Origin of the sequence: Aeromonas piscicola, from assembly GCF_000820005.1 — a bacterium.
In the GTDB taxonomy this organism is placed as follows: domain Bacteria; phylum Pseudomonadota; class Gammaproteobacteria; order Enterobacterales; family Aeromonadaceae; genus Aeromonas; species Aeromonas piscicola.
Genome location: NZ_CDBL01000073.1, coordinates 199823 through 254925, shown reverse-complemented (window position 1 = coordinate 254925; position 55103 = coordinate 199823). Strand labels below are relative to the sequence as shown.

Sequence of the window (55103 nt, the reverse complement as noted above, 5' to 3'; positions counted from 1 at the left end):
TAGGTCTCCCCTTTCAGCGCCAGCTTGAGGCCATAGGCACCGGAGAAGACATAGGGCACCAGCGCCGCCGAGGTGGCGATATTGACCAGCGCCAGATAGGTGCTGCTCTGGAAGTAGATGATGATGAGGAAGATCTGCACCAGGCAGGTGGAGCACCAGAGCGACACCTTGGGCGAGCCGTTCTTGTTCTCCTTGGCAAACCAGCCAGGGAAGACTCCTGTCTTGCCAGCTATGTAGGGCACTTCCGCCGCCAGCACTGTCCAGCTCAGCAGGGCGCCCATCACGGAGATCACCAGACCTATATTGATAAGCCAGGCGCCCCAGGGGCCCACGACGGCTTCCAGGATCATGGCGGTGGACGGGTTCTTGAGGGCGGCCAGCTGCGGCTGACTCATGACGCCGAGGGAGAACAGGGTCACCATGACGTAGAGCGCCAGCGCGCCGAGCAAGGCCAGCACGGTGGCACGGCCCACGTCCTTGCGATGACGAGCACGGGCGGAGACCACCACGGCCCCCTCAATCCCGATAAAGACCCAGAGCGTCACCTTCATGGTGGACTTGACCTGATCCATCACGGATCCCAGCTCCACATTGTCGTGGCCCCAGATGTCCAGGGTGAAGGTCTGCATGTTGAAGGCAAGCAGTATGGCCACGCAGAACACGATGAGCGGCACCATCTTGGCGATGGTGGTGACTATGTTCACCAGGGCCGCGACCTGGATCCCGCGCAGCACCAGGGCGTGCACCGACCAGATGAGGAGGGAGGCGAGCGTAATGGCTACCGGCGTGTTGCCATCGCCGAAGATGACATTATCCGGCGTGTCGAAGAAGTAGCTCAGGGCGCTGAAAACAACGATGGCGTAGGAGACGTTGGCCAGCAGTTGGCAGAGCCAGTAACCCCAGGCGGCGTTGAAGCCGATGAAATCACCGAAACCGGCCTTGGCATAACTGAAGATACCGCCATCGAGATCCGGGCGGCGCATGGAGAGATTCTGGTAAACCAGCGCGAGACAGATCATGCCAAGACCTGTGATGGCCCACCCCAGGGCAACGGCCCCGGCGCTGGCATGAGCGGCAATATTTTGTGGCAGACTGAAGACCCCGGCGCCGACCATGGAGCCGATCACCAGCGAGATGAGGGCGCCAAGCCCTAGTTTCTTGTCCATCTCAATCCTGTTTGATTAGGCGGCGGCAGAGCATCCGTATTCATACTGCGCGCAATATGGGAGGGGCGAAAAATCCGTACCCCGTGAAAAAGGCGGCAACTATATTGCATGACTATTCCGACCGCAATCCCTCGTACCGTCAATCATGCACCGTCTTGACCGCGCGCAATTCTACAGCACTGATCTCAAGCGCCTGTGAGCTGGCTCAAATTAAGAAAGACCCGTTGATATTTCACATTTTTCCATGACTTCGTACCCGTTTTTCAGATTAGACCTGCATGAGCATGCAGCTTGTCGCCGGGGGCATGGCGTTGGTTTGTTGACAAAGATTTCAATAAAAATGCCCCTGTGCCAAAGGCCAGGGGCATCGTCTTCACCGCCGATACACTCAGAGCCGCAAGCCGCCGTCGAGCTCTATCATGCGCCCGGACAGATAGTCATTGGCGAGAATAAAATGCACGGTTTCGGCCAGCTGGTGCGCCTGCCCCAGGCAGCCGACGGGGATGGCCTGCTGCATGCGCGCCATCGCCTCCGGTTTCATCGCCGCCGTCATGTCGGTGGCAAACACCCCTGGGGCTATGCCCATGACCCGAACGTTGTGGCGGGCCAGCTCCCGCGCCCAGGTCACCACCAGCGAGGCCACCCCCGCCTTGCTGGCGGCATAGTTGCTCTGGCCTATGTTGCCCGCACGGGCGATGGAGGAGATGTTGACGATGACGCCCCCCTGCCCCCCCTTGGCCATCAGAGCGGCCCCTTCGCGACCACAGAGGAAGGTGCCGGTCAGGTTGACGTCGATGACGGCCTGCCACTGGGCCAGGCTCATCTTCTCCACCAGCTCTCCCTCTTTCACCTTGATGAGCATGCCGTCCCGCAGGATCCCCGCGCAGTTGACGAGGCCATGCAGGGCGCCACATTGCTCTTTAATCGCGGCAAAGGTCGCCTCCACCTCGGCTTCACTCGCCACGTTGCAGACGAACAGGGCACACTGGCCATCGCGACTGCGCAGCTCGGCTTCGGTCACCTCCAGATCGGTACGATTCACATCGATCAACGCCAGCACGGCGCCCCGACTGGCCAGGCTCAGGGCGATGGCGCGGCCGAGCCCCCTGCCCGCCCCCGTGATGGCGATGACTTTCTGCTTGATATCCATGGGTACTCCTTGCCAGTTTGTCTGGCCATACATGATTGGGTGAATGAGTTGAGAGCAGAGCACCCGAGATCAACCGGCTTTGGACTGATCCCGCATTTTATCCAGATAGAGCTCGACGATGCTGGAGAAATCCTTGCTCTCCTGGCCCTGGCTTGCGTGCAGGTTGAACAGGTTGCGGGCCAGCGCCCCCATGGGCACGGCGCTGTGGGCATGTTCGGCCAGCGCCATCGCCAACCCCAAGTCTTTGACCATCAATCGGGTCATAAAGCCCCCCTGATAGTTGCGGGCGGCGGGCACGTTCTCCATCACGCCAGGCCAGGGGTTGTAACGCTCCAGGCTCCAGTTGTTGCCAGAGCTCTTGCCCATGATGGTGGAGAGCACACTCGGATCCAGCCCCTCCTTCACCCCGAGCGCCAGCGCCTCGGCGGTGCCCGCCATGTGGATGGCGAGCAGCATGTTGTTGCACATCTTGGCGATCTGGCCCGCCCCGAGCGCCCCGGCATGAAACAGGTTCTGCCCCATGTGAGCCAGAATGGGCCTGGCTGCCTCGAAATCCGCCAGTTCGCCGCCGACGATAAAGGTGAGGGTCCCCGCCGCCGCCCCGGCCACGCCCCCCGAGACGGGAGCATCGATAAAGCGGATCCCCCGGGCTCGTGCCGCCTCTCCCACCTGGCGGGCCGAAGCCACGTCTATGGTGGAGCAGTCGATCACCAGGGCCCCTGCGGGCAAGGCGGCCAGCAGATCCTGTCCGCCCCTCTCTCCTGCACTCTCGCCGAGCCAGAGCGCGCGCACGTGCTCGCCGGCGGGCAGCATGCTGATGACCACATCGCAATCGGTCACCGCCTCGCGGGCATCCCCGGCGGCGATACAACCAGCAGCGATCGCCTTGGCGACACTCTCCGGCATCAAATCAAATACCCGGACCCCGTGCCCCGCCCTGGCCAGGTTGGCGGCCATGGGCCCCCCCATGTTGCCCAGCCCGATAAACCCAATCCTTGTCATCTCGTCTGCTCCTTGCCGTGCTGGCGATCCAGCACCTGTGTCTGTTCATCCGCCCTGATGCCCTCTCGAAGGCTCAAGGCGTCAGGGGATTTTTCCCCTCGGGCCAGCGATAGAAGGCATTCAGCCAGTCAGTGCCGGGCTGTGGCACCTGCCAGCGCGGGGACTTGTCCTTGTCGATGAGCAGTGCCCGCACCCCTTCCACAAAATCCCCCCTCAGCACGCAGTTGACCGAGAGTGCCAGCTCATCGGCAAACACCTCGGCCAGCGACTGACGGCGCGCCTGCCAGTACTGGCGCCACAGGATGGCGCGGCTGATGGGGCTGCCACTGCGGCATGTTTCACGGGCCTGCGCCAGGCTCCCTTCGCCAAGCTCGGGATCGAAGGCGGCATCGTATAACCGATCCAGCACCCCTTGCAGGGTACGCCCGGCCAGCAGGAGATCGATCTTGGCCTGATGGGGCAAGATCACAGGCGCTGGCAGCGGCTGGTCGGCCTCTGCCTGCAAGCCGCTCAGCAGCCGTTCGATCTGCTCGCGCGGCGCGGCCTTTGCCCCCCACTCCAGCGCGGCCAGTCGCGGCAACAGGCTGGCTCGCTCGCCACTGGCCATGGCGTGATCCGCCAGCCCAAGGCCGATGGCATCCGCGCCGTTGAAGCGAGCGCCGGTCAGCCCGAGCCAGAGCCCAAGCCGACCCGGCATGCGGCTTAAAAACCAGCTGGCCCCCACATCCGGATAGAGGCCGATCGTCACCTCCGGCATGGCGAACAGGCTCTTTTCGGTCACCACCCGAAAGTCGGCGCCGGCGAACAGGCCTATGCCGCCCCCCATGCAGATGCCGTCAGCCACGCAGATGAGGGGCTTGGCATAACGGTGAATATGGTGGTCGAGCCGATACTCCTGCTCAAAGAAATCCCGCGCATAACCAAACAGCGCCTGCTCGCTCTCCTCCTGTTTGCGGTAATAGAAGGAGCGGATGTCGCCACCGGCGCAAAATGCCTTCTCGCCGGCCCCTTGCAACAGCACGCAGACCACGCCGGGATCCTGCTCCCAGTGCGTGAGCTCGCGCTGCAGAGCCTGGATCATCGGCAGACTCAGGGCATTGAGGGAGGCGGGGCTGTCCAGAGTCAACACACCGATATGGTGGCCGTCCGCCGTAGGGTGGGTTGCTACGCGTACCGGTTCACTCATGCATCGTCCCCCTGCTTGGCAGATGCCTCGTATTGCCAATGCGCTGGCCGCTTCTCCAGGAAGGCCGCCACCCCCTCACGCTGGTTGGCATCGGCAAACAGTTCGAGAAACAGGGATCGCTCCAGCGGCAGCACCGCGTCCCGATGGCTGCTGCGCCCCTGATTGATGAGGCGCTTGCAGGCACGCAGAGCGCTCGGGCTCTGACGCTCCACCAGCTGGGCCATCTGGTGCGCCGCGTCCCAAGCGTGCCCCTCCTTCACTACCTCCTCCACCAACCCCATCTCGTAGGCAAGGGTGGCGCTCACCTTCTCGCCACAGAGGATCATCCGCTTGGCCCAGCCTGGACCCACCAGCTCGGTGAGGCGCTGGGTGCCACCGGCGCAAGGTAACAAGCCCACGGAGGCCTCCGGCAGCCCCAGCTTGGCCTGCTGCTCGGCGATGCGGATATCGCAGGCCAGCGCCACCTCCAGCCCGCCACCCATGGCGTAACCATTGACGGCGGCTATGCTGACGCCGTGGAAACCGGCCAGCGCCTCGAAGGCCCGACCAAAAGCCTCGGCCACCTCGCGAGCATGGTCCAGATCGCCGTCGGCAAACATCTTGAGATCGGCGCCGGCGCAGAAGAACTTGTCCCCCGCCCCGCGGATCACCAGGGCCACCACATCGGGGCGGCTGTCGAGCTCCACCATCATCTGCAAGAAGGCCTGCAGGCTGGCCAGGGTCCAGGTGTTGGCGGGCGGATGGTCGAGGGTGATGTAGGCCACGTGACCGTGATATTCGAGCCTGATCCTTGTCATTGCATTGTCCTTGTGAATGAGACTGCCCCATGATGACAGGGTTGAATGGAGCCAACTTTCGGCTGGCTCACAAAGCCTGGCGACGGCTCAGGGGCAGATAATGTGTTATGCCAGCCACAGGCCGGGCTACGCCAGCAAGCGGCAGACGATGTGCAATCCCATCACCCGCCCTGGCGTCGTTCAGGCAATGGTACCCATCCCCTTACTCCAGCGACAGACCGGGATCCGCCAGCAGGCGGCGGGCTATGATCAGCCGCATCACCTCGTTGGTGCCTTCCAGGATGCGGTGGACCCGGGTATCGCGCAGGTAGCGCTCCAGCGGATACTCGCGGATATAACCATAGCCGCCAAAGAGTTGCAGAGCCTCGTCACAGACGCGATAACCCACGTCGGTGGCAAAACGCTTGGCCATGGCGCACCAGGCGCTCTTGTCCGGGCTGCCTCTGTCCAGCTTGTCGGCGGCCTGGCGTACCATCAGGCGCGCTGCCGCCAGCTCGGTGGCCATGTCGGCGAGGCGAAACTGCACGCTCTGAAATTCGCTGATGGGGTGGCCAAACTGCTGGCGCTGCTGCACATGGGCCAGCGCATCGTCAAGCGCCTGCTGGGCGGTGCCCACAGAGCAGGTGGCGATGTTGATACGCCCGCCATCGAGCGCCTGCATGGCGAACTTGAACCCTTCCCCCTCCTGCCCCAGTCTATAACTGGCGGGAATGCGCACTCCGTTGAAGGCCACCTCCCGGGTCGGCTGGCTGTTCCAGCCCATCTTCTCCTCCGCCTTGCCGTAGACAATCCCGTCACTATCGGCAGGCACCATGAAGGCAGAGATCCCCTTGGCCCCGTCGCCCCCGGTGCGGGCCATCACCACCAGCACGTCCGTGCTGCCCGCCCCCGAGATGAATACCTTGCAGCCGTCGATGAGGTAGTCCTCGCCGTCACGCACCGCACGGGTCTTGAGGGCCGCCGCATCTGAACCCGCCCCCGGCTCGGTGAGGCAATAAGAGCCCAGCAGTTCGCCGCTGGCGAGCCTGGGCACCCACTGTTCGGCGACATCGCCAGGCAGCCAGCTGCCCAGCATCCAGCTCACCATGTTGTGGATGGTCAGATAAGCCGTGGTGGAGGTGCAGCCCATGGCAAGGCGCTCGAAGATGAGGCTGGCATCGAGCCGGGGCAGACCGAGCCCGCCATACTGCTCCGGGGTATAGAGGCCGCAAAAGCCGAGCGCCGCCGCCTGCTTGATGGTGGGGATGGGAAACTCGTGATCTCTGTCCCAGCGGGCGGCATGGGGTTTGAGCGCCTCATTGGCAAAGGCGGTAGCCGCCTCGACATAAGCCTGTTGATCCTCGGTCAGGGTGAAATCCATCTTGTCCGCTTCCTTGTGTCCTTGGTCTGTTGTCTCTCTGGCCCACGATCAACGCAGGCTGACGTTCGCACCGGTCGACATAGCCCGGTCCTGTCTCTTCAACGCAGGCTGATGGTCATGTTGGGGCCTGTGGGGATATCCTCGTCGAACCAGCGTTCGGTCACCGTCTTGGTCTCGGTGTAGAAGCGCACCGCCTGCTTGCCGTAGGCGTGCAGATCTCCGTAGAAGGAGCCGCGCCAGCCGGTAAAGGAGAAAAATGGCAGCGGTACCGGGATGGGCACGTTGATCCCCACCTGACCCACGGCCACCTCGTGGCGAAACTTGCGGGCCGCGGCGCCGCAGCCGGTAAAGATGGAGGTGCCGTTGCCGTAGGGGTTGGTGTTGATGAGGGTCAGCGCCTCGTCCAGGCTCTCCACCTCCAGGCAGGCGAGCACGGGGCCGAAAATCTCCTCTTTATAAATCCGCATCTCTGGGGTCACACCGCGAAACAGGGTCGGCCCCACCCAGTTGCCCACCGGATAGCCCGCCACATCGCAGAAGCGGCCATCGAGCAGGCACTCGGCCCCCTCCTTGATCCCCGCCTCGATGAGGCCCTCTACCCTGACTTTCGCCTCCGGGCTGATGAGGGGGCCGTAGGCGGCTTGCGGATCGTGCCAGACCCCGGGCTTCACCTTGGCAAACTCGGCGGCAAGCTCGGGGATCCACTCCCGGGCACTGCCCACGAACACTGCCACACTGATGGCCATGCAGCGTTGCCCGGCCGCACCGACACCAGCCCCCACCAGGTTGCTCAGCACCTGCCCCTTGTTGGCATCCGGCATGATCACCATGTGATTCTTGGCACCGACGAAACACTGGGCCCGTTTGAGGTGTTCAGTGGCGGTGCGATAGACATGCGCCCCGACCCGGGCAGAGCCGACGAAGCTGACCGCCTTCACATCGGGATGACACAACAGCGCATCCACCTGTTCGGCGCCGCCGTGTACAACGGAGAGGATGCCCTTGGGGGCACCCGCCTCGGTGAACAGCTCGGCCAGCCGCATGGGAGTGAGCGGATCCTGCTCGGAAGGCTTGAGCACGAAGCCGTTGCCGCAGGCCACCGCCAGCGGGAACATCCACAGCGGTATCATGGCAGGAAAGTTGAACGGCGTGATGCCGACACAGACCCCCAGCGGCTGCACCCAGGAGTGGCCATCGACCCGGCGCGCCACGTTGCCCATGGTCTCCCCCATGGTCTGGCTGGCGATGCCGCAGGCCTGCTCCACCACCTCGATGCCACGCCACACATCCCCCCTGGCATCCGCCAGATTCTTGCCGGTCTCCCGGGCCAGCAGGGAGGCCAGCTCATCGTGATGGGCTTTTAGCAGATGCTGGTAGTTGAACATGACCCGCGCCCGCTCGGGGGCCGGCACATCCCGCCACAGCAGATAGGCGTCGTGGGCACTGCGCACCGCGCGCTCCACCTCGGCCGGGGTAGCCATCGGCACCCGTGCCAGCAGACTCTGATCCGCCGGATTGGTCACCTCGATCCACGCCTCGCTCGTGGAAGCACAGGCCTCGCCACCGATATAAAGCGGCACATCGCCGTACTGGGTCTGATGATTGCTCATGCCCTGCTCTCCTTGCTGGCAGACTGCAATGGGTACTGGCTGGTCATGCCGCTCACTCCTTGAGTTCGGTTGATGGAGGGGAAACGAGCCACCTTGCAGCCGCCACCCGACAAATTTACCTTAGACTAACAATCAATTTACGTTTACGCTAACGTAAACTTAATACACAAATGGACTGACCAGTTTGCTCCCCTCTTTCAACTCGTCGGGACAGTCAGACAGGTGAGCCCCCGTCATTCAAAGGAGAGCAAGGATGCACGCAGTAATGGATGAGACCCTCCGCGCCCTGACCGAGCAGGTCGAGGCCTTCTGCCAGAAAGTGATAGCGCCGCGCGCCAGCGAGATAGATCACAGCAACGCCTTCCCGCGCGATCTCTGGCCGCAAATGGGCGAACTCGGGTTGCACGGCATTACTGTGGCGGAAGAGTATGACGGCGTGAGCCTCGGCTATCTGGCCCATGTGCTGGTGATGGAGCAGGTGAGCCGCGCCAGCGCCTCGGTCGGCCTCTCCTACGGCGCCCACTCCAACCTCTGCATCAACCAGATCCACCGCCACGGCACCCCAGATCAGAAGGCGCGCTACCTGCCCGCCCTCGTCAGTGGCAGGCACGTGGGGGCCCTGGCCATGAGCGAGCCGGGCGCCGGCTCCGATGTGGTCAGCATGCGGCTGACCGCAGATCAAGAGGGCGATCACTTCGTGCTGAACGGCACCAAGATGTGGATCACCAATGGCCCTGACGCCGACACCTTCGTCATCTATGCCAAGACGGATGCCAAGGCCGGGCCCAAGGGGATATCGGCCTTTATCGTCGAGGCGGGCACCCCCGGTTTCACCACGGCCCAGAAGCTCGACAAGCTCGGCATGCGCGGCTCCAGCACCTGCGAGCTGGTGTTCGACCACTGCCGCGTGCCGGCAGAGAACCTGCTCGGCACCCTGCACGGCGGCGTCAAGGTGCTGATGAGCGGCCTCGATTATGAGCGGGTGGTGCTGGCGGCAGGCCCCCTTGGCATCATGCAGGCCTGCATGGACGTGGTGCTGCCCTATGTGCGCGAGCGCAAACAGTTCGGCCAGGCCATCGGCGAGTTCCAGCTGGTGCAGGGCAAGCTGGCGGACATGTATACCCGCCTGGCCAGCAGCCGCGCCCTGGTCTACTCGGTGGCCACGGCCTGCGATCTTGGCCATACCAGCCGCAAGGATTGCGCTGCCGCCATCCTGTTTGCCGCCGAGAATGCCACCCAGATGGCACTGGATGCCATCCAGCTGTTGGGGGGCAACGGCTACATCAACGAATACCCCACAGGCCGCCTGCTGCGGGACGCCAAGCTCTACGAGATAGGCGCCGGCACCTCGGAAATCCGTCGCTGGCTCATCGGCCGCGAGCTGATGGGAGAGAATGCATGAAGCCTCTCCTTTTATGCCCGGATATCGGCAGCAACGCACTGATGGGGGAAAACGCATGAGCCGGATCCACTCCCGCCTCGACACGGCGGGCCCCGAATTTGCCGAGAGCCGCTCGGCCATGCTGGCACTGGTCGAGGATCTCAATGCCCGGCTCGACGAGATAGCCCAGGGCGGGGGCGAGGCCAACAACGCCCGCCATCAGGCCCGTGGCAAGCTGCTGCCCCGCGAGCGCATCAACCAGCTGCTTGACCCGGGATCCCCGTTTCTCGAACTCTCGGCGCTGGCCGCCTGGCAGGTCTATGACGAGCCTGTGCCCGCCGCCGGCATCATCACTGGGCTCGGCCAGATTGCGGGCAGGCTCTGCCTGCTGGTGGTGAACGATGCCACCGTCAAGGGGGGCACCTACTACCCGCTCACGGTGAAAAAGCACCTGCGCGCCCAGGCAATTGCCGAGCGGCTGCGCCTGCCCTGCCTCTATCTGGTGGATTCCGGCGGCGCCTTCCTGCCCATGCAGGATGAGGTATTTCCCGACCGGGAACATTTTGGCCGCATCTTCTACAACCAGGCTCGCATGTCGGCCCGGAACATCCCCCAGCTGGCGGTGGTGATGGGGCTCTGCACCGCAGGCGGCGCCTATGTGCCCGCCATGGCGGATGAGTCCATCATGGTCAAGAACCAGGCCACCATCTTTCTGGCGGGGCCGCCGCTGGTCAAGGCGGCCACGGGCGAGGAGATCAGCGCCGAGGCCCTCGGCGGCGCCGAGGTGCACTGCGCTCACTCAGGCGTGGCGGATCACCTGGCCAAGGACGATGCCCATGCGCTGGCCATCGCCCGCACGTTAGTTGGCAACCTGGGAGAACACGCCACTCCATCCACCCCAGCCTATGAAGCCCCCTGTTATCCGATAGAAGATCTCTATGGTCTGGTGGGGACCAGCCTCAAGCGCGCCTATGACGCCCGCGAGCTCATCGCCCGCCTGGTGGACGGCTCGGAGTTTGACGAATTCAAGGCACTGTTTGGCACCACGCTTGTCACCGGCTTTGCCCGGATCGAGGGCATGCAGGTGGGGATCCTCGCCAACAATGGCGTGCTGCACAGCGACAGCGCCCAGAAAGGCGCCCACTTTATCCAGCTCTGCAACAGGCGCTCCATTCCCCTGCTGTTCCTGCAAAACATCACCGGCTTTATGGTGGGCAGTACCGCAGAGCGGGAAGGCATCGCCAAACATGGGGCCAAACTGGTCACCGCCGTGGCCTGCAGCCGGGTACCCAAGATAACCCTGATCGTCGGCGGCAGCTTCGGCGCGGGCAACTACGGCATGTGTGGCCGCGCCTATGAGCCCGATTTTCTGTTCAGCTGGCCCAACAGTCGCATCTCTGTCATGGGCGGCGAGCAGGCTGCCGGTGTGCTGGTACAGGTGCGCCGCGACAAGCTGGCCGTTGAGGGCAAGCCGTTGAGCGAGCAGGAGGCGGACGCCATCCGCGCGCCCGTGATCGCCCAGTACGAACGGCAGGGTCATCCCTACTACGCCAGCGCAAGGCTGTGGGATGATGGCGTCATAGATCCAGCCCAGAGCCGCACCGTACTGGCGCTGGCGCTGGCCGCTTGTCAGGGGGCCGAGACAGGCCCGGAACAGTACGGCATCTTCCGGATGTAAGGAGTTCGACATGTCCGATCCACTTTTCAGCGGCGCTCAACAAGGATTTCGCCTGGAGCGTCACGGTCCGCTGGCCGAGCTGGTGCTTTCGCGCCCCGCCTGCCACAACGCCTTCGATGCCGATCTCATGCTGGGGCTGCTCGATTGCCTCGATGATCTGGCCCATCGCCACGGCCACGCGCTTGCCGAACGGCCCCATGCCCTCTTGCTGCGAGCTGAGGGCAGGCACTTTTGCGCCGGCGCCGACCTCAACTGGATGCGCAACCTGGCCCACGCCGACTTCGAGCACAACCGGGAAGATGCCCGGGTGCTGGCGCGATTGATGCAAACCCTGGACGAGCTGCCCTTCCCCACGGTGGCGCTGGTGCAAGGCGCGGCCTATGGCGGCGCACTGGGCCTTGTCTGCGCCTGCGATCTGGTGCTGGCAAGCGAGGATGCCCGCTTCTGCCTCTCCGAGGTGAGTCTGGGGCTGGTGCCTGCGGTGATCAGCCCCTATGTGGTGCGCGCCATGGGCATGCGCCAAGCGCGCCGCTACATGCTGAGCGCCGAACCCTTCGATGCCATCACCGCCTGTCGGCTCAATGTGGCGCACCAGTTGGCCAGGCCGGAGCAGTTGCTGGCCGAAGGGCGCGCGCTGGCCTTGCGCCTGTGTCGCAACGGCCCGGAGGCGATGAAAGAGACCAAGCGGCTGCTGGCCGCCATCGAGAGCCACACCGCCAGCCTGCACGAAGAGAAAACCGTCGAGACCATAGCCCGGGTACGGGTCGGGCTCGAGGCTCAGGAGGGCATGCAGGCCTTCTTCGACAAACGTCCTCCCGCCTGGCGCCCCCGTTTCAAGGATGAAGCATGACCCAAGATCACCCCATCAAGCGCCTGCTGATCGCCAACCGTGGCGAGGATAACCGCGGTGCGGATCAACACATCAGGCCCCTGCGTACCTTTATCAGCGAGGCGAAAAAATGCCCCATCAGGCACCTATCAAGCGCCTGCTGATTGCCAATAGAGGCGAAATCTCCGTGCGCATTATCAAAACGGCCCGGCGCCTCGGCATCCACACCATAGCCCTCTACTCGGATGCCGACCAAAATGCCATGCATGTACGGGAAGCCGACGAAGCCTGGCATCTGGGGCCAGCTCCCGCACGGGAGAGCTACCTCGACGCCGCCAAGGTGCTGCGCATCGCCCAGCAGGCCAAGGCCGACGCCATCCACCCCGGTTACGGCTTCTTGTCGGAGAACAGCGACTTTGCCACCGCCTGCGAACAGCGTGGCCTGCGCTTCATCGGCCCGAGCGGCGCCGCCATTCTCGCCATGGGCGACAAGTCGGGGGCCAAGGCGCTGATGCTGGCGGCCGGCGTGCCCGTGCTGCCCGGCTATCACGGCGCGGATCAGCGCCCCGAGTGGCTGCGCGAGCAGGCCTTGCTGACCGGCTTCCCGCTCCTTATCAAGGCCGCCAGCGGCGGCGGTGGCAAGGGGATGCGCCGGGTCGATCGGATAGATGAATTCGATGCGGCGCTGGCGGCGGTAAAACGCGAGGCACTGGCCGCCTTCGGGGATGACCATGTGCTGCTTGAGCGCTATCTGGCCCATGCCCGCCACGTGGAGGTGCAGGTGTTTGCCGATACCTTCGGCAACGCCATCTACCTGGGAGACAGGGACTGCTCCTTGCAGCGCCGCCACCAGAAGGTGATCGAAGAAGCCCCCGCGCCGAACATAGCGCCTGGTCTGCGCCGCGCCATGGGCGAGGCGGCCGTCGCCGCCGCCCGGGCCATCGACTATCGAGGCGCCGGCACCATAGAGTTTCTGCTGTGCGGGGATGAGTTCTTCTTCATGGAGATGAACACCCGCCTGCAGGTGGAGCATCCTGTCACCGAGTGCGTCACCGGACAGGATCTGGTGGCTTGGCAGTTGGCGGTAGCCGAAGGCAAGCCGCTGCCGCTCACCCAGGATGAGGTGGTGCTGCGCGGCCACGCGGTGGAGGCGCGCCTCTACGCCGAGGATGTGGCGGCAGGTTTTCTGCCCGCCAGCGGCCCCATCCACTGGCTCCACTGGCCTGCTGGCGTACGCATCGACACCGGCGTCACCGCTGGCGATGAGGTCAGCCCCTATTACGATCCCATGATCGCCAAGCTGATCGCCCACGGCCAGAGCCGCACCGAGGCGTTTGCCCAACTGGCCGATGCGCTGGCAGCGCTTGACCTCGGCCCGCTGGTGCACAACGGGGCGCTGCTGCTGCGCCTGTGTCAGGAGCCGGACGTGCTGGCCATGCGCCATCACACCCAGTGGCCCATCCCCACCGAGCCGCAAGCCATCCCGGAGCTGGCCTGGCCGCTGGCCACCCTCTGGCTCGCCAGCCGCAGTGCCGACCCCTCCCCCTGGCAACAGGCGCGCGGCTTTCGCTTGGGGGCCAGCAGGAACTGGATGGCGGCGGTGCGCATCGGCGACGAGGCCCGGGTGCTGACCCTGTCCGAGCGCGCCGGCACGCTGACGTGGCAGGGGGGATCGCTCCCCTGCGAGCTGGGCGCCGATCATATCCGCCTGCAGCAGGCAGGACACTGGCAACGCTGCCCCGTCCAGACGCTGACCGCCACCGAATGCGTGTTGCTGCTCGATGGCCAGCGCATCCGCTTCTGCGCCGATGAGCAGCACCATCAGCTGCATCATGATCAGGACACAAGCGCCGCTCAGGGTGCAACGGCCCCCATGCACGGCATAGTCGTGACGCTGCTGGTCGAGACCGGCCAGCGCGTCAGCAAGGGCCAACCCCTGCTGGTACTGGAGGCGATGAAGATGGAGCACGTCTTGAAAGCCGATCGCGACGGGGTGATCGAGACCCTGCAATGCAAACAAGGGGAACAGGTGAGCCAGGGGGCCATACTGGTGCGCTTTGCCGATGCCGTGGATCAACAAGAGAGCGGGTCATGAAAAGAGAATCAGGAATGCAGGATGACAAGGTGAGCCTGGTAGAGATGGGCCCGCGCGACGGCCTGCAAAACGAGGCCAGTACCCTGCCGCTTGTCCAGCGGCTGGAGCTGATCGCGCGCCTGGCCGAGAGCGGCCTGCAGCGCATCGAGGTAGGGGCCTTCGTCTCCCCCAAAAAAGTGCCGCAGATGGCGGACTCCGCCGAACTTTTCAAGGCCCTGCCGCGCAAGGGGCCGACCCGCTACGGCGCCCTGGTGCCCAACTTGCAAGGCCTGCAGGCCGCCATTGCCGCCCGGGCCGACGAAATTGGCCTCTTCACCGCCTGCTCCGATGGCTTTACCCGCGCCAATATCGGCATCGGCGTGGAGGAGTCCCTGGTGCGCTTCGCCCCCCTGGTGCTGGAGGCGCGCCGCCTCGGCATCAAGGTGCGCGGTTATCTCTCCACCGTCATCGCCTGCCCGTTCGACGGCCCGACCCGCCCGAAACGGGTCGCGGCCATGGCCGAGCGGCTGCTGGATCTCGGCTGTCACGAGATCTCCCTGGGTGACACCATAGGGGTCGGCACCCCGGGCACGGTGGCGCCCATGCTGGATGCTGTGCTGCACGAGATCCCGGCGGGCCGGCTCGCGGTGCACTTCCACGACACCTATGGCCAGGGGCTGGCCAACCTGCTGCCTGCGTTGGAACGCGGCATCCGCACCATAGACTGCTCGGTGGCCGGGCTGGGCGGTTGCCCCTATGCACCGGGGGCTTCCGGCAACGTCGCCTCGGAAGAGGTGGTCTATCTGCTGCACGGCCTTGGCATGAGCACAGGAGTGAGTCTCGATAAATTGGCCGCCACCGGCCAATGGGTGAGCGAGCAACTCGGTCGCCCCAACGGCTCCCAGGTCGGCCAGGCCCTGCACGCCAATGCAGAGCGGCTGCGGATGCGCCTTTGCCAGTCATCCTCGCACTAACAGGAGTCACTACCATGCCACCGTCCCAGCCCGGCAAGGAGATCACCTACAGCATCTCCGAGCTGGCCCACGAGTTTGATATCACGCCGCGCACCATCCGCTACTACGAGGATGAGGGACTGATCACACCGACCCGGGAGGGACAGACCCGCATCTACAGCCACAAGGACAAGATCCGCCTCAAGCTGACATTGCGCGGCAAACGGCTCGGCTTCAGCCTGGCGGAAATCCGCGAGCTGTTCGACATGTATGACACAGACAGATCGAGCAAGACCCAGCTCCACTCCATGATCCAGCTCATCAATGCCAAGCGCCAATCCCTGCACCAGCAACTGGAGGATATCCAGATGGTGATGGCAGAGCTGGAAGCCGCCGAGCAGCGCTGTGCAAATTCCCTTAACAGCTTGAAAACCAGCGCAGATTAACCGAATCTGGGATCATCTCACCATCTTGGTGCTCCCGATAAAATGCTGGTGCTGGTTGTTACTCTTGTTCTGCTCCACGGCCTGGAGCCACCCCCTGATCCGGGTCGGGGGTTACCCCTATGCCCCCTTCGTGGTCAAGGAGAGTGAAAACCGCTATCGGGGACTGACACTGGATCTCATCTCGGCGCTCAACGAAGTTCAGCAAGAGGTGCGTTTCGTCTTTGTCCCCACCTCGGCCACCTATCGCTATCAGGCGCTGGCACTCGGCCGCTTCTCCCTCATGCTGTTCGAGGATATCCGCTGGAATTGGGATGAGGGACAAGTTCACATGACCCCACCTTTACTGCTGGGGGGCGAAATATATGTTGCTCTCAAGGTGCCCGGGCGTGATCAAACCTTCTTCGAACACATTGATCAGCGCAAGCTTATCGGCGTCACCGGTTATCACTATGGATTTGCCGACTTCAATGCCAATGCGGACGCGCTCAAGCAGCGCTTTCACATCACGCTGGTGAAAGATAGTGCCACCGCCATACAGGGATTGTTCAAGGGGCGCGGCGACGTGGCCATCCTTAACCTCGCCTACCTCAATCAGTTCAGCAAACAGTATCCGCAGCAGGCCGCCCACCTGTTGCGATCAGACAAATGGGATCAGCAGTATGAGCTGAGAGCGCTGCTCAGTCCGACGGCCAGCATCTCGACCAGCCAGCTGGAAGCCTGGCTGGCCGAGTTGCAGAGCAGTGGAAGACTGACACGCCTTTGGACAAAGTACGGCGTACAGCAGCAAGCGGCACCATGATCATCGCCTGAGATTTTGGTACCCTATGCGCATCAATTGGAGACCTTCATGCCCAAGCCCCTGCGTGCCCGCCTGCTGCGCTACGTCCTTTACTCTTGCGCCGTATTGCTCATCTCCCTGTTCATCCTGTTATGGCAAGCCCCCACCCTCACCCAGCGCCACCTGCCGGGCTGGCTGGCCAAGCATTATGGTCTGAACCTGACCCTGGGGGAGATAAGCATCGGCCTGCGTCACCCTTCCCTCACCATAGGTCCCTCGGCGCTGCTCGATGAAAAACAGCAACCCATCATCGCCTTCGAGCAGTTGCAGGTTATCCCCGCACTTGGCGAAAGCTGGCGCCAGAAAGCCATCATACTGAGCGACGCCAGCCTCACCCGGCCGGCGGTGCAGCTTGTTCGGCTCCCGGACAACAAGGGGGCCATCCGCTTCAACCTGACCGAGGCCCTGGCCCGTTTGCTGGCCCCAACGCAGACGCCCGAACCGGCCGGCGGCGAACCGCTTCTTGTACAGATAACCAGGCTGGCCGCCACCGCGGGCCATATCCGCTATCAGGACAGTCGCAAAAACAGCAGCCCGGGCTGGGTGCCGCCGCTCACCCTGAGCGGGCTCGAACTGCAGCTGCCGGATTTCACCACGGCGCCGGCCCGCACCAACCAGTTTCAGTTGAGCGCCAGCCTCAACCAGCGCAGCCCGCTCAAGGCCAGCGGCCAGCTCGATATCATGACGGGGGCAGGCAAGGGCCGGATCAGCCTCGGCAAACTGGCGCTCTCACCCTTCGCACCGCTCTGGGCCCCCTATCTCAGGGTCGATCTGGTGAAAGGCGAGGCCAGTACGGAGCTGGATTACCGGCTCACGCCCGGCAAGCAGGGACTGGACTGGCAGCTCGCCAAGGGCAAGCTGACCCTGAACGACTGGCAGCTCAAGCAGAGCAAGGGCGCCGAGTTTGCCCGCTTCAAGCAGCTGGCGCTGGCAGGCATTGCCATGGATGGCGGCAAGCAGTCGATCCAGATCGACAAGATAGCGCTCAAGACACCGGCCATCACTGCCACCCTGGCTGCCAACCAACAACTGGATCTGGCCGCCCTGCTGATCCCGCAGGCCGCCGCCAAGCCGGCGGACAAGCAAGCGGATAACGGCAAGCCGTGGCGCTGGTCGCTCAAGGAGACCCGCATCAGCCAGGGCGAGCTCAAGCTGACCGAATCGAGCAGCGGCAAGCCGCAACTGCGGGAACTCTCCGGTCTGAACCTCTCCCTCGGCAACCTGAGCAGCCAGACAGGCCAGCGCAGCCCGCTCAACCTCAATGCCACCCTCAACGCCCAGAGTACACTGGGGTTTGACGGCGCCCTCACCCTCACCCCCTTCGCCCTCGACGGGGATATCAAGCAGGCAGGGTTGCCCCTCAAGTGGGCCCAGCCCTACCTGCAGGATCTGCTGCGCATCAGCGTGCGCGATGGCCTGCTCGCCAGCCGCACCAAGCTGGCCATCGCCACCGATGTCAAGGGGACGCTGAGCCGGCTCGACGTCACGGGCGGGCTCGACATCGAGCATCTCAATGTGCTGGATCGGGCAGACAATCAGCGTCTGCTGCAGATAGAGCACCTGCAATTGAGCGGACTGCACTATGACGGTATCAGCCAGCAGGTGAAGATTGGCGACATCTTGCTGCGCAAGCCCTTTGCCCGCATCGAGATCAACGAGGACAGGGTGACCAACGTTCAGCAACTGCTGCTGCCGCAAGCCGCCAGTACCAAGCCGTCCAGCGGGCCCGCCCCCCGCATCACCATAGATCAGATCCGCACCGAGCAGGGCAACCTGCGCTTTGCCGATCGCAGCCTGAGCCCGGAGTTCGTGGTGGACATCGCCTCCCTCAGCGGCCAGAGCCGCCATATCAGCAACATTCCCGGCCAGCGATCGGATCTCGCCTTCAACGGCAAGGTTGACCGCTATGCCCCCGTGACTATTCGCGGCGGCACCAACCTGCTGATCGAGCAGCCTGTGCTGGACGTGGCAGTCACCTTCAACAATCTGGAACTCACCACCTTCACCCCCTACTCCAGCACCTATGCGGGCTATGCCATCGACAAGGGGCAGCTCTCCATGAAGCTGAACTACAAGCTGCAGGGCAACCGGCTTGAGGGGGACAACGACATCACCATCAAGAAGTTGCAACTGGGGGAGAAGATCAAGAGCGAGCAGGCCAGGGATCTGCCGCTGGGACTGGCCATCGCACTGCTCAGCGATGCCAATGGCGTCATCCAGATGAACCTCAAGGTGAAGGGCAATCTGGATCAGCCGGACTTCAGCCTGGGCAACATCTTCTGGGATGTGCTGAGCAACACGCTAAGCAAGGCCATCACCTCCCCCTTCTCCCTGCTGGCCTCCCTGGCCGGCGGCACCGAAGATCTGGACGAACTGCCCTTCCTGCCCGGTGAGCCGGATCTCACCCCCACTCAGCAGAATAAGCTGGCCAAGCTGGCACAGGCCCTCAAGGATAGGCCCAAGCTCAGCATGAACATTCGCGGCAAGGTCAACTTCAACGAGGAGCGCCCCATCTTGCAGCGCCAGAAGCTGGAGCGGGCGCTGGCCAAGATCACGGGCGCACCGGTCGACCTCGCCCTGCTGGAGCAGGATCCCGCCCTGCAAGCGGCGCTGGCTGAGGCCTATGAGGCGCGCTTCAACGAGGATCTTGGGGATCTGGCCGATCGGCTGAAACTGGATGAGTCGAGCCCGGCCCTGCGTACCCAGGCGGAGATCCTGCTGCGAGATCAGCAGCTGATCACCGCCAAGTCCCTGCGCAACCTCGCCATGCGCCGCGCCCAGAACACCAAGGAGTATCTGGTGGATACCCAGGGGATAGCGCCGGAGCGGCTGTTTGTACTCGACAGCCAGGTGCGGGAAGCGGACAAGGAAGCCAAGGTCGTCCTGACCCTGGATGATTGACCAGTGCGGGGGGCCGAGAGGAGTCACCCGCTTGCTCGCCATGCCTGGTGTCTTTTCGCATCGCCCCGCCTTGCCCACGGCGACCATCACGCCCCAAGCGCTGCCATATGGCGGCGCTATGCGGCCGGGCGGATGGCGCCGGTGCGATGATCCGTGCCCCTTCCCTTGATGCTCCGCTCCCGTTAGCCCGTTAGCCCGTTAGCCCGTTAGCCCGTTAGCCCGTTAGCCCGTTAGCCCGTTAGCCATGATGCTCTCCCTGCTTGGGGCCCCTGCCAAACCGGCAGACGCGCAACATAAGCTGAGATCGATCCCAGCCTCACATGGCAGTGGCACACTCTTGTCTGATGGCATATGAGGCTATTTTTCAATCTAACAGCACTACGCAGGCAATAAAAAAGAGGGACAAAGCACGACAGTCAAACATGCCCACGTCCTATGTTGCTTACTTTCACAAAGCGCGCTTTTCATACAAAAAATCAACCTTGCCGACGCTATTTATTCACCTGCCATCTACCTGAATGGCACGAATGGTCCATGGGGTAAAATTTCGTGTAGTTTTTTTACCATTTCTGCGGTTCCCCCTCTTGCTCGGGGCCAAGAGGCTGCCTAAAATCGCGCGTCTTTTATCAACCCCCACCTCTATTTTTGGAGAACGCCACGTGAGCGAAAAATTGGCCAACCCTGCCCCTCTGGGTCTGATGGGTTTCGGTATGACCACCATTCTGCTGAACATCCATAACGCAGGTTTCTTCCCCATCAGCGCCATGATCCTGGCCATGGGCCTGTGCTATGGCGGCCTGGCCCAGATCATCGCCGGTATCATGGAGTTCAAGCGTGGCAACACCTTCGGTGTCACCGCCTTCATCTCCTACGGCACCTTCTGGTGGAGCCTGGTGTTCCTGCTGGTGATGCCGACCATGGGTCTGGCCGAAGCCACTCCCCACGCCTACATGGGCTGGTACCTGCTGATGTGGGGCATGTTCACCCTGTTCATGCTGGTTGGCACCGTCAACTACCCGCGCGTGAAGCAGTTCGTGTTCGCCTCCCTGACAGTGCTGTTCTTCCTGCTGGCCGCCCGTGACTTCACCGGCAGTACCCTGATCGGCACCATCGCCGGTTTCGAAGGCATCATCTGCGGCGCCAGCGCCATCTACCTGGCCATGGCCACCGTGATCAACGAGCAATTTGGCCGCACAGTGCTGCCGATTGGCGATCACAAGAAAGCCGCCACCGTGCAGCTCAAGGCTGCCGCGTAAGCGCAGCCACAGGCCCTTGCGCCCATGCAAAAAGGCACCCTCAGGGGTGCCTTTTGTTTATCTGCCGTTGGCAAGCCAGGGCGTGTCAACCCTGTAATTCAGGCTCCCTTGCCAGCAGCCGGGTGGCCGGAAAACGCGTCGCCGGCTGCTGGCCGAAGAAGAGCACGAACTGCTCATACACGGCGGGATAGGTGTCACGCAGGCGCAGCGGATCGGTAAAGAAGCTCTCGCTGCACACCGCAAAGAACTCGGCCGGGTGCTCGGCGGCATAAGGGTCGATGGCTGTCACCTCATGGCGGGCCAGCTGGGCATTCATGGCATCGAACGCCCCCTGCAACGCCTGGGTCCACTGGCGCGGATCCATGCCTGCCGGCAGTGGCGGCGCACCGTCAGCCTCCCCCCCCAGCATGTCGAGCTTGTGGGCCAGTTCGTGGATCACCAGGTTGAACCCGTCCCAGTCCCCGTCCTGCTGCAGCTCGCTCCAGGCCAGCACCAGCGGTCCCTGCGGCCAGGACTCCCCGGCGTTCTCCTCTTCCCACTCGCTCACCAAGCCGAACTCATCCTGCACCTCCTGACGACGGGTCACCGGCTCGGGGATCAGGATGATTTCGTGAAAACCGCGATACCAGTCGAGCCCCAGATGCAAAATGGGCAGCACGGCCTGCAGGGCCAGTACCGCCTGCTGGCGAGGGGTGAGCTCGACGCCAATCTGGGTGAGCGTCTTGCGAGCCAGAAACTGCTGCGCCAGCGCGACCAGCCGCAGCTGATCACTGTGGGTAAATCCTTGCAAAATGGGCACGGCAGCCAGCGCCTGCTGCCACTCCAACACACCCGGGGCATTCTCTTCCTGCCGGGATGCACCACCAAACAGACTCCATAACCTGGACCAGAACACATGGACTCCTCTTGCTGATCAGAATGATTTCACGAACCGTTTCGGGCGTTCAAGATAGCCCTGCGCCAGATAGAAGCGATGGGCCCCCTCACGCTTGAGGCTGCTGGACAACTCCAGCTGGCTGCAACCCTGCGCCAGGGCGCTGGCTTCTGCCGCCGCCAGCAAGGCGGCCCCCACACCCGCCCCCCTTGCACCTTCATCGACAACCAGCGCCGAGATCAGGCCCCAGTCTGGGGCAACATGCAAGGGCCGCAGACGGTGCCACACCAGCACGCCCGCCACGTCATCCCCATCACAGGCAAGCAGCACCTCGCTAGCCGGCTCCTGCCTGCCCCAGCGCTCGCCCACCTCGGTCGGGCTGGCCGGATAACCGAGCTGCCCGAACAACTGCGCCATGGCATCGGCATCCGCCTGCCCGGCGGGCCGGATCAGCCACGCTTCTCTTTCCATCTCCATCTTTGGCCTCCATTTTGCTCTGTCTCAGCCACCCCAATCCATCCAGGGGCAAATGGCGATGATAAGGGGGTTGCGCAGTATTGTGTCCAGTCAAATCGACCATTTGTTAATGTCAATTCACAAATTAACAACCCGACAACATATTTCACTGGGAAGCCCATGAACAAATGGATATGTTAAAACCCGCGGACTTGGCAGTTGAACATTCCGCACACCATTGAGTGACCCCCTTGGTCACCCACTTTTTTAAGGGAGCGGGGCGCAGACCCCGCCAAGACAGCACGACAAAGGAGTTGTTGTACATGAATGAGATCGTCAATGCCATCAATGGGGTGATTTGGAGCCCAGCGCTCATCTTTCTGTGTCTGGGGGTAGGCCTCTACTTCTCCCTGCGCAGCCGCTTCCTGCAACTGCGTCACATCAAGGAGATGATCCGGCTGATGTTTGATGGCAAGAGCACGGATGCCGGTGTCTCCTCCTTCCAGGCGCTGGCCATGACCCTGGCCGGCCGGGTCGGTACCGGCAACATCGCCGGTGTCGCCACTGCCATCACCTTCGGTGGCCCAGGCGCCCTGTTCTGGATGTGGATGGTCGCCTTCCTCGGCGCCAGCTCCGCCTTCGTGGAGTCCACCCTGGGTCAGGTCTACAAGGAGAAGATCAACGGCGAATACCGCGGGGGCCCCGCCTTCTACATAGAGAAAGGGCTCGGCATGAAGTGGTATGCCTGGACCTTCGCCATCTCCACCATCTTCGCCTGCGGCGTGCTGATGCCGGGGGTACAGGCCAACTCCATCGGCTCCAGCCTGCAGACCGCCTTTGATATCGATCCGAACGTCACCGCCGCCGGTCTGGCGCTGCTGCTCGGCTTCATCATCTTCGGCGGTGTCAAGCGGATCGCCAGCTTCGCCAGTACAGTGGTGCCCTTCATGGCGCTGGGCTACATCATAGTGGCCTGCGTCATCATAGCCCTCAACATCACGGCCCTGCCGGGCGTGATCCTGCTGATCTGGAAGAGTGCCTTCGGCTTTGATGCCGGCTTCGGTGCCATTCTGGGTCTGGCCATCATGTGGGGAGTCAAGCGCGGGGTCTACTCCAACGAAGCGGGTCAAGGTACTGGACCGCACGCCTCCTCCGCCGCTGCGGTGAGCCACCCGGCTAAGCAGGGTCTGGTACAGGCGTTCTCCGTCTATATCGATACTCTGTTCGTCTGCTCAGCCACCGGCTTTATGCTGCTCATCACAGGCCTCTACAACGTGCAGGGACCGGATGGTGCCGCCCTCTACACGGGGATCGCCGGCATAGCCGCAGGGCCTGGTTATGTGCAGACCGCCATGGAGAGCATGATGCCCGGCTTTGGCAGCATGTTCGTGGCCATAGCGCTGTTCTTCTTCGCGTTCACCACCATAGTCGCTTACTACTACATAGCCGAGACCAACATCGCCTACATCAACCGCAAGGTGAACCGTCCCTGGCTGACCTTCATGCTCAAGTTGACGCTGATGGCCTCCACCGTCTATGGCACTGTCAAGACCGCCGATCTGGCCTGGGGTCTGGGTGATATCGGGGTCGGCCTGATGGCCTGGCTCAACATCATCGCCATCCTGCTGCTGCAAAAGACCGCCTTCGTCTGCCTGCGGGATTATGAAGCCCAGCAGGCCAAGGGGCTGGATCCCGTGTTCCACCCGGAAAAACTCGGCATCAAGAACGCCGATTACTGGATGGGCCACCGCTCCGAAGACAACCTGGAACAAGAAAAGGCCGGCCACCCGTTCGAGCCGGATCGCAAAGTATCCTGAAGACAATGCCCAGCAAAAATGGCAGCCTCGGCTGCCATTTTTATTTCTTTAACTTCAACGACTTACAATAAAATCAAATAGTTAGGTGCCACACAAGGGGACGCTATGGGACGAGGAAAGACACCAATATTGGCAAAATGTGGACACTTTTTGTCACCCATTCCCGGGCAGTTCAAACAGGCTGAAGATGGTTTTCCAGAGGGTTGAAGCGGACCACATCATTAAGATAATCCGGTGCAAAGTGGGCATAGGTCATCGTCTGATGAATGTTCTGATGCCCAAGAATTTTTTGCAGCGCCAAGATATTTCCACCCGCCATCATAAAGTGAGAAGCGAACGTATGGCGCAGCACATGTACCGCCTGCCCTACTGGCAAATCAGGGGCAACTTGCTTGATCACGTCACGCACCAGCAGATAGTCAACGTCCTGAAATAACGGGCCACGCCGAACACCTTGGGTGATCTCTTTCGCCAGGGCGGCCGAGATGGGCACTGTCCGGTTCTTGCCGTTCTTGGTGTTGATGTAGGTCACCCGGCTGGCAATCACATCATCTCGCCGCAGGCCCGTCGCCTCGCTCCAGCGGGCTCCGGTGGCCAAACACAACTTGACCACCTTCAGGTTGTCACCTCTCAGCGCCGCCAGCAGGCTACCAATTTCCTCATGGGTGAGATACCCCATAGCGCGGTCAACCTGTTTGAGCTTTTTCAGCCCCTTGAGCGGGTGTTCATTGTGGTAGTGCCCCAATGCAATCAGCACGGAAAAGACACCACTAAGCCTATCTTGCTCCCAGTTGAGCGTACTGGGCTGGCACCCGACTTGGAGACGTTGCGCCCGATACTCAGCAAACAGCAGGCGGTTTATTTGCCGGGCATGGGGATAGCCCAACGCAGCATCCAATTTGCGCAGTCGGGTAATGGCATTTTCCCCCGATTTCAGCGTCTGACCATGGTAACGCCACCAGAGCTCGATAAGCTCGGAGAGCGGCCGGTTGTCTGCCGGGCGATCCACCCACTCTTTGTTGTGCTCGGAGGCGATCAACCAACGTTCGAACTGTTGGGCCTCGGACTTGGTCTTGAAACGCTTGCGGACCCGCTTGCCTTCCCTCCCCTGCGGGCGGATATCAACCAGGTAACCCTCGGGGGTGGACTTGATGCTCATTGCCCCTCCTTCAATAGGAAGGCGCTCATCCATCCCTGTTGCCCGCACATCGACACCGTACCCAACCACTGCACTCTCACTGTCATCACCCTCCATCAAAACACTGTGGTTTTATACAGCATTTCAATGATGGTTAGCAGTGTTTAACTGAGGCTACTGCATACATAGGAAAACTGGAGGTGCTGGGGGTAACCGGACGATCGTAGAAAGCGCTAACCTATAAAAACGGATCCAGCATTCGCTGGCCCCCCCTTATTTGAACAATTTGGCCTTGTCCCCAATCTGATTAATCTCGAATAAATTGTTGTCGACTGCCCCTACAACAAATATTTATTAGATAACCCTATGCAGTACTTAGGTATGTATAAAAGCCAAAATGAATATTTTCAATCCTCATTGCTCAACAGTAATGAGTAAAGGCGTTTTACAACCATGACAATAGTTACCAGAAGATGCAGAGATAAAAACACCATCAAAGGTGTAAATATTAATTTATTAACTCCTCCTGCATTAAAAATTGCATCCTTAGCAATCGTAATTATACCTAAATTAATAGCGGATATGGCTACTAACAATACTGATATGACTATGCAATATGCAATGTTTGCGTACAACTCTTTCATTAAAACACGTTTATTGTCATCTCTTGGTGAACGTAATCGCTGAGACAATATATTTTCAGGAAGAATCGAAGCCCCATTTCCCTCTGCACTAAATTTTGAGTTGGCTTCACGAATTTTATCGATGATTTTATTTTCTTGGTCATAGACCAAAACCAACACACTTAAAAGCAATGCTGTAAAAATTGACCCAAAATTAACACATAATGATACTAAATCATTATCGGCGACTAAACCTGCCCACATTGCCAGACTTGACATGGCTAATGGCAGAACAAAAAATATAGTAGCGTCAGCAACTTTCGTCTCAATAGACGATGAGGAAAATAGCGTTTTATAGTGGCTCTTGACTATATGTGTCACACTTATTTTAGAACTCATGACAACCCTCTCCTTGGATGAAGCTTATCAATAAACTCTAATAGTATACCATGGCTGAATTTTTTCAAAGCAGCCAGTGTAGGATTGCCATCTATTAATTCTACTTCATCCGGAAGAATTATTTCACACAGAGCTTTACGACTATTTCTACCAATTCTTAATTTTCGGCTATTTCCATCAAGCTCCAATGATACAACTATATCACCACTAAGCTCATCCAGCTCCTCCACGAGAGCGGCCTCATCACTAGACTTTGACAAAATAGATTTCAACTTTCCAAGTCTAGAGTTTTTTTGTGGTCTAATCACATAATCAATATGATGTCCACCAAATGAACTAGGGATATCTGCAATATCTGTTTGCCCTTTAAATCTTACAGCTTTAATTTCCGTAATATTAGCATTCGCCCACTCTTGCAGTGCTTTTTCATAGGTGAGTGAGTTAATTTGTAATGTTCGACCAAGGATTATTCGAGAAAAGTACTTTTGAAACTCAGAATGAAACATGGTTTTCACACCATCTTTTTTTATAGTGTGAAACAATGCGATACCATCAGTATCATAAGGAATCCAAAACAAAAAGAAAAATTTCGACATGTCTGCATTTTGCGTTTTCTTGTCAAATTCTTTTTCATTGCTGTTTATGTTAATAATTTCTGATCGGCGCCCGTACTTACCATAGTGCATCCACCCTGATATAATTCTATTCCCCTGATCAAATTCAAGCTCATCAAATTTGTAGACTTGTTTTTTCGTCTCAACCTTTGTGAATTCCAAACGAGAATTCATGAAGGCAATTAACAATGCATATAAATCCCTACCACATATACTGTTTAGTTTATGTAGATTCTGCTTTCTTCCATTTTTATCCTCTGGATTTAAGCATCTAAGACTATATGAAGAAAGCGCATGGTCCATTATTTACAACCCTTTATTATTTATATACCGTGCTAGGTCAAAATTGTTTGTAAAGGTACTTGTTAGCGCCCTGTTTGTCTTTTTCTATAAGACCTGTGCTCAACCATCACGCCGATGATCTGGATGTGCTGCCGGTCGGAGTGCATGGTTGGGTAATCGTCGTTGAGGGGGACCAGTTCAAACACCTCTTGGCCATTCTCATCGATGCCGCGGGGCCGGTACTTCTTGAAGGTGGCCTCTTCGCTGCCGTTCTTGGCCACGACGAAATCCCCAGGTTGGGGCGCTTCTTCAGGGTCAACAATGATGAGGTCACCCTCCTTGAAGAAGGGTTCCATCGACTTACCACGCAACCAGAGGCCGAAACCACAAGGGCCGACATCGACCCCCGCCGTCACATACTCGACGTTGCCATCGAAGGCAGTAGCCTGCTCGCACATCTCGTGCCAGTGGCCGGCCTGGACATAACTCAACACAGGCACGCGCGTTCCTTGCGGGATCACGGCCGGTTCGACGTTGTGATATCCGGGCATAGCTTCCGGTGTAGGCTGTCCCCTCGCCTCCCCCTCACCAGTCAGAAGCCAGTCAACAGTGACCCCCAGCGCTGCCGCTAAATCATTGAGATAGCGCCCTTTTGGCTGGTTAAGTCCCGACTCCCACTTGCTAACAGACGCATGGGAAATACCAACACGTCTGGCAAGTTCAGCCTTACTCATTTTCTGTGCCTGCCGGCTGGCAGTTATGCGGTCATTAATCGTTTCCATGAAACCTAAGTTACCATTCCGAAATAACACTTAAGTATCAAACTCTCTTGACTCCCACTTATTACATAAGTTACGCTCCAGCCACAAATGATCCTTAAGTTATATTTGTGGGGCCAGAAATGCAGAAACATGACGTCTTAGAACACTTCGGCAGCATCACTGCCATAGCCAAGGCCATTGGGATCTCTCACGCCGCGGTCAGCAAGTGGGACGAAACCATCCCCAAAGGCCGCGCCTACCAAATCGAGGTGCTGACTGACGGCAAGTTAAAAGCCGACTCGCGCAGCGTCCCGCCACAACCAACCCCTTGTGTTTGAACCCCCTGAGAAGGATTCACCATGACTGCTCGAATCAAACCCATCCGTATCCCCAGCGACGTAAGCCAGTTGCCGCTTGATTACCCCTTTGGCAATCGCGTCAGCGAAAGCCTAGAAGAGTACGCCAAGCGCCAGGGCATGAGCATTGGGGCTATCAAGAAACGCGCCGACCGCGGCCAGTTGCCCATCTTGCAAGACGGTCCGGGCGCACCTCGCGAGGTCAACCTTTACGCCCTGTTCCTGCAGGCCCGTTATCAGGCCGAGCGCTACGTCACCATGACGCTCGCGTGAACCTGCAGACACCATAACGGGTCAAGGAGAACCTCGCATGTTTACCGAATACGCCAGCAAACATCCGCATTGGATTAGCGCCTGCCAACGCTTTGCGGCCAGTCACAACATGGCCGAGATCGCCCAACGGGTCGGCATGAACCCGCAGCTCCTGCGCAACAAGTTAAACCCCGATCAGCCCCATGAACTGACGGTAGCCGAGCTGATTGCCATCACCCAAGCGAGTGATGGCGATGAAACCCTGTTCGATGGCGCCCTGTTTGGCTGTGGCTTGACGGCAGTTGCCATCCCCCAGGCAGAACGGGCCGCTTCCCTGCCACATCAGGCGATCGACCTGAACGCCAAGATCGCCAGCATTGGCCAGCGGGCGCTGGAGCTGACCGAGCGTGGCCGGATCACCCGTTCTGAACGCAACACCCTGGTGAGCGTGGCCACATCAGCCATGGGCTCACTGGCCATTTTGATCCATGACGTCGAACAACGCTTTCAAGCGATACCAGCCTTGGCCTGTGCATCAGACATCCTGATGCAAGCCGCGACCATGTAAGGGGGAGCCCATGCAAAAACACATTGATTCGGAACAGCGCAACCTCGCCGGGCTGACGCCAGCGGAACAGGTCGCCATGAACACCGCGGGCTGCATGCTGCTGCGCGAAATTTTCGGCAAGACCCGCTCCAGCTTGGATACCGACTGGTTGGCTATCAGCTCAGCCAAGAAGGCAGCCATCTGCACCATCGCCCGTCAGTCACGCGGCCAACTGATGACGGCGACCCTTTCCACCCTTCCTCATGCACAGCGAGAGGCAATCCGCTTGGCGGTACTGGCGCTGGATTATCAAGGGGAATTTCGTGGCGGCTGTGACAGCAAAGTGTGGCATCCCGCACCGGTCACCCGGCCTATCGGAGATATCGAAAGACAGAAGAAGGAACGTGCAGCCAGGCTGCAGCAAAGACGCGCTATCGCGGCAGGTATTGCGATGTGCCAACAGGGCCCGCGACCCATCGGGCAATAAAAAGCCCGCATTACGGAGCTGCAACTCCAAGCGGGCCTCTATCAACAACGTATGAGGAAGTCGACATGACAACTTTAGCGATCCCCTGCGCTCTGCGCAACCTTCGCATCCAGCAACGCAAGCTGACGGGCCGGTATGGCGCCCGTCTGAGCCAACACCCGGACGGCGTGGCGCTTATCGAGCGCTCCACCGCCCTGGCTTGGGCCTCTCTGTTTCACCGCATTAACCCCTGCACCGCTCAACAAGGAGCCTGACCATGACCGCACAACCGACCCAAATCAACCTGCTCAATCATCATGCCGCCAAGCGCCTGCGCCAGTTGCGGGAGCAGTTGGCCCTGAGCCGCCCCAAGTTTGCCGCGCTGCTGGATATCCCCCCGACCACGCTCAAGAACTACGAGCTGGGGTACCGCGAGATTGGCGGCGGCCTGTTCCTGCTCATTGCCAACCATGCAGACCTGAAACAGCACATCGACTGGCTGCTGACCGGGCAAGCCCCAAACCAGATAGCGGAGGCCTGACCATGGCCGCCGTTATCACTCGCCACACCGAACCCACTATCAGGGCCGCCAGTGCCTACCTGGCCAGCCGCGGTTATATCAACTGCGGCACCACCTGGCTGCGCGGCCAGCACGGATACGCCCGCATGGAGCGTCTGACGTCTGGCTCTATCCGCATCGTGGAGGGGATCGCATGAAAGGTCTGTTTAACCACATCCATCCACAGGCGGCCATCGCCGCCCTGCATGAGCTGTCTACCCGGCTGCAGGGCCATACCCGGCATTCTTATCTCTACCGTGGCTCGGAGGGGAACTCCCTTCGAGCCCAAGCCCAACAAAACCTGCGCTGGCATCAGCTGTTTCGCGCGCTGAATCAGAGGGAGCCGGCATGAGCATTGACGCCATTCATATCGCCCAACGGGCCGAACTGGCCGTGTTGCCGCTGTTGACCGAGCTGTTGGCCAGTGGCGAACAGGAGAACCGCATCGCCCTGGGGGAGCTCTACTCGGGCGACCAATACATCCAGGTGCAATTGATCGTGACCAGCAAACAAGAGGATTTGCTGGATGACGATTCCGTGATGGGGGACGAGGCATGACAGCTGACCTGTTTGAACTGGAGGCCCCTGTTGATAACGCGGGCTGCGGTGAAGCAGGCCCAGCCCATATGCAGCCACCGGCACCGGTCAGCCAGCTGACCAAGCATTGGCAAGCGGCGATGGGCGAATACCTCATCGCCCCGGAGAACGGCGAGGTGGCAGAGCTGCTGGCACTGGGCACGATCCGTGCCTTGTACTGGCTGGCGCTGGGCAGTGGTGAAGCTGCGCTGGCGGCCACCATCGCGAACTGGTGGGCGGATGTGTCGCCCATGCACGGACTGGGAGAAACCATCAAATGAACTACCGCCTGATATCAATGATGGAGCGGGACTTGGGGTGGTGGTGGGAAGACCTGCGGGGCGCCAGTGCGCGCCTGCAAGGTTACCAGCGCCTGCTCATTGAGTGCCGCCAACTCTCGCCACGGCCAAGGGCCACCATAGCGCTGACCCTGCGCCAGTGCGCGGCGGCCCGTCGCATCTGTGCTCATTCCTCCTTCGTGATCAAGGGCCACCGCTGCGCCCTCAACTCGCTGCTAGGTACTACTGCCCAATGACCCGCAATACCACCAAGCTGCCGCTGTCCAAACGGACACTGCGGCAGCGCATCGATACCCTTGCCAACGCCCTGCCCCACCTCGACCTAAGTGCCCTTGGCCCCGTGTTTACCGGCACCCCGGGCCAGAGCGATCTGGTCTGGGCCATACAGCTGCTTGATGGCCTGTCACAACAACTCACGCTGACCTTGTTCAAGCAGTACGTGCGACGCCGCAAAGATGGCACCAGCCGCAATTGCCGCAACGCCAACATCTGGCTGCGTGAACGTACCAAGTGGGTGCGAGGCCTTATCCAGGCGATCCCGGTCGACCCGCACACCATGCGCGATGAAGAGGGGCGCAAGCGTGTCGCCCACCTGTTCGCCAACCAGACGGCCGCGATCTGGCGCCACATCGAGCAAGGCATCAAAGCCGGCGAGGAGCCGGATCTGCTGCTGACCTGGGAAGCTATCCGTCAACCGGCCGATCAGTGGGGGTTCACCCCACGGATGCCCAAGTTCAAGAACCAAGAAAGCCAGGATGAATGGATCATCCGGGTGATGGTGCGCCTGCTCTCTGCCAAGTGGTGGGAACGCAGGGTTAACCGTTGCTGGGACAGACTGCAGGAGCACATCGCCATTTTGCTCGGCAAGGTGCGTAAAGGGGTGTCCGCCTATATCTCGAACGCCACCATGAAGGTGGTGCGCGAGCGCAAGCGGGCCATGATGCGCTGGCTGGCCGAGTCGGAGGTGATGAACGCCCAGTATGACCTGGTGGTGTCGATGAAGGATTGCTGGGAGGCCAGCACCTCCAACCCGGTCAACCGCCGCAATGAAATGATGACCCGCATGCGCGGCTTTGAGGACTACGCCGAGGAGCAAGGCCATGTGGGAGTCTTCTTTACCTGGACAGCCCCGAGCAAATTTCACTCCTGGACACAGCAGCGCAACGGCCGGGCCATTGAGAACAAACGGTATGCAGGCGCCACCCCGCGTGAAACCTGCGCCTATCTGGCCAAACTGTGGAGCCTGACCCGAGCCGCCCTCAAGCGGAGCAATACCCCAGTCTATGGCTTTCGGGTCTGCGAACCCCACCATGACGGCACACCGCACTGGCACCTGCTGCTATTTATGCGCCCGGCCGACAAGTGGCGGGTGATCAGCACCCTGCAGCATTACGCCCTGAGCCATGACCACCAGGAGCTGGAGCGTAACAACCAGGGGATCCCCTTCACCGACATCACCCCCCGCTTTGACTGGAAAGAGATCGACCCGGCCAAAGGGGATGCCACCGGTTACATCGCCGCCTATATCGCCAAGAACATCGATGGCGAACACCTTGATGGCGATGACGAAGCCGGCACCAAAGCAGACATAGGTGCCCAACATGCCTGCGCCTGGGCAAGTTGGTGGGGGATCCGCACCTTCCAGCAGATCGGCGGTGCCCCGGTCGGAGTGTGGCGCGAGCTGCGCCGCATCAGCAACGCCAAGAAGCACGGCGATCTGGTGGGGCCACCCAAGCCGGTGCTGCAAGACCCACGCTTTGAGGCGGCACGCTATGCCGCGGATAACGGCATCTTTCGCTGCTATATCCAGGCCATGGGCGGTGCCCTCTCAACCCGCGCCGAGCACCCCATCAAGCTGGCCCACCTCATCGAGGAGCAGGCCAACTGCTACGGCGAAGACATCAAACGCCTAATGGGACTACACACCGCCCGCTTAGGGATCAAGACCCGTCTGCAAGGGTGGGAAGTGGTGCCCGCAGGCACCCATGAGGCCACCAAGGCCGCCGGATCGTCGGGCTGGGATGTTGAAGTTCAGTCGGGCGACAGCCCGGCTCCTTGGAGCTCTGACAATAACTGTACGCGGCCGGATCCTGAGGCGTTCGCGGATCAGTTGATGGCAGAGCAATGGGGGTTATCTCCCTTCTCTATCGACCGTTTGCGGGCAGGCGCCAGCGTCACAGCTGACGGTTTCACCCTCTGGCTTGAGAACGGCCAGGTGCAGTCGTGTCGATCACTACCAAGCGAGCCGGACTGGATGCCAGAAGGCCAATCGACAGCAGAGCCGAACCAACCGGATGAGTACGCAGTACCAGAAGGCGATCAGGACTGGCCGATGCTGGTCCAGCTCTGCGCCGATGTGTACCAGGCGCAGGGCCATACCGGCACCCGCTGCTGGATCGAGATGCTACCGCAGCCCTATCAGTCAGAGATGTGGCGGGAGCTGGAAGGGTTGGATGCGCCGAAATGGATTCAGGAACAACACAACTACATCGAACAGGCGTTTGTAGGGGGCATCGATAGTCCGATACCATAGAAAATGGTAAGCTCCTTAGATAACATTTGCGAAGACCATTTTCTCTTCATAATCAGGTGTCTTTATATAATGGCAAGAAAAATTTGGACTGTTGGTCTACGAAATGATGAGAGAACTGCTGAAAACATTGGTATTGCATTAGATCATTCCATATGGGGCATGATGAATGCTGGCGAACACAAAAACATAAAAGCAGGTGACGCTGTTATTTTTCTGATTGGCGTGTCTATAAATAACATTGATGACATGCGTAAAAACCCTATCTATGCAGACCCAAATAACATCTTCCCAAATTATAAAAATGAATTATTAATTAGAGAGTTCGTTGAAGAATTCAAATTTAAAGTTGACACAGTCCTTTATGGGGATGTAAACACCAACTTCTTTATTGATAATTCTGAGGTGTGGCCACCAAGAGTTACTAAGAAAAATGATAAAAAGACGGGTGAGGAGATAACCAAAGAAAACTATTATGCAAACCGTTTTAAATGGACGCTGACTCACCAAGCATCTGATGTGCTGTTAACCCCCACTCAGACCAACATTGAGTTTCATTCGAACGTCATTAAGGCTCTGCGTAGTAAACGCTTGGAACAATCAACAGTCACTGACATTGAAGAAACCACACTCCTATCATTGTTAACTGAGATTGAACCTAGCTCTCCAGATGAGGATGAGTATCAAAGCCTTGTAGAAAAACTGCCTGCAGTGCCCCTGAAACCAGGTCCCATAGAAGTTCCCCAGAAACTTAATGCCAACGCAAGTGAGAAGGGGAAATGGAGCAGAAAAGGCTCCATGGCTAAAAGTGCACTTGAATCAGCAAATTTCGATTGTGAGGTAGACCAAACACACAAAACGTTCACCTCGAGAGTAACCAACAATAATTTTGTCGAAGCGCACCACCTGATACCTATGGAGATGCAAGATAAAATAAAGTTTAGTCTTGATGTCCCTGAAAATATATTATCACTATGCCCAAACTGTCATAGTATGTTTCATCACTCACACGTAGTCGATGTAATAAATCTACTGGAGTATTTTTTCAATCAGCGTAAAGAACGTTTGATAGAAAGAGGGATAAACATTACTCTTGATGAACTGGTAGGATTTTATGTCAAAAACTAACAACCAAAGCGAACAGAGCCATGAATTTCTTAAGGAACAGTTGAGGCAGTTTGCAACAAAAAGAGATTGGAATAAATTCCACAATGCTAAAAATCTATCTATGGCTTTATCAGTGGAAGCTAGTGAGTTAGTAGAAGTTTTTCAATGGTTGACGGAAAAGGAAAGTGAAAACTTAAGTGAAAAGCAACATATAAAAGTAGAAGAGGAGCTCGCGGACATATTCCTCTATCTCCTGAGAATATCAGATGTTGTAAATGTTGATCTCTTTGATGCAGCAAATAAAAAACTGCTATTGAATGAAGAAAAATACCCTATACAAGTCTCTTTCGGAAATGCAATTAAGTACTCCGATAGATAACTTTAGGCATAGTTGTAACAAAGGTTTTAGGGAGCAATTAAACAGGGAAAACATAACGTATACACGTTGAGCCGCAAAGAGTACCGCCGCCTGGATAAGTAGGCGACCGGTATACTCCAGCAGCGCTGGCCAACCAAGGAGAACAACCAGTGGGTGGGGATGCTCAAGAGCAAACAGCAGACCTTGGCCTGCACCATTATGCGCAACCGTCACCCGCGCCCTTCCAGCCATCGCAGCCAAAGAACCGAACCGTATTAAGCCTTAGCCCCCCACTGTTCCGGTGCACTCAGCGGATGGTCGACCAATGGGCCGCCATCATATCGAGGAAGAGCTCATCTCTGTGACTATCGACCAGAGCGGCACCCTCCGGTGCGCCATCAAAGACCGCCTCCTTTAGATCGTATCGGGTAGCCCGACTGAGCGCGCCAACTCAGACGCTACCGAATGGCTTAACTACACCTACAAGCCAGCACAACACCAGGTTGTGGCGGATCAACGCCACATTAACATGTAGGAGTCGTCACAAAATAACTTTCAGTAAATACCGCTCAGGGCCTGTTAGAATGACCACCAGAAAGCCGTCTCCTTTCCCTTATCCCTTATTACGCCGGCCTACATCTTGGCCAGCTAAACCATGTGATACGTGTAACCTCGATCACAATCCCGGTTTGTTTTCGAAAACAAAGCTTGGTAGCTCCTTCCATTGCCGCGCCCAGCTTTGTTTTTGCAGCGTTGCAGGTGCTAGCACCATAATATGGGGGTTCAAAAGAATATTTATAGACAGCTCACACTGGTTAGTAATATGATGATTATAAAATTATTTCCATTTTTTATCACGAGAATGATGCTGGCTTATGCGTAAGGCTAGATTTATGGATTGATACCGTTCTTCATCAAATCACTATTAATTTTTTCATCCAAATGGTAAGGACCTATGAAACCAAAAGTATTTATTGGCTCTTCAAGAGAAGGTGTGCACATTGCAGACGCAATCCATGCAAACCTGTCATACGATGCTGAATGCACAGTTTGGAAAGATGGCGTATTCCAGCTTTCTAACTCCACACTCTCCGATTTGATTCGTATACTGCGCGATTCAGATTTTGGCATCTTCGTATTCTCGCCAGATGACATTACCGTAATGAGAGGAAATACCAACCAAGTTGTACGTGACAACGTATTATTTGAACTAGGGCTTTTCATCGGTCGTCTTGGATCAGAGAGATCCTTCTTTCTTATACCAGACAATGCGGCAGACCTTCGACTCCCTAGTGATCTAGCCGGAGTTACCCCAGGTAGATATGAAGGTGCTCGTACTGATGGAAACTGGATGGCGGCCCTTAATCCGGCTTGTATGCAAATTAAGATGCAAATGACTAGACTAAAGCCATTCCAAGATGCGCCGCTAAACGACGTTGCACCTATTCCAATAGAAAAAGAAACAACCACAACCTCATTCAAAGGAAAGATATATCTTGAGGAATACAAGAATAGCTATCTCATCAAGGGAGATACGAAGCCAATACGCTCGGATCTTAAAGCTTGGGCAAGCTGGAATCCAAACTTAGCTGCTTGGGTTTTGCCTAAAACCAAAAAGGATGATTTCGAGAGCGAGTTCGCAGACTTACTTAGCTGAGATTCTAATCATTTTCATAGCGGAACACCGACTGCCAAGCATTATCTCACGATAAGTGCATATGAACAATGTATGACAGTTTCAAGTAGATTGAGAATAACAACTGGGGGCGCTATTGCGCCCCCAGTCCTTTCTGTACCAACTGCCGCCCCTCTGGCGTCAGCGACCCCATCAAGCTCAGCACCAGCTGGTTCGTGGTCTTGGCCGAGGGGCTTAGGGTGTGGGCGAATGACAAAGTGGCCACCCAGCTATGGCCACACTCCGCATCGGTGCACTGACAGTAGAGATCCGAGACATCGTCGCTCAGTCGGTTGGTCTTGGTAATGCGGCCCCGCTGGCCACACACTTTGCAATAAACCCGCATTACGCCCCCTTTTCTATCCAAATCAACAGCCTATCTTGCCACAGCAAACACTGTTTGTTTATACAGCCGAACCGATATTCTCCCGAAAATCGACCCAGAGGGAGCGAGGGAGTCCCGCACTGTTAATGGCATCCTGGATAAGCTCGCACAGTGGCAGCACCTCGTTCCTCGCATAGGTGGCATCGTACTTCTCGGGATCCCCAAGCCCTCCCCCGCCATTGGTCGGGATGATACCGGCCAGCGCGGCCGGAAAGCGGTGGCTGGTCAGTACGTCCTGGGCGGTGATCCCCTTGATGGCAGCAAACTCATCCTTGGTGGCGATGTCCCCCACCGGAATAAGCTTTATGCCGTCGGGCTTGCCATCCGGGATGTTGACGAACATGGAGCGGAAGTTCCCCACCCCCTTGCTGTTGGCAATCTTGTCCTTCATCTCCTGTTCGGTGTCATCGTCCATGTTCGGGTCGGTGGCGTAGAAGATGAATCCCATGTGGGCGCCGTTGAGGAAGTATTTGCGCCGAAACAGGGTGGCATCCTGGTTGAGCAGGGCCGACTGCAGGCCGCCCAGGTAATCGGGCATGCCATAGACCTGCTGCTCGGGGTCGTACTGAGCTAGCCAAATCACATCCTCCGGCCGGTAAATCAGGTTCGGCTTGCCCTGCTGCTGCAGGTAAACAAAGCAGCCATCCTCACGCCGGCGCAGGTATACGCTCGATAGCGGGTGCAGCCCCACCACCTGGCCAAAGCCGTTACGAATTTTAAGCAGTCCTGCATCCCCGAACTGCAGATAGTTGTGCACGAACGCCGTGATGGTGGCGCGCTGGTTGGTAAAGCGCCCCGCCACCATGTTGCGCCGCGCCATCAGAATGGCCCCGTGGTGGGCGTTGGCCCGGGCCACCTTGGCCAACCCCTTGCGCTCGATGGGCGGCTGGTAATACTCGCCGTAGGGGTTGTAGAACACTCCGGTGTAATCCGTCATCCAGGCGGTGGGGTCTATCTCTTCCGGCATGCTGAACACCACGGAGGGGCGAGTGGAAGGGGTGGCCGCCTTGGCCGGTGCTTGCTGTCGTTTGGTCATGCTGCCTTTCTCTCCTGGCTGGTGACCCAGCTGGATTTTCGTTTGCGGTTTGTATCGAGTGGCTCGTTGGCCACGGCGTGGGCGATGGCAAAAAACACGTCGGCATGGCCGGTCACGTTGTCGCGGGCAGCCCGAAACGTCATCTGGCCGCCGCCGGTAGTGCTGCGCTTGATGGCGAGGAACGCCAGCGGTATATCCCGATCCGAGCTGTCCCACTCGATGCGGTTGGCTTCCACCACGTCGATCATTTTGAGTACCAGCTGCGACTTGCTCTCGATGCTGTAGTTGATGGGGTGGCACACCCCTTTGAACACGGGTTTTAACAGGTCAAACACCCCGGCGCCGATGCCGGAGACATCGACCCCGAGATACGTGACCCGAAACTTCTTGGCGATGCGCTCAATCTCCTGCGCCTGGTACTGGAAGTTGAGCCCGCGCCAGTAGTGCTTTTCCAGCACCCGGAACCGCTCGCCGGCGGCGGTAGGCGGGGCGACCACCACTAGGGTGGCGTTGTCGCGGGTGCGGCTCGGGTCGTAGCCCAGCCACACCTCCCGCCGGCCAAACGGGTCGGGACGCCCGGGCTTGTAGTCCTCCCAGCGGGTCGGGTCCACCCCTGCCCGCTCCATGTCCTGGAACTTGAACACCGACAGGGCATCGTCGATAAACCGGCACAGATACAGGCGCTCGAACACCTCCTCCGGGTACTCGTCTTTGAGCTCCTCGATGTCGATGAGGTTGCAGCCGAGGCGTATGGCATCCTCGATGGTGATGACGTAGCGCCACTGCCGATCGGGACAGATGCGCCCCCCGTCGCGCAGGTCATCTTCACTAGGGAAGTCAACAGCCTGCCGACTTGGGCGAGTACCCTTCCAGCGATCCCCGGTCCAGAACCGGTACGCTTCGTGCACCTTACTCGATGGCGTGGAGAAATAGGTTTTACGCCAGTGGCTCTGGGTGGCCATGGCGCTGGAGACATCGGAGAGCCGCTCGAAGTTGGGGATCCAGAAATACTCATCGATGTAGACGTTACCGGAGCGAGACTGGGCGCTGTTGGAGTTGGTGGAGCAAAAGATAAGCTCGGCGCCGTTCGACAAGACGATGGGGTTGCCGGTCAAGGTGACCCCCAGGAAGGTCTGGGCAATCTTGCAGATATAGGAGCGAAACACCTCCGCCTGGGCCCGGGTGGCGGACAGGAAGATCTGGTTGCCGCCGGTCAAAATGGCATCTTCCAGCGCCTCGCCGGCAAAGTAGTAGGTCATGCCGATCTGGCGTGACTTGAGGATATTACGGGTACGCGGCAAGGCCGGGTCGTTCTTGGCCTCCCGGCAGCGCAGCTGATAGCCAAACAGGGTACCCAGCCACTCGCTAAAGTCGGCCTCTGTCAGGTGGCCGATCTGGTTCTTGCCCTTCTTGCCGCCTTTGCCCTTGCTGCTGCCGCCATCCTGGGCGCCTCGGCCACGGCGCGGCCGCTCAGTGGCGGGTTCATCGCCACTCTCGCGGCGAGCGGTGAGTGCCTGCTGCCGTTCTGCCCACTTGAGCGCCTTCTCTTTGAGGCTGACATGGTGGCCGATGAGCCGGTCCAGCTCGTCCTGCTCGCCCGGGGTTTTCTTCTCGCGGTCCAGCAGCACATTGACCCGGCGGGCGATGGCATCCTCTACCGCCTCATCAGTGAGCAGCTCCCGCCAGCCGAGCTTTTCGGCCCAGTAGTAGACGATTCGGCAGGAGTTGAGCCCCAGTTCGTCCTTGATCTCCTGGGGGGTCCATCGCTTAAGGTAGAGTCCCCGCGCGGCATTGCGGATCTCTTCGGGATACGCCACGGCGCCTCCATCGATATGAATGATGGCGCCATCATAGCCAGCCCACTATCCCCACTTATCCCACTGATGTTCTGAGCAATTCGGATATCCCGCTGGATCCGAATCCCCCCGAACACAACCGGATGAAACCCCCTCGCCGACCCGATAGCCTGAGCCCGCATCTTATTGGGAGCAGGCATGAACGAATCAACCTTGAGAACTGGCTGGGTCTGTATCGCCACCGAAGGCAAAGCGGTGGACGGCCGAGACATCACCCGCGAATGGCTGGTCGACATGGCCGAGACCTACGACCCGACCTATTACACCGCCGTCATCTGGCCGGAGCATGATCGCTGGTCCAGCTATGGCACCGTGCAGGCCCTCAAGACCGAAGAGGTAGACGGCAAGCTCAAACTGTTCGCCGTCCTCTGTCCCAACCGGGACCTCGTTTACTGGAACCAAAGCGGCCAGTACCAGTTCTGCTCCATCGAACCGTTCGAGCAGTTCGCCGATCTGGGCCGAACCTACTTGATTGGCCTGGGCGTCACCGACCAGCCCGCCAGCACCGGCACCACCCATCTCAAGTTCAGCAAGAGCAGCAAGGGCCAAACCATCGGCACCAGCGAACCGCTGGATCTCTCCATGTTCAAGCTGCCCAAGCACGAGAAGCCCGACAGCCTGCTCTCAAAGCTGTTCAGCCTGCTGTCCAGCCATGGCGAGCACGAACCACAACCCACCCCCAGCCAATCCGAGGATGAGGAAATGAAACCAGAACAGTTCGATCAGATGCTGGGGGCCCTGACAGGCCTTGGCACCAAGATCGATGCCTTCAGCGCCAAGCTGGAAACCAAACCGGAGGCCGAACCGGCACCGGTCATCGACCCGGTAAAAGAAGACAAGCCCGGCGTCACCACCGAGCAGTTCAACCAGCTGCAAACCCAGCTCAGTGAACTGACCGCCAAGATCGACCAGTTCTCCGTTGAAGTGCCGGGCCAACGCCCGGGCGCGCTCGGCGGTGACGATACCCCCACCGCATATTAAGGAGCGACCGTGAGTCAGACCCTAACCGTCCAGGCCCGTCAGCGCCTCGAAAAATACAGCGCTGCCCTGGCCAAGACCTATGGCATCCCCGTTAACGTGCTGGACAAACAGTTCAGCGTCATCAGTGGCCCGGTGGAAACCGGCCTGCGCGCGGGCCTGCTCGCCTCGGTCGAGTTCCTGAACCTCATCACCTGCATGGATGTGGATCAGATCAAGGGCCAGGTGGTGCAAGTCGGCATCGGCAAGCTGTTCACCGGCCGCAAGAAAAATGGCCGCTTCAACGGCAAGGTCGGCGTGGATGGCAACACCTACGAGCTGACCGAGACCGATTCGTGTGCCTCGCTCGACTGGGCGACCCTGTGCGTCTGGGCCAACGCTGGCAGCGAGGGCGAGTTCATCCGCCTGGTCGGTGAGTTCATCAACACCGCATTCGCCCTCGACATCCTGCGGGTCGGCTGGAACGGCGTATCTGCCGAAGAGACGACCGACCCCGAGGCTCATCCGCTGGGTGAAGACGTCAACAAGGGTTGGCATCAGATCGCCCGCGAGTGGAACGGCGGCAGCCAGATCATCAAGGCCGGGGCCGGCAAGAAGATCCACTTCGACCCGGACGGCAAGGGCGATTACAAGACCCTGGACGAGATGGCCTCCGATCTTATCAACACCACCATCGATCCCCTGTTCCGCCAAGACCCGCGCTTGGTAGTGCTGGTCGGTACCGAACTGGTGGCGGCGGCCCAAGCCAAGCTCTACAGCGAAGCCACCAAGCCGAGCGAGCAGATCGCCGCCCAAAAGCTGGCCGAGTCAATTGCTGGGCGCAAGGCCTACATCCCGCCCTTCTTCCCGGGCAAGCGGATGGTGGTCACCACCCTGGACAACCTGCACTGCTACACCCAGCGCGGCACGCGCAACCGCAAGGCCGAGGATAACCAGGATCGCAAGTGCTTCGATAACCAGTACTGGCGCATGGAAGGCTATGCCCTGGGCGAGCACCTGGCCTATGGCGGCTTTGAAGAGGCCGACATCGAGATCGGCGCCGCGCCGGCAGTACCCGAGGCCTAAGTCATGAGCTCACCCGGTCAACGTCACAAACAGCGCGTGCAAGCCATGCAGGGGGCGCAGCAAACCGCCAGCTCTGGCATGGCCACCGGTGCGGTGGCGGACAGCCTGCACCTGCAGTTGATTGCCCTGGAACAGGACATCGTCCGGCTGCGCAAGCTGGCCCGTATCGGGGACCGGGTGAACATGAAACGCGATGAGCTGATGCCCAAGTACCGCCCCTATGTGGAGCGCTATCTGGCCGCCGTCAGTGAGTCCGGCCAGCCCTACCAGAACGAGCTGTTTCAGCGCCTCATCATCTGGGCCTTTGATGTCGGGGATTTCGACACAGGCATTGCCTGGGCGGAGCTCGCCATTGCCCAGGGACAGCGCACCCCGAACAACATCAAGCGTGACTGGGCCCACTTCGTGGCCGACACCGTGCTGGAGTGGGCAGAGAAGCAGTCGGCCGAAGGTCATGCCGTCGAGCCCTGGTTCTCCCGGGTGTTCGACAAGGTGCGCAATGACTGGCGCCTCAACGAGCGGTTGACCGCCAAGTGGTTCAAGGCGGCCGGTTGCCTGCTGCTACGTGACCACGACGGCCAGCCCCGCCCCAGCGCCGTGGGTGACAGCGCCACCCTGGAGCAAGCCGATCACTGGCTGGCCCAGGCCGACAAGCTGCACGGCAAGGTGGGCGTCGGCACCTTGCGCCAAAAGATTGCCATGCGCCTGCGGGCGCTTAATCCGGAATAAAAAGCCGGAGCAATAAGACTCTCCGCGCCACCGCACCCCGGCGCGAATGCCATGGGCAGCCTCTGGCGAGCCTTGCGGCAATTGCGTGGCTACAGGGGTGCCCCATTTCAACCAACCAGCGAGGCAAGCCATGTTTGCAGGCAAGGACATCGACTACAGCGCCGCCACTATCCGCAATGACGGGTTCTGGCCGGATGTGGCCGTCGCCGATTTTGAGCGCCGCCGTGCCGTGCCTGCCGATCTAGATACCCAGACCACCGGCGCCGCCCTGCTGGCCGCAGTCTCTGAAATCAACCTGCAGCTCGAAAGCCATCAGGCCACGCTGCTGGGCAAGGGCTACACCACCGCCGCCGAGGTACCCGGGCCCAGCCTGGAAGGGGGCAGCAATGCCCTGACCGAGCAGTATCTGGCCGCTGTCTTTGCGCGCGCCAAGTCCGCGCTGCTACCCGAGTTCGCCAGCGTCACCGAGCGGGCGACCGCCAACAACCAGGTAGAGCGTTCGCCAGACCAACGCGCCCACCTGCTGGCCGAGAGTCAGCAACTAGTGCGCAGCATCAAGGGCAAGCACAGAGCGGGGGTCTCGCTGATATGAACAGTGACATGAATGAGCAGCAGGCCCAGGGCTATTTCCTGCAGGCGCTCCACGCCGAGCTGTTGCGGGTGTTGCCGGCCAAGTGCCACAAGACGCTCGATAGCTGGATGGAGAACGGCACCATCCGGCTGGAGCCCAAAAACATGGGCCCCACCGGGGTGGATGTGGCATGGCTCACCTATCAGGCGGTGTTCACCATCGAGCAGCTGCCGTTTCGCGAACTGGATCCAGCCATCGTGCTCGCGTCAGTAGCGGCCTGGGTGCAGGAACATGACGAATTCCGCGAGCGGTTCGAGCTGGACGATCCCGAGTACGCCGTTACCCCGAACGATGAGAGGACGGCCGACCTTGAGATCCAGCTCCCCTTCACCGAGCCGCTGCGCCTGGTTGAGCACGAGCTGGGCCCCATCAACTGGGACGGCAAACGCTGGAACGTGGCCCCCTACGACATCTGGGTGGCCGACCATATCAACCTGAACGTAGGTGATACCGGCCATCACCAGATCGGTGGCCAGTCATGATCACCATCACCCTGGACACTCACCGCAGCAAAGACCAGCTCAACCTGCTGGCCCTGCCACCCAAGCAGCGCAAGCGTCTGGTGTGGCGCGCAGCCAACGAGATGAAGAAGCTGGCCGCCCGTAACGTGCGCCAGCAACAAGACCCCAACGGCCAACCGTGGGCACCGCGCAAGCGGGGCAAACGCAAGATGTTGCGTGGCCTGCCCAAGCTGTTGCAGATCCGCGAGCCTCGTCAGGACGTGGCAGAGCTGGGGTTCACCAAGGGCACCATGAGTGCCCACGCCGGGGTCATCGCCAACACCCACCAGAAGGGGCACACCTACAAGGTAACGGCAGCCAGCCGGCGCCGGATTGCCCCCAGCGACAGCGGCAAAAACAAGCAGGCCAGCAAGGCACAAGCCCGCAAGTTGCGGGAACTGGGGTTCAAACGCCCGGGCAAGCGCAAGCGGGCATACCGCTCGGCCTCACTGGGCTGGATAACGGGCAACCTCAACTACGCCCAGGCGGGGTTGCTCATCAAGAAACTCAAGGATGAACCGGTGAAAGAGAGCTGGGAGATCCAGCTACCGGCCCGCCCGTTCCTGGGCGCCAACACCCAGCAGCGCGAGCAGGCCTTTGCCCGCGCGCTGCAGAGCATCAACTACGGCTGGGACGTCAACAAGCAAGGCATGAAGGGGAAATAACGGCATGTGGCCTTATGTACAGATCAACAACTTGAACCAGATGCAGGGGCCTGTGACGGAAGTCGAGCGCCACCTGCTGTTCATCGGCAGTGCGCCGACCAACACCAACAAGCTGCTCTCGCTCAACACCCAGTCTAACTTTGACACCCTGCTGGGCGAGGCTGACAGCGAGCTGAAAACCAACCTGCAGGCCGCCATGGCCAACGCCGGCCAGAACTGGACGGCCGCCGCCTTCGTGCTGCCGACCGACATGGACTGGAAGGATGCCGTTCGCACCGCCCAGAAGACCCAATCCTTCGAGGGCTGCGTGGTGCTGGGGCAGGAGTGGGACAAGGCGAAAATCAACGCCGCCCACGCCCTCAACCAGGAGCTGATCGCCAAATGGGGACGCTGGCAAGCCATGCTGCTGGCGGTGCCGGGTATCGTCTCCACCGCCGAGGGTGGTCAGGACTGGAGCGAATACGAGGCAGAACTGGCTGCCCTGCAGGATGGCATCGCGGCTGAATCGGTCTCCCTGATCCCGCAGCTGTGGCCCAACCTCATCGGGGCTTACGCCGGCCGCCTGTGCAACCGGGCAGTGAGCATCGCTGATAGCCCTTGCCGGGTGAAAACCGGCTCGGTGGTCGGCCTTGGTGCTACCCCCAAGGACAAGGACGGCACCGAACTGCCGCTGGCCACCCTGCAGACCCTGGAAGCCAGCCGTTACTCGGTGCCGATGTGGTACCCGGACTTTGACGGCACCTATTGGGCCGATGGCCGCACCCTGGACGTCGAGGGCGGCGACTACCAGGTGATCGAAAACCTGCGTGTTGCTTACAAGGTCGCCCGCCGGATGCGCCTGCGTGCCATCGCCCGCATCGGCGATCGCTCGTTCAACTCCACCCCGGGCAGCACCGAGGCCGCCGTCATGTTCTTCGGCAAGGACCTGCGCCAGATGGCCAGCGCCATCACCATCAACGGCCAGCCGTTCCCGGGCGACATCGCCTCACCCAAGGATGGCGACATCCGCATCCAGTGGACCGCCAAGAACCTGGTCTCCATCTATGTAGTGGTGCGCACCGTGGACTGCCCCAAGGGGATCACCGTCAACATCATGCTCGATTTGAGCCTCAACAACGGGGAGGGCTAACCCATGACCCGCCGTATTTCAGGCCAGTCCTTCGACACCACCCTGATGGGCACCATGGTGCACATCGAGAAGGCCAGCCTCTCCATCACCGACAACAGCGCCGTGGCGCAAACCCGTGGCATCCCTGATGGCTATATCGATGGGGATGTGGCCGCAGAGCTGGAGTTCGAGCTCGACGCCAAGAACTTCAAAATGCTGTGTGAGAGCGCCAAGCGTCAGGGCAGCTGGCGCGGCATGAAGCCGGACGATGTGCTGTTCTACGCCGACACCGGCGACGAGACCATGAAGGTGGAAGCCTTCGGCGTGAAGCTGGTGATCTCTGACCTGCTCGATATCGATCCCAAGGGCGGTAGCAAGGGGGTGCACAAAATCAAGGGGTTCGTCACCTCGCCGGACTTCGTGCACATCAACGGCATGCCGTACCTGTCGGATGACGACACCCGTCACCTCAAGGGCTAACCGATGGATCTGATCGACCGCGCCAACCAACACGCCGAGCGGATGCTGGCGGCCCAGCTGGATAGCCAGCTTGGCCGCAGCCACTACCAGGGCGAGAGCTTGCACCTTTGCGAAGCGTGCGATGACCCGATCCCGGAGGAACGCCGCCAGCGAGTACCCGGGGTGCGCAAATGCGTGCCCTGCCAGAGCCGCGCAGAGCGTCGCGGCCAATAAGCATCGAGAACGGGATATGAACCCTATGCCAAACAAAGACCCCACCCTCTGGGCCGCCCTGCTGGCCTGGCTGATGGACAACTGGCCCGCAGTTTCCGGGGCGCTGCTGGCGCTGAGCATTTCGTTTATGCGCATCACCTATGACGGCGGCAGCGGGCGCCGCCGCCTGATCGAATCAACCATGTGCGGCCTGATCACCTTGGCCGCCGCCTCCGGCACCACCCTGCTGGGCGTGCCCTATGAGGCATCCCCCTTTATCGGCGGCATGGTGGGGCTGCTCGGCATGGACTTTATCCGCGATCGGGCAAAGACGGTTTTCAACAAGAAGGAGGGATGACATGGCGCTGCGCTGGATTGAAGAGGCTCGCACGTTCTTGGGCCTCAGAGAGATTAAAGGGCCCAAACATGCCCAGGCCATCCTGGACATGTGGAAGGCGATCAAGCGGGGCGGCATCAAAGACGATGAAACCCCGTGGTGCGCCGCCTTTGTCGGGGCTTGCCTTGAACGGGTCGGCATCCAGTCGACTCGCTTTGAGAGCGCCAAGAGTTACCTGGACTGGGGCGAGAAACTGGATCGCCCCGTGCTTGGCTGCGTGGTGGTGTTCACCCGTGACGGTGGTGGCCATGTGGGATTCGTGGTCGGCAAGTCACCCTCCGGCAACCTGCTGGTGCTCGGTGGCAACCAAGGGGATGAGGTGAATATCCGTGAATTTCCACTGACCCGCGTCACCGGTTACCGCTGGCCATTGAATGAGCCGGTGCCGGTGGGTGAGCTGCCGATCGGTACGCCAGCCCGGCTGTCCATGGTGGAAGCATGAACATCCTCAAGGAGCTGTTCTCCAACCTGCTGTTTGTCCTGGTACTGGTCATGGGCGCCGCCCTGTTCCTGGGCAGTCGCATGCTGGATAGCCGTGGCAAAGCGCTGGCCTCGGCCAACGAGACCATCGGCACCCTGCAGACAGCCAACGGCCAGCAGGCCGCTGAGCTCCAGGAGCAGCAGCTGATAACGACGGGCTTGCGCCTGCTGCTTAACGACCAGAACGCGGCATTGACCGAGCTCGACAACCAGAACAGGAAAACCGCCGATGAACTGCAACACGCCTTGGCCACGCCACCGGCGGGCCGCCCGGATTGCGCTCGCGAGCCTCTGCCTGGCGGTGCTTTGCGCCTGCTCCAGCCAGCCCACCACCGTGGTGAAAACCCAGGTGGTCAAGCGCCTACCGCCGCCGGGGCTGGTGCCTCACTGCCCGGAGCCTGAATTCACGGGGAACACCTACGGCGACGCCGTGCGGTTTATCCCCACCCTGCAGACGGCGCTGCGCCGCTGCCAAACCCAACTCAGCACCCTGAACGACTGGATAACCCAAGAGGAAACCACCCCATGAGCAAAAAAATCACCCTGACCATCGCCGGTACTGACATCAGCTTTGAACCGACCATGACCGCCTACAACGGCTTCATCAACGACATGATGCCCAACGACAAGGTCGCACCGGCTCACAACTACCTGAAGAGGATCGTCTGCACCGAGAGCAAAGAGGCACTCGATGAGCTGCTCCAGCGGCCCAGTGCCGCGCTGCAGCTGGCGGGCGCCATCAACAAAGAGTTCGCCCCTGATCTGGAAATCACCGTAAAAAACTGACCGCGCGTACCGAGGCCATCGAGCGCAACCAACTGGAGCAGGTGCTGGCGCTGCGACGCTACTACCTGCCCCATGAGGATGACGACATCGAGAGCCTGGCTCGCGCTACCTGGTTAGACAAGTACCACCGAGACTCCAACGCCATCGCTGTGGCCGAGGGTATCGCCAAAGCACTGAACGGATAAGAGACCCCTATGGCCTGGATGGAAAAATTGATGATGCAGGTGGCCTTGGTTGACCAGGTCACCAAGCCCCTTGCTGGCATCAATGCCCAGATGGACAAGGTCAGCAAGGCTGGCCGCCAGGGCTGGGGCAGCATGGCCATGGGGGCCACCACCGTCGCCGGCGGCGTCATGGCGATCCAGGGGGCTCTGGGCCCCGCCATCGAAATGGATCGGGCGCTGGCGGAAGTGGCCTCCCTCGATGTGCAAAAGGATGTGCTCGGGGCACTGGGCCGCGAGGCGCTCAAACTCTCCATCCAGTATGGTGAGTCGGCCACCGAGATCGTGCGCTCCTCCTACGATATCCAATCCGCGATCGCCGGGCTGGAAGGCAACGAACTGCCCGCCTTCACCCGCGCATCCACCACACTCGCCAAAGCCACCAAGGCCGACACCGCCACCATCACCAACTACATGGGCACCATGTACGGCATCTTCGAGCAGCAGGCCAAGCAGATGGGCAAGGCCAACTGGGTCGAGGATGTGGCCGGCAAGACGGCGCTGGCGGTGCAGCTGTTCAAGACCACCGGCCAGGGCATGGCCGATGCCTTTGGGGCGATCGGTGCCAACGCCACCGCCGCGGGCGTCTCGATGGATGAGCAGTTCGCCGTGATCGGCCAACTGCAGGCCACCATGAGTGGCGGCGAGGCCGGTACCAAGTTCAAGTCGTTCCTGGCTGGTGTCGGTGGCGCTCAGAAGGCGCTCGGCATGCAGTTCACCGACTCGGCAGGCAACATGCTGCCGGTGCTGACCATCCTGGACAAGCTCAAGATGCGTTACGGCGAGACCATGAGCGTGGCCGAGGGGGACGAGCTCAAGAAGGCCTTCGGCTCAGATGAGGCGGTCGCCATGATCAAGCTGCTGATGACCAACACCAAGGGGCTGGCCACCAACATCAACGCGCTGGCCAACACCCACGGCATGGGCAAAGCCGAGCAGATGGCCGCCTCTATGACCGACCAGTGGGAACGGGTGACACAGGGATGGTTCGCCATCCGTGCCGCCGCCTTCGGGGTGGTGCTGCCTGCCATCAATGCGGTGGTCGGCGTCTTTGCCGATGGTGCCAATGATGTGCTGCGCTGGACGCACCTCTTCCCGAACCTGACCAAGGTGGTGAGCTATACCCTGCTCGCCATCGTCGGGCTGAGTATGGTCACCGGGGTGTGGATGCTGGTTGCCGGGCTCGCCAAGCTGGCCACCCTGGGGCTCGGCATCGCCTGGACCGTCATCATGGCGCCGCTCAACCTGCTCAAAGCCGGGCTGGTTGCCTTTCGTGCCATCCTGCTGGCCGTCAATATCATGATGGCCGCCAATCCTGCCGTGCTGCTGGCCTATCTCATCGGGGGGGTGCTCGTCGGAGCTATTGGGTTGGCGATCTACTACTGGGACGACCTGAAAAAGACCCTGGCAGACTGGGGCGTGTTCGACGCCATCCAGGCGATGATCGACGGGGCAGCCGCCGGCTGGGCCAACTTCATGCAGTTGCTTGCCAACCTCAGTCCCTTCCAGTTGCTGGGCAAAGCCGTGGACTGGTTGATCGACAAACTCAACATGATCCCGGGCGTCAACATCGAGCTCGGCAGCATGCCGGATCTCGCCATGCCGACCATGCCGCCACTGAATGTGCCGGTCATGCCCGAGGTGATGAATGTGCCAGCGCAAGAGCGACAACAAGAGACAGTCAACGCGCCCCTCGCCCGCTACCGCCAGCAAGACCAGAGCAAGGTGCCATCCAGTGGCATTGGCCAGCAGCTGATCCAGGCCAACGCGGCCGCGACCTCTGCCAACCAGAAGCCGGCCAAATCTCTGCACGTCGGCGAGGTGCACATCACCAACCAGAACCCGATGACCCCGGAGCAGATGGCCGAGAACGTCTGGCTGGAGACCAAATGATGAATGAACCCCTGACCCACGAACCTAAGTACATCGATCTTCTGGTCGTCAACGGTGCCTGGCAACTCGATGCCGGCGGCCAGCCGCGCTACACCCAGGACCGCCACAGCATCGGCCAGGACATCAAGCACCGCATCATGGAGTCGGGGCTCGCCCGCAAGCTCATCGGCGAGCGCAGCCCTACCCTGCGCAGCGACGTGATGACCGAGATTGAACTGCTGGTAGAAGACGACGAGCGGCTGGTACCCGGCACCATCCTCATCAGTGAAGAAGCCCCCGACCGGGTGCTGGTCACCGCTCGCACCTATGAATTCGGCGATTTGGAGGTAACCCTGTGAACCTGCGCCCGAATGTGGACTTTATGGCCCTGCTGGCCGAGACCGGCGTCCCGACCACCGAGCAGGCCATGGAGGCCGAACTCAAAAAGGAGGTGGTGGCCGCCGGCTCCCTCATCACCAATGACAGCGACGTGAGCCCGTTCTGGCGGCTGGTGCGCGGGGTGATCATCACCCCGGCGCTCTGGCTTATCCGCACGCTCTTGGCCGGCCATGTGCTGCCCAACACCTTCGCGGCCACCGCCACCGATGCCTATCTCGACCTCAAGGCCTGGGACGTGGACCTGACCCGCAAGGCGGCCCAGACCACCCGGGGCCTGGTCAACTTCGTAAAAACCAACCCCAGCGAAGCGGTCACCATCCCGGCCGATATCTGGATAGCCACCGAGCGCATCAACGGCACCATCTACCGCCTCAAACCCCTGCAGGCGGTAGTGAGCCCCGCCGGCGAAGCGGTGGCCAAGGTGGTCTGCGAGGCGGAGTTCGCCGGCGCGGCCTGGAATCTGGCGCCCGGCTATTACAACCTGCTCAGTGAACCGGTGACCGGCATCCTGTCGGCCCGCAACGATGACAAGGAGTGGATCACCACCCAGGGCGCCGATGCCGAGGGCAACGACGCACTCGGCCTGCGCATCCAGAACCAGTTCTCGGCGGTGGGGCGTTACCACATCGACGCCATTTACCGCTCCATGCTGGCCAGCGTCGCCGGCATTCGGGCCGACCACATCTTCTTTGAACACGAGGCCCCGCGGGGTCCGGGTACCGCCAATGCCTACATCCTGTTGGAGGTGGGCGCGACCCCGGCCAGCCTGATTGAGCAGCTCAACGACTACGTGGGCCGCCAGGGCAACCATGGCCACGGGGATGACCTGTTCGTGATGGCCATGCCAGAGACCCAGCACAGCCTGACGCTGGCGATCTGGCCCCAGCCCAACCTCACCGATGAGCAGAAAGCCGCCCTCAAGGCGGGCGCCGAGAACCTGGTCAAGGCGGCGTTTCGCCAGTCGGCGGATTTCCCGAGCGTCACCCGCACTTGGCCGCGCTCGCGCTTCTCGCTCTCCCAGCTCGGCCGCGAGCTGCACAGCCAGTTCCCGCAGCTGCAGAGCCTCAAGTTTGCGCAGGATGACATCGTGTCGGGGCTGGCCATCCCTCGCCTCGACAAGCTGGCGGTGACCCTGCATGAGTAAGCCGACCCCGCTTGAACACGACCTGCAGGCGCCGGCGCTGCCCGATGCCAGCGCCCCCTGGTGGGAGGACGGCTACACCATCAGCCCAGCTCACGCCGAGCCCGGGTTTCTGGCCAAGGGCATCAACGCCTTCTGGCAACGGGTCAAAGGCTGGCTGCTGCTGCCACTGGCCCAGCAAGACCCGCTGACCTGCTCGGAGTCCCTGCTGGCGCTGCTCGCCTGGGAGCGGGACATCAGCCGCTTCAACGGCGAGCCGCTGCCGCTCTTTCGCAAGCGGGTCAAGTTCGCCTTTGTGAACGCCCGGGACGCCGGCGAGGTGGCCGGCTTTAAGCGCATCTTTGAGCGCCTTGGCATCGGCTGGTGTGACATTCACGAACGCCAGGCCGGCGCCCCCTGGGACGTCATCACCATCGAGGTGACCGACGGCGCCATCGCAGCCAACCAGAAACTGATGGAAACCTTGATCCAACACTATGGCCGCACCTGCCGCCGCTATCGCTTTCAGGTGGTTTACCCGGTCACCGGCACCCTGCGGTTCGGTCGTATCGACATGAGCCAGCAGATGTTCGGCGCGACACTTAAGAGGAACGCATGAGCCAAATCATTACCAACGCCTTCTCCCGCTACTGGCAGGAGTGCCTCGCCACCCAGGCACCGGTGGTGCTCGATGAGTTCGTGCTGGCCAAGGTGCCGGGACTCGATCCCGATGCCGCCATCAACCCGGATAGCGGCTTGCCGCCGGCAAACCAGATTGTGCACCGCCACGCGGTGGACCAGCGCGGGCGCATCAACAACGATGCGGTGGCTTACACCATCGTCATGGACACCACGGTCGGCGATTTCAGCTTCAACGCCATGTACCTCATCAACAAGGCCACCGGCGTGGTCGGGATGATTGTGCACAAGGGGCTGGAAACCAAACTCAAGACCAATGAGGCCACCGGCCAGACCGGCAACAGCCTGGTGAAATCCATGCTGATGGAGTACGACCGTGCCTCTGAGGCCACCGCCACCCATGTGGACGCCAGCACCTGGCAGATAGACTATGCAGCCCGCCTGCGCGGGATGGACGATGACCTGCGTCTGCAAGCGCTGCAGTTCTTCGGGCCGGCCACCTTCTACGGGGATGGCTTTAACCTGGTCAACGAATCCGGGGTCTACAAGGTGCAGCCCGGGGTGGCCTACGTGGGCGGCCTGCGCGCGGAACTCAACGAGGTCAAAAAGGTGACCCCGGGCGCTAAGCCGGTGGGGCTCTGGCTCGATATCTACCGGGCCGGCTCCCTGCTCGATGCCTGGGTGAACCACTTCACCCTGACCTTGAGCGTGCCCGACCTGGTGGATTACCGAGACGCCAACGGCCATCAGCACCATGTGACCAAGGTGGCCATCGTCAATGCCAATGGCAGCGTCACCGACGTGCGCCGCAAGCGCACCATCGAGCTGACCGGGGACGTGGCCGGTAAGGGCATCCTGGAAGATGCCCAAGGCGTCACCATCGCGGTGGAGATAAAAGACGGCAGCCACCGCCACCGGTGGAATGAGCTCGACCAGATACCGGCCACCGCCAGCCGCTGGCCTAGCTATAACGAGGTGACCAACAAACCGGATCTGGCTGCTGCCAACCACACCCACCCGGGCACGCTGACCAATCCAATCCCGCTGGCCAAGGAAGACCTGAACACCCTCATCACCCCCAGCGTGTTTCGCCAGGAGTCCGATGCCAATGCCGCGGCCTCAATCAACTATCCCGAGCCTAAAGCCGGCTCCCTGACAGTGACCGTCGGCGCCGGGGTGCAGCAGCGTTACCACGTCTACAACACCAGCCGGGTCTATACCCGCGCCCAGTACAACACCGGGGCCTTCACACCCTGGGCCCGGGATTACAACACCCTGAACAAGCCGAGCGCCGATGACGTGGGTCTGGGCAAGCTCGCCAACATTGCCCCCAGTTACGATCCATCGGCCAACACCTATGCCCTACGCGACGGCTCCGGCGACCTGCTAGTCCGCACCTTGCGCACCAACCTGGTCGATGAGCAGCGCATGGTCGGCGCGGTGGCCTTTCGCGTTGACTACGGCAACGACAGCTATCTGCGCTACTGCAGTAGCCAGGCGGCGTTTCGTCAGTGGCTCAACCAGGCAGCAACTGGCTGGGAGGTGGGCTGGCGCTTAGGGATCTCGGATCCCAACTACGCAATGACCGAATACCACATCCCGGGCAAATGGGCGGTGATGACCTACCTTGCGGCCGATGGCGCGTTTCGGATTGCTTCCTCCAACGGTCAAGGGGGATCCACCGCCACCCGCCTGACGATTGATGCCGCAGGGAACGGCTCCTTTGTGGGCACGGTGAATGACGGCACGGGCCGTTGCTACAGCCCGGGAAACCAGCCCCACTACACCCATAACCACACGGCCGCGCAAGGCAACCAGGACATCGTCGCCAGCGGTTGGGGGCAGGTAGGTACCTACATGATGGCCGCAGTGATCCCGGGCCATGCCGCTGCCATGAATCCATCTGCCACCATCGCCGGCTCGTCGCTGCGCCCTGCCAACGCCTCCGAGTGGGGCCAGAATCGCGATTGGGCCTTGCCGGGCACCTGGAAGTGCTTGGGGTTTGTCACAGATAACAGCGATGACCGATGGGATGACCGCACCACCTTGTGGATCCGGGTCGCATAAAGAGAGGAGAACATCATGGAACGCATTGAAGTGATCAGCGCCGCGCGCCCACGCCATTATGCAGCGGATCCCGACAGCATCACCCTGGACGTGCTGTTTGCCCACCTGCCCGAGCAGGTGCAGTTCGCCGCCCGCAAGGATGACTCGGAGGAGCATGGCCGCGAGCTCTACAGCCGGGCCGTGTTTGGCGAGTTTGGCGATATCGAGGTGATCACCCCCGCGCCGCCGACCGAGACGCAGCAGCAGGCCCGCCTGGCGGCGCTGCTCAAACAGGCCGCCACCACCATGGCGCCGCTGGAGGATGCCGAGGAGTTGGGCATCATCAGCGAGGCCGAGCGCGCGCAGCTCACCGCCTGGCAGCGCTACCGGGTCACCCTCTACCGCCAGCCACAAAGTGAAGGTTGGCCCACCGAGGTCAACTGGCCAGAGATGCCGCAATGAGTTGGACGCAAGGGGCGCTACGCTGGCCGGCCAGTGCCGCCAGCCTGCAGGCCAACGCCCAGGGCGTGCTGGCCCAGATCCCGGCCACCCAAACCAGTGCTATGGCGCGCCTACAGAGCGTGGCCGAGCGTGCCCAATACCCACGCAGCCCGCTAAGCGAGGCGGCCACCGCACTGGCGGGCCTGCGCAGCGATCTCGACCGGTTGCTGGTCACTGGCCGTTGCCTGACCGTCACCCCCTACCAGCACGGGGTCGGCCAACAGCAGGGGCAGCAGTTCAGCTTGGCCGCCCCCAATGCGGTGGCCACCCTGGCCGCCAAGCTGCAGGACGGGGCCGACCCCCTCCTGCCCAGCGGGCAACTGCATGCCCTCGCCTGGCTGGTCACCGGTAACAGTGCCGAGGACCTGGCAAAGCAGCTGGCTATCCTCTGCGCCCTGCTGCCACTGCCCGAGTGGTGCGCCACCCTGCGGCGCCTGCACGCCAACAACGACACCATGAGCCAGCCCACAGCGGCCAAGGTGCCGCGCTGGCGCGCCGATGAGCCGCTGAGCTGGGCACCGCTGCGCCCGGCCCGCATGGCGTTGGGGGCAGAGCTCGCCCAGCTGGAGAGCCTGGCCCGGGATAGCCAGACCCCGATCGCCAAGCTGCAGGGACTGGCGACCCGCCGCGCCGCTCGCCTGGCACAACTCGCCGAGGCGCTGACCAACTTGGAGACGCTCTCCGGCACGCTCTGGCACTGG

The 55103-nt window shown here is 60.5% G+C and carries 64 protein-coding genes (2 of these 64 running past the window's edge); 48 read left to right on the top strand and 16 right to left on the bottom strand.

The genetic code is table 11. The features are described 5' to 3' along the window. From arcD to BN1128_RS19150, 7 genes are all read right to left on the bottom strand, one after another. Positions 1–1166: the 5' portion of an arginine-ornithine antiporter gene (gene arcD, locus BN1128_RS19180; protein ID WP_042871706.1), read on the bottom strand. The gene continues 271 nt to the left of window position 1, outside the view; only the first 1166 of its 1437 coding nucleotides appear in the window; it begins with the start codon at positions 1164–1166; its stop codon lies beyond the left edge, outside the window. 388 nt (positions 1167–1554) lie between these two features. Then, positions 1555–2316 (bottom strand): SDR family oxidoreductase, encoded by a 762-nt coding sequence (locus BN1128_RS19175; RefSeq protein WP_042871705.1) that lies wholly within the window; start codon positions 2314–2316, stop codon positions 1555–1557. Positions 2317–2385: 69 nt separating this feature from the next. Then, a complete protein-coding gene (gene mmsB, locus BN1128_RS19170; RefSeq protein WP_042871702.1) occupies positions 2386–3318 on the bottom strand; it encodes a 3-hydroxyisobutyrate dehydrogenase in 933 nt (310 codons plus the stop codon). Between the two features lie 73 nt (positions 3319–3391). Next, positions 3392–4504, bottom strand: a complete 1113-nt coding sequence (locus BN1128_RS19165) for an enoyl-CoA hydratase/isomerase family protein (RefSeq protein WP_042871700.1) — start codon at positions 4502–4504, stop codon at positions 3392–3394. Continuing rightward, positions 4501–5301 carry an enoyl-CoA hydratase gene (locus BN1128_RS19160; RefSeq protein ID WP_042871698.1) on the bottom strand — a complete coding sequence of 267 codons (801 nt, stop codon included), beginning with the start codon at positions 5299–5301 and terminating at the stop codon, positions 4501–4503. The genes BN1128_RS19165 and BN1128_RS19160 overlap by 4 nt, the downstream gene beginning before the upstream one ends. Before the next feature lie 202 nt (positions 5302–5503). After that, positions 5504–6661: an acyl-CoA dehydrogenase family protein gene (locus tag BN1128_RS19155; RefSeq protein ID WP_042871696.1), complete on the bottom strand. Its 1158-nt coding sequence runs from the start codon at positions 6659–6661 to the stop codon at positions 5504–5506. Between the two features lie 98 nt (positions 6662–6759). Then, complete coding sequence (locus BN1128_RS19150) at positions 6760–8271, bottom strand: CoA-acylating methylmalonate-semialdehyde dehydrogenase (RefSeq protein ID WP_042871694.1); 1512 nt, start codon at positions 8269–8271, stop codon at positions 6760–6762. A gap of 253 nt (positions 8272–8524) precedes the next feature. Between BN1128_RS19150 and BN1128_RS19145 the strand changes: the two genes are divergently transcribed. The 10 genes from BN1128_RS19145 (at position 8525) to BN1128_RS19105 (ending at position 20627) form a co-directional block, all read left to right on the top strand. Beyond that, positions 8525–9673 (top strand): isovaleryl-CoA dehydrogenase, encoded by a 1149-nt coding sequence (locus tag BN1128_RS19145; protein WP_042871692.1) that lies wholly within the window; start codon positions 8525–8527, stop codon positions 9671–9673. A 55-nt stretch (positions 9674–9728) separates the two neighbouring features. After that, the gene (locus tag BN1128_RS19140) at positions 9729–11330 is read left to right on the top strand and encodes a carboxyl transferase domain-containing protein (protein WP_042871690.1); all 1602 of its coding nucleotides are present in this window, start codon (positions 9729–9731) and stop codon (positions 11328–11330) included. A 10-nt stretch (positions 11331–11340) separates the two neighbouring features. Beyond that, positions 11341–12180 carry an enoyl-CoA hydratase-related protein gene (locus BN1128_RS19135; RefSeq protein ID WP_042871688.1) on the top strand — a complete coding sequence of 280 codons (840 nt, stop codon included), beginning with the start codon at positions 11341–11343 and terminating at the stop codon, positions 12178–12180. Next, positions 12177–12323 (top strand): hypothetical protein, encoded by a 147-nt coding sequence (locus tag BN1128_RS25625; protein ID WP_156140507.1) that lies wholly within the window; start codon positions 12177–12179, stop codon positions 12321–12323. The genes BN1128_RS19135 and BN1128_RS25625 overlap by 4 nt, the downstream gene beginning before the upstream one ends. Next, entirely contained in the window at positions 12290–14254 is a 1965-nt protein-coding gene (locus tag BN1128_RS19130) for an acetyl/propionyl/methylcrotonyl-CoA carboxylase subunit alpha (RefSeq protein WP_042871686.1), read from the top strand. The genes BN1128_RS25625 and BN1128_RS19130 overlap by 34 nt, the downstream gene beginning before the upstream one ends. 14 nt (positions 14255–14268) lie before the next feature. Beyond that, entirely contained in the window at positions 14269–15207 is a 939-nt protein-coding gene (locus BN1128_RS19125; RefSeq protein ID WP_156140537.1) for a hydroxymethylglutaryl-CoA lyase, read from the top strand. A 14-nt stretch (positions 15208–15221) separates the two neighbouring features. Continuing rightward, positions 15222–15632, top strand: coding sequence for a MerR family transcriptional regulator (locus BN1128_RS19120; protein ID WP_042871681.1), 411 nt, complete (start codon positions 15222–15224; stop codon positions 15630–15632). A 37-nt stretch (positions 15633–15669) separates the two neighbouring features. Then, entirely contained in the window at positions 15670–16431 is a 762-nt protein-coding gene (locus BN1128_RS19115) for a substrate-binding periplasmic protein (RefSeq protein ID WP_042871892.1), read from the top strand. Positions 16432–16479: 48 nt separating this feature from the next. Beyond that, complete coding sequence (locus BN1128_RS19110; RefSeq protein ID WP_042871679.1) at positions 16480–19371, top strand: DUF748 domain-containing protein; 2892 nt, start codon at positions 16480–16482, stop codon at positions 19369–19371. A 659-nt stretch (positions 19372–20030) separates the two neighbouring features. Next, the gene (locus BN1128_RS19105; protein WP_042871677.1) at positions 20031–20627 is read left to right on the top strand and encodes an acetate uptake transporter; all 597 of its coding nucleotides are present in this window, start codon (positions 20031–20033) and stop codon (positions 20625–20627) included. Between the two features lie 85 nt (positions 20628–20712). On the opposite strand, the gene BN1128_RS19100 is transcribed toward BN1128_RS19105, so the two are convergent. Together BN1128_RS19100 and BN1128_RS19095 are read right to left on the bottom strand one after the other, a co-directional pair. Next, positions 20713–21522, bottom strand: coding sequence for a M90 family metallopeptidase (locus tag BN1128_RS19100; RefSeq protein ID WP_042871675.1), 810 nt, complete (start codon positions 21520–21522; stop codon positions 20713–20715). Positions 21523–21540: 18 nt separating this feature from the next. Continuing rightward, the gene (locus BN1128_RS19095) at positions 21541–21978 is read right to left on the bottom strand and encodes a GNAT family N-acetyltransferase (RefSeq protein WP_042871672.1); all 438 of its coding nucleotides are present in this window, start codon (positions 21976–21978) and stop codon (positions 21541–21543) included. Between the two features lie 302 nt (positions 21979–22280). Between BN1128_RS19095 and BN1128_RS19090 the strand changes: the two genes are divergently transcribed. Then, the gene (locus BN1128_RS19090) at positions 22281–23774 is read left to right on the top strand and encodes an alanine/glycine:cation symporter family protein (RefSeq protein ID WP_042871670.1); all 1494 of its coding nucleotides are present in this window, start codon (positions 22281–22283) and stop codon (positions 23772–23774) included. Between the two features lie 172 nt (positions 23775–23946). Here BN1128_RS19090 and BN1128_RS19085 read toward each other — a convergent pair whose 3' ends face one another. From BN1128_RS19085 to BN1128_RS19075, 4 genes are all read right to left on the bottom strand, one after another. Further along, positions 23947–24933 carry a phage integrase gene (locus tag BN1128_RS19085; RefSeq protein WP_042871668.1) on the bottom strand — a complete coding sequence of 329 codons (987 nt, stop codon included), beginning with the start codon at positions 24931–24933 and terminating at the stop codon, positions 23947–23949. Between the two features lie 386 nt (positions 24934–25319). Beyond that, entirely contained in the window at positions 25320–25934 is a 615-nt protein-coding gene (locus tag BN1128_RS25620) for a hypothetical protein (protein WP_156140505.1), read from the bottom strand. Further along, a complete protein-coding gene (locus BN1128_RS19080) occupies positions 25931–26851 on the bottom strand; it encodes a hypothetical protein (protein WP_156140503.1) in 921 nt (306 codons plus the stop codon). The genes BN1128_RS25620 and BN1128_RS19080 overlap by 4 nt, the downstream gene beginning before the upstream one ends. Positions 26852–26913: 62 nt before the next feature. Continuing rightward, positions 26914–27612: a LexA family protein gene (locus tag BN1128_RS19075; RefSeq protein WP_042871665.1), complete on the bottom strand. Its 699-nt coding sequence runs from the start codon at positions 27610–27612 to the stop codon at positions 26914–26916. A gap of 119 nt (positions 27613–27731) precedes the next feature. Between BN1128_RS19075 and BN1128_RS19070 the strand changes: the two genes are divergently transcribed. From BN1128_RS19070 to BN1128_RS19005, 15 genes are all read left to right on the top strand, one after another. After that, positions 27732–27929 carry a Cro/CI family transcriptional regulator gene (locus BN1128_RS19070; RefSeq protein ID WP_042871663.1) on the top strand — a complete coding sequence of 66 codons (198 nt, stop codon included), beginning with the start codon at positions 27732–27734 and terminating at the stop codon, positions 27927–27929. Between the two features lie 21 nt (positions 27930–27950). Then, entirely contained in the window at positions 27951–28220 is a 270-nt protein-coding gene (locus tag BN1128_RS19065) for a hypothetical protein (protein ID WP_042871660.1), read from the top strand. 37 nt (positions 28221–28257) lie between these two features. Then, positions 28258–28767 carry a phage regulatory CII family protein gene (locus tag BN1128_RS19060; protein WP_042871658.1) on the top strand — a complete coding sequence of 170 codons (510 nt, stop codon included), beginning with the start codon at positions 28258–28260 and terminating at the stop codon, positions 28765–28767. Positions 28768–28777: 10 nt separating this feature from the next. Further along, positions 28778–29233: a hypothetical protein gene (locus tag BN1128_RS19055; RefSeq protein WP_042871657.1), complete on the top strand. Its 456-nt coding sequence runs from the start codon at positions 28778–28780 to the stop codon at positions 29231–29233. Between the two features lie 65 nt (positions 29234–29298). Beyond that, complete coding sequence (locus BN1128_RS19050) at positions 29299–29487, top strand: hypothetical protein (RefSeq protein ID WP_042871655.1); 189 nt, start codon at positions 29299–29301, stop codon at positions 29485–29487. A 2-nt stretch (positions 29488–29489) separates the two neighbouring features. Next, positions 29490–29753: a helix-turn-helix domain-containing protein gene (locus BN1128_RS19045; RefSeq protein ID WP_042871654.1), complete on the top strand. Its 264-nt coding sequence runs from the start codon at positions 29490–29492 to the stop codon at positions 29751–29753. A gap of 2 nt (positions 29754–29755) precedes the next feature. After that, a complete protein-coding gene (locus BN1128_RS25955; protein ID WP_167335823.1) occupies positions 29756–29929 on the top strand; it encodes a hypothetical protein in 174 nt (57 codons plus the stop codon). Beyond that, positions 29926–30123 (top strand): hypothetical protein, encoded by a 198-nt coding sequence (locus BN1128_RS19040; RefSeq protein WP_042871652.1) that lies wholly within the window; start codon positions 29926–29928, stop codon positions 30121–30123. Before BN1128_RS25955 ends, BN1128_RS19040 begins: the two co-directional genes overlap by 4 nt. Then, on the top strand, positions 30120–30329 hold the full coding sequence (locus tag BN1128_RS19035; RefSeq protein ID WP_042871650.1) for a hypothetical protein: 210 nt from the start codon (positions 30120–30122) through the stop codon (positions 30327–30329). Before BN1128_RS19040 ends, BN1128_RS19035 begins: the two co-directional genes overlap by 4 nt. Beyond that, positions 30326–30628 (top strand): hypothetical protein, encoded by a 303-nt coding sequence (locus BN1128_RS19030; protein ID WP_042871648.1) that lies wholly within the window; start codon positions 30326–30328, stop codon positions 30626–30628. The genes BN1128_RS19035 and BN1128_RS19030 overlap by 4 nt, the downstream gene beginning before the upstream one ends. Further along, positions 30625–30882, top strand: coding sequence for a hypothetical protein (locus BN1128_RS19025; RefSeq protein WP_042871646.1), 258 nt, complete (start codon positions 30625–30627; stop codon positions 30880–30882). Before BN1128_RS19030 ends, BN1128_RS19025 begins: the two co-directional genes overlap by 4 nt. Then, the gene (locus tag BN1128_RS19020; protein ID WP_042871644.1) at positions 30879–33179 is read left to right on the top strand and encodes a replication endonuclease; all 2301 of its coding nucleotides are present in this window, start codon (positions 30879–30881) and stop codon (positions 33177–33179) included. Before BN1128_RS19025 ends, BN1128_RS19020 begins: the two co-directional genes overlap by 4 nt. Positions 33180–33248: 69 nt before the next feature. After that, positions 33249–34304: an HNH endonuclease gene (locus tag BN1128_RS24170; RefSeq protein WP_167335822.1), complete on the top strand. Its 1056-nt coding sequence runs from the start codon at positions 33249–33251 to the stop codon at positions 34302–34304. Then, positions 34291–34662: a nucleotide pyrophosphohydrolase gene (locus tag BN1128_RS19010; RefSeq protein ID WP_042871642.1), complete on the top strand. Its 372-nt coding sequence runs from the start codon at positions 34291–34293 to the stop codon at positions 34660–34662. The genes BN1128_RS24170 and BN1128_RS19010 overlap by 14 nt, the downstream gene beginning before the upstream one ends. A gap of 934 nt (positions 34663–35596) precedes the next feature. Then, on the top strand, positions 35597–36298 hold the full coding sequence (locus BN1128_RS19005; RefSeq protein WP_042871641.1) for a nucleotide-binding protein: 702 nt from the start codon (positions 35597–35599) through the stop codon (positions 36296–36298). 112 nt (positions 36299–36410) lie between these two features. On the opposite strand, the gene BN1128_RS19000 is transcribed toward BN1128_RS19005, so the two are convergent. The 3 genes from BN1128_RS19000 to BN1128_RS18990 are packed head-to-tail and all read right to left on the bottom strand — an operon-like array spanning position 36411 to position 39554. Further along, positions 36411–36662: an Ogr/Delta-like zinc finger protein gene (locus BN1128_RS19000; RefSeq protein WP_042871638.1), complete on the bottom strand. Its 252-nt coding sequence runs from the start codon at positions 36660–36662 to the stop codon at positions 36411–36413. Between the two features lie 58 nt (positions 36663–36720). Then, complete coding sequence (locus BN1128_RS18995) at positions 36721–37737, bottom strand: phage portal protein (RefSeq protein ID WP_042871636.1); 1017 nt, start codon at positions 37735–37737, stop codon at positions 36721–36723. Further along, positions 37734–39554: a terminase large subunit domain-containing protein gene (locus BN1128_RS18990; RefSeq protein WP_042871635.1), complete on the bottom strand. Its 1821-nt coding sequence runs from the start codon at positions 39552–39554 to the stop codon at positions 37734–37736. The genes BN1128_RS18995 and BN1128_RS18990 overlap by 4 nt, the downstream gene beginning before the upstream one ends. A 177-nt stretch (positions 39555–39731) precedes the next feature. Here BN1128_RS18990 and BN1128_RS18985 point away from each other — a divergent pair, with 177 nt between their 5' ends. From BN1128_RS18985 to BN1128_RS18885, 22 genes are all read left to right on the top strand, one after another. Then, positions 39732–40574 (top strand): GPO family capsid scaffolding protein, encoded by an 843-nt coding sequence (locus BN1128_RS18985; RefSeq protein ID WP_042871634.1) that lies wholly within the window; start codon positions 39732–39734, stop codon positions 40572–40574. 9 nt (positions 40575–40583) lie between these two features. Continuing rightward, complete coding sequence (locus tag BN1128_RS18980; protein WP_042871632.1) at positions 40584–41636, top strand: phage major capsid protein, P2 family; 1053 nt, start codon at positions 40584–40586, stop codon at positions 41634–41636. A 3-nt stretch (positions 41637–41639) separates the two neighbouring features. Continuing rightward, positions 41640–42365 carry a phage terminase small subunit gene (locus tag BN1128_RS18975; RefSeq protein WP_042871630.1) on the top strand — a complete coding sequence of 242 codons (726 nt, stop codon included), beginning with the start codon at positions 41640–41642 and terminating at the stop codon, positions 42363–42365. A gap of 130 nt (positions 42366–42495) precedes the next feature. Then, positions 42496–42957 (top strand): head completion/stabilization protein, encoded by a 462-nt coding sequence (locus BN1128_RS18970; RefSeq protein ID WP_042871629.1) that lies wholly within the window; start codon positions 42496–42498, stop codon positions 42955–42957. A gap of 8 nt (positions 42958–42965) precedes the next feature. Further along, on the top strand, positions 42966–43478 hold the full coding sequence (locus BN1128_RS18965; RefSeq protein WP_042871626.1) for a phage tail protein: 513 nt from the start codon (positions 42966–42968) through the stop codon (positions 43476–43478). Further along, entirely contained in the window at positions 43475–44161 is a 687-nt protein-coding gene (locus BN1128_RS18960) for a phage virion morphogenesis family protein (protein ID WP_042871624.1), read from the top strand. Before BN1128_RS18965 ends, BN1128_RS18960 begins: the two co-directional genes overlap by 4 nt. Positions 44162–44165: 4 nt before the next feature. Then, positions 44166–45290, top strand: a complete 1125-nt coding sequence (locus tag BN1128_RS18955) for a DUF2586 domain-containing protein (protein ID WP_042871622.1) — start codon at positions 44166–44168, stop codon at positions 45288–45290. A 3-nt stretch (positions 45291–45293) separates the two neighbouring features. Beyond that, positions 45294–45749, top strand: a complete 456-nt coding sequence (locus BN1128_RS18950; protein ID WP_042654650.1) for a phage protein — start codon at positions 45294–45296, stop codon at positions 45747–45749. Positions 45750–45752: 3 nt separating this feature from the next. Beyond that, entirely contained in the window at positions 45753–45962 is a 210-nt protein-coding gene (locus BN1128_RS18945; protein ID WP_042871617.1) for a TraR/DksA family transcriptional regulator, read from the top strand. 25 nt (positions 45963–45987) lie between these two features. Then, the gene (locus BN1128_RS18940) at positions 45988–46299 is read left to right on the top strand and encodes a phage holin, lambda family (RefSeq protein WP_042871615.1); all 312 of its coding nucleotides are present in this window, start codon (positions 45988–45990) and stop codon (positions 46297–46299) included. 1 nt (position 46300) lies between these two features. Then, positions 46301–46780 (top strand): TIGR02594 family protein, encoded by a 480-nt coding sequence (locus BN1128_RS18935; RefSeq protein ID WP_042871613.1) that lies wholly within the window; start codon positions 46301–46303, stop codon positions 46778–46780. Further along, entirely contained in the window at positions 46777–47220 is a 444-nt protein-coding gene (locus tag BN1128_RS18930; protein ID WP_042871612.1) for a hypothetical protein, read from the top strand. The genes BN1128_RS18935 and BN1128_RS18930 overlap by 4 nt, the downstream gene beginning before the upstream one ends. Further along, on the top strand, positions 47120–47347 hold the full coding sequence (gene lysC / locus BN1128_RS26350) for an Rz1-like lysis system protein LysC (protein WP_244464628.1): 228 nt from the start codon (positions 47120–47122) through the stop codon (positions 47345–47347). The genes BN1128_RS18930 and lysC overlap by 101 nt, the downstream gene beginning before the upstream one ends. Next, a complete protein-coding gene (locus BN1128_RS18920; protein WP_042871608.1) occupies positions 47344–47604 on the top strand; it encodes a putative phage tail assembly chaperone in 261 nt (86 codons plus the stop codon). The genes lysC and BN1128_RS18920 overlap by 4 nt, the downstream gene beginning before the upstream one ends. 41 nt (positions 47605–47645) lie before the next feature. Next, a complete protein-coding gene (locus BN1128_RS25950) occupies positions 47646–47789 on the top strand; it encodes a DUF6890 family protein (protein WP_167335821.1) in 144 nt (47 codons plus the stop codon). Positions 47790–47798: 9 nt separating this feature from the next. Further along, positions 47799–49718, top strand: coding sequence for a phage tail tape measure protein (locus tag BN1128_RS18915; RefSeq protein ID WP_042871605.1), 1920 nt, complete (start codon positions 47799–47801; stop codon positions 49716–49718). Further along, the gene (locus BN1128_RS18910; RefSeq protein ID WP_042871604.1) at positions 49718–50056 is read left to right on the top strand and encodes a DUF2590 family protein; all 339 of its coding nucleotides are present in this window, start codon (positions 49718–49720) and stop codon (positions 50054–50056) included. Before BN1128_RS18915 ends, BN1128_RS18910 begins: the two co-directional genes overlap by 1 nt. Continuing rightward, a complete protein-coding gene (locus BN1128_RS18905; RefSeq protein ID WP_042871599.1) occupies positions 50053–51240 on the top strand; it encodes a baseplate J/gp47 family protein in 1188 nt (395 codons plus the stop codon). The genes BN1128_RS18910 and BN1128_RS18905 overlap by 4 nt, the downstream gene beginning before the upstream one ends. After that, positions 51233–51835, top strand: a complete 603-nt coding sequence (locus tag BN1128_RS18900; protein WP_042871597.1) for a phage tail protein — start codon at positions 51233–51235, stop codon at positions 51833–51835. The genes BN1128_RS18905 and BN1128_RS18900 overlap by 8 nt, the downstream gene beginning before the upstream one ends. Next, positions 51832–53922, top strand: coding sequence for a phage tail-collar fiber domain-containing protein (locus tag BN1128_RS18895; protein WP_042871596.1), 2091 nt, complete (start codon positions 51832–51834; stop codon positions 53920–53922). The genes BN1128_RS18900 and BN1128_RS18895 overlap by 4 nt, the downstream gene beginning before the upstream one ends. A gap of 15 nt (positions 53923–53937) precedes the next feature. After that, a complete protein-coding gene (locus BN1128_RS18890) occupies positions 53938–54363 on the top strand; it encodes a tail fiber assembly protein (RefSeq protein ID WP_042871595.1) in 426 nt (141 codons plus the stop codon). Next, positions 54360–55103: the 5' portion of a hypothetical protein gene (locus tag BN1128_RS18885; protein ID WP_042871594.1), read on the top strand. It continues 138 nt past the right edge of the window; only the first 744 of its 882 coding nucleotides appear in the window; the start codon lies at positions 54360–54362; its stop codon lies off the right edge, out of view. The genes BN1128_RS18890 and BN1128_RS18885 overlap by 4 nt, the downstream gene beginning before the upstream one ends.

Coding starts and splice junctions, on each gene's coding strand:
- BN1128_RS25620 (WP_156140505.1), bottom strand. CDS start 25,934: ATGAGTTCTAAAATAAGTGTGACACATATAGTCAAGAGCCACTATAAA.
- BN1128_RS19005 (WP_042871641.1), top strand. CDS start 35,597: ATGAAACCAAAAGTATTTATTGGCTCTTCAAGAGAAGGTGTGCACATT.
- BN1128_RS18985 (WP_042871634.1), top strand. CDS start 39,732: ATGAACGAATCAACCTTGAGAACTGGCTGGGTCTGTATCGCCACCGAA.
- BN1128_RS19090 (WP_042871670.1), top strand. CDS start 22,281: ATGAATGAGATCGTCAATGCCATCAATGGGGTGATTTGGAGCCCAGCG.
- BN1128_RS18970 (WP_042871629.1), top strand. CDS start 42,496: ATGTTTGCAGGCAAGGACATCGACTACAGCGCCGCCACTATCCGCAAT.
- BN1128_RS19125 (WP_156140537.1), top strand. CDS start 14,269: ATGCAGGATGACAAGGTGAGCCTGGTAGAGATGGGCCCGCGCGACGGC.
- BN1128_RS18930 (WP_042871612.1), top strand. CDS start 46,777: ATGAACATCCTCAAGGAGCTGTTCTCCAACCTGCTGTTTGTCCTGGTA.
- BN1128_RS19060 (WP_042871658.1), top strand. CDS start 28,258: ATGTTTACCGAATACGCCAGCAAACATCCGCATTGGATTAGCGCCTGC.
- BN1128_RS25625 (WP_156140507.1), top strand. CDS start 12,177: ATGACCCAAGATCACCCCATCAAGCGCCTGCTGATCGCCAACCGTGGC.
- BN1128_RS19135 (WP_042871688.1), top strand. CDS start 11,341: ATGTCCGATCCACTTTTCAGCGGCGCTCAACAAGGATTTCGCCTGGAG.
- BN1128_RS19085 (WP_042871668.1), bottom strand. CDS start 24,933: ATGAGCATCAAGTCCACCCCCGAGGGTTACCTGGTTGATATCCGCCCG.
- BN1128_RS19030 (WP_042871648.1), top strand. CDS start 30,326: ATGACAGCTGACCTGTTTGAACTGGAGGCCCCTGTTGATAACGCGGGC.
- BN1128_RS19025 (WP_042871646.1), top strand. CDS start 30,625: ATGAACTACCGCCTGATATCAATGATGGAGCGGGACTTGGGGTGGTGG.
- BN1128_RS18910 (WP_042871604.1), top strand. CDS start 49,718: ATGAATGAACCCCTGACCCACGAACCTAAGTACATCGATCTTCTGGTC.
- BN1128_RS18950 (WP_042654650.1), top strand. CDS start 45,294: ATGACCCGCCGTATTTCAGGCCAGTCCTTCGACACCACCCTGATGGGC.
- BN1128_RS19120 (WP_042871681.1), top strand. CDS start 15,222: ATGCCACCGTCCCAGCCCGGCAAGGAGATCACCTACAGCATCTCCGAG.
- mmsB (WP_042871702.1), bottom strand. CDS start 3,318: ATGACAAGGATTGGGTTTATCGGGCTGGGCAACATGGGGGGGCCCATG.
- BN1128_RS19055 (WP_042871657.1), top strand. CDS start 28,778: ATGCAAAAACACATTGATTCGGAACAGCGCAACCTCGCCGGGCTGACG.
- BN1128_RS19050 (WP_042871655.1), top strand. CDS start 29,299: ATGACAACTTTAGCGATCCCCTGCGCTCTGCGCAACCTTCGCATCCAG.
- BN1128_RS18890 (WP_042871595.1), top strand. CDS start 53,938: ATGGAACGCATTGAAGTGATCAGCGCCGCGCGCCCACGCCATTATGCA.
- BN1128_RS19145 (WP_042871692.1), top strand. CDS start 8,525: ATGCACGCAGTAATGGATGAGACCCTCCGCGCCCTGACCGAGCAGGTC.
- BN1128_RS19065 (WP_042871660.1), top strand. CDS start 27,951: ATGACTGCTCGAATCAAACCCATCCGTATCCCCAGCGACGTAAGCCAG.
- BN1128_RS18900 (WP_042871597.1), top strand. CDS start 51,233: ATGAGTAAGCCGACCCCGCTTGAACACGACCTGCAGGCGCCGGCGCTG.
- BN1128_RS24170 (WP_167335822.1), top strand. CDS start 33,249: ATGGCAAGAAAAATTTGGACTGTTGGTCTACGAAATGATGAGAGAACT.
- BN1128_RS19140 (WP_042871690.1), top strand. CDS start 9,729: ATGAGCCGGATCCACTCCCGCCTCGACACGGCGGGCCCCGAATTTGCC.
- BN1128_RS19020 (WP_042871644.1), top strand. CDS start 30,879: ATGACCCGCAATACCACCAAGCTGCCGCTGTCCAAACGGACACTGCGG.
- BN1128_RS19110 (WP_042871679.1), top strand. CDS start 16,480: ATGCCCAAGCCCCTGCGTGCCCGCCTGCTGCGCTACGTCCTTTACTCT.
- BN1128_RS19155 (WP_042871696.1), bottom strand. CDS start 6,661: ATGGATTTCACCCTGACCGAGGATCAACAGGCTTATGTCGAGGCGGCT.
- BN1128_RS18955 (WP_042871622.1), top strand. CDS start 44,166: ATGTGGCCTTATGTACAGATCAACAACTTGAACCAGATGCAGGGGCCT.
- BN1128_RS19160 (WP_042871698.1), bottom strand. CDS start 5,301: ATGACAAGGATCAGGCTCGAATATCACGGTCACGTGGCCTACATCACC.
- BN1128_RS18915 (WP_042871605.1), top strand. CDS start 47,799: ATGGCCTGGATGGAAAAATTGATGATGCAGGTGGCCTTGGTTGACCAG.
- BN1128_RS19095 (WP_042871672.1), bottom strand. CDS start 21,978: ATGGAGATGGAAAGAGAAGCGTGGCTGATCCGGCCCGCCGGGCAGGCG.
- BN1128_RS19075 (WP_042871665.1), bottom strand. CDS start 27,612: ATGGAAACGATTAATGACCGCATAACTGCCAGCCGGCAGGCACAGAAA.
- BN1128_RS19175 (WP_042871705.1), bottom strand. CDS start 2,316: ATGGATATCAAGCAGAAAGTCATCGCCATCACGGGGGCGGGCAGGGGG.
- BN1128_RS18935 (WP_042871613.1), top strand. CDS start 46,301: ATGGCGCTGCGCTGGATTGAAGAGGCTCGCACGTTCTTGGGCCTCAGA.
- BN1128_RS19045 (WP_042871654.1), top strand. CDS start 29,490: ATGACCGCACAACCGACCCAAATCAACCTGCTCAATCATCATGCCGCC.
- BN1128_RS19150 (WP_042871694.1), bottom strand. CDS start 8,271: ATGAGCAATCATCAGACCCAGTACGGCGATGTGCCGCTTTATATCGGT.
- BN1128_RS19080 (WP_156140503.1), bottom strand. CDS start 26,851: ATGGACCATGCGCTTTCTTCATATAGTCTTAGATGCTTAAATCCAGAG.
- BN1128_RS19070 (WP_042871663.1), top strand. CDS start 27,732: ATGCAGAAACATGACGTCTTAGAACACTTCGGCAGCATCACTGCCATA.
- BN1128_RS19165 (WP_042871700.1), bottom strand. CDS start 4,504: ATGAGTGAACCGGTACGCGTAGCAACCCACCCTACGGCGGACGGCCAC.
- BN1128_RS19000 (WP_042871638.1), bottom strand. CDS start 36,662: ATGCGGGTTTATTGCAAAGTGTGTGGCCAGCGGGGCCGCATTACCAAG.
- BN1128_RS18940 (WP_042871615.1), top strand. CDS start 45,988: ATGCCAAACAAAGACCCCACCCTCTGGGCCGCCCTGCTGGCCTGGCTG.
- BN1128_RS18945 (WP_042871617.1), top strand. CDS start 45,753: ATGGATCTGATCGACCGCGCCAACCAACACGCCGAGCGGATGCTGGCG.
- BN1128_RS18995 (WP_042871636.1), bottom strand. CDS start 37,737: ATGACCAAACGACAGCAAGCACCGGCCAAGGCGGCCACCCCTTCCACT.
- BN1128_RS19130 (WP_042871686.1), top strand. CDS start 12,290: ATGCCCCATCAGGCACCTATCAAGCGCCTGCTGATTGCCAATAGAGGC.
- BN1128_RS18895 (WP_042871596.1), top strand. CDS start 51,832: ATGAGCCAAATCATTACCAACGCCTTCTCCCGCTACTGGCAGGAGTGC.
- BN1128_RS25955 (WP_167335823.1), top strand. CDS start 29,756: ATGGCCGCCGTTATCACTCGCCACACCGAACCCACTATCAGGGCCGCC.
- BN1128_RS18960 (WP_042871624.1), top strand. CDS start 43,475: ATGATCACCATCACCCTGGACACTCACCGCAGCAAAGACCAGCTCAAC.
- BN1128_RS19040 (WP_042871652.1), top strand. CDS start 29,926: ATGAAAGGTCTGTTTAACCACATCCATCCACAGGCGGCCATCGCCGCC.
- BN1128_RS19010 (WP_042871642.1), top strand. CDS start 34,291: ATGTCAAAAACTAACAACCAAAGCGAACAGAGCCATGAATTTCTTAAG.
- BN1128_RS18920 (WP_042871608.1), top strand. CDS start 47,344: ATGAGCAAAAAAATCACCCTGACCATCGCCGGTACTGACATCAGCTTT.
- BN1128_RS18975 (WP_042871630.1), top strand. CDS start 41,640: ATGAGCTCACCCGGTCAACGTCACAAACAGCGCGTGCAAGCCATGCAG.
- BN1128_RS19035 (WP_042871650.1), top strand. CDS start 30,120: ATGAGCATTGACGCCATTCATATCGCCCAACGGGCCGAACTGGCCGTG.
- BN1128_RS18965 (WP_042871626.1), top strand. CDS start 42,966: ATGAATGAGCAGCAGGCCCAGGGCTATTTCCTGCAGGCGCTCCACGCC.